Source organism: Streptococcus parasanguinis (assembly GCF_032163505.1).
GTDB lineage: Bacteria > Bacillota > Bacilli > Lactobacillales > Streptococcaceae > Streptococcus > Streptococcus parasanguinis_V.
In genome coordinates this window covers 439,953-497,623 of record NZ_CP134147.1, presented here as the reverse complement: position 1 = coordinate 497,623, position 57,671 = coordinate 439,953, and the positions used below count along the sequence as shown (strand labels likewise).

Below are 57,671 nucleotides of genomic sequence, written 5' to 3'. Positions count from 1 at the left end.
CCATTGGCAGCTTTTTGCCAAGCCCGGAATTCTTCCATACTTGGATCCTTCATATAAGATGGGTTTTGAGCTCCCTTGTATTTTTCTGTAAAATAAGGTCCTTCAAAATAAATCCCGCGAATCTTGGCTCCTGTTGCTTCTTTGTATCGTGCACCGATATTTTCCGTTACTGCCAAAAGTTGTTCGTAAGAGGAAGTCAAGGTCGTAGGCAAAAAACTCGTAACCCCTGTACTCAAGAGACCTTCACTCATGGTATGGAGAGTGCCTTCGATATTGTTATCCATCACATCTACCCCACCAAATCCGTGAATATGGGTATCTACGAGGCCAGGCGCAATGCTGTAACCAGAATAATCCAGCACATCCGCACCTTCTGACAAGCTTTCCACATGTTTTCCAAACTTGCCATCAACGAGTTCCAAATAGCCTCCGCGGCGAACCCCATGTGGGTAATAAAATTGATCTGCTTTAATATATGTAGACATAAAATCGTCCTTTCCATTGTAGGAACTGTGTTCCATTTATATTCATACATATTATAACGCTTTCACTTCCATTTGTAAATGGTCTAGACCTATTTTTGAATAGAATCCAACAAAAAACAGAGTAAGCTTCCTACTTACTCTGTTTGACGTTCCTTAAATTTGCTCGATTTGTACTTTTTCAGCTAGATTCATGGCATGGTCTGCAACACGTGTATAGTGAGAAATGATATCAATAAAGTTCACTCCGGCTTGTGGCGTACATTCACCTTGGTTCAAACGACGAATATGAGTTTTCCGAAGTCTTTTCTCCAATTTTTCAATTGCCTCGTGACGTGCTACCAATTGGTTTGCAAGACTCACATCATTGTGCTCGATAGCTTTCAAAGCATCCTCTACAAATTGATGGGTTTGGTTGTAAATATCTTCCAATTCAGCCAAGGCCGCTTCTGAAAAGACCACTTTCTTACGAATTAAATAATCGGTCAGATTGATCAAGGCTTCCGCGTGATCTCCAATCCGCTCCAAATCCCGTGAAGAATCCAAGATATTGGTGAGAACTTCACTTTCTCTCGGACTCAAGGCTTCACTTGACAAACGAATCAGGTAGCGAGTCAAATCATCATCGATGGTATTGATGGCTTCTTCTGTCTTATGACCCTTTTCAGCTGTTTTCTCATTTTGATGAACAATATAATCATAAGAGAGGCTAAAGGCTTTATCTGCATATCCACCTAAATGAAGCAACTCTTTTTTCGCATTTCCAAGAGCAATCGAAGGCGCTTGGGTGATCAAGTTTTCATCCAAGTAGAGCGGTTCATATTTGACAACCTCATCCTCACCAGGAATCAGCTTGGTCACAAAGTATGCCAAAGCTCCAATGAATGGGAACTGGATGATGGTATTGGTTATATTAAAGGTTCCGTGAGCAAAGGCTATGGTCATTTCTGGGGATAAATGAAGAGTCGTTTCAAACCATTGAATCAAAGAGGTAAACGGAACAAGGAAGACAAGACAGATAATGGTTCCGATAACATTAAAGGCTACATGGGCACCTGCCACACGTTTGGCCGCAATATTAGCTCCCAAGGAAGCAATGATAGCTGTAATGGTCGTTCCGATATTATCACCAAAGAGAACTGGGAGGGCTCCTTTCAGGTCAATCAAATGACTAGCATAGAGATTTTGCAAGATACCAATGGTTGCAGAAGAGGCCTGAATCAAAAGTGTTAAGCCTGATCCAACAAAGACACCCAAGATAGGACTTTTACTTAACTGCACCATATAGTCACGAAAGACTTGCAAATCTTTAAGAGGTTCCATAGCCCCACTCATCAAGTTGAGGGCAAAGAAGATACCACCGACACCAAAAACGATTCGTCCAACATTATTAACCAAACGATTTTTGGTAAAGAAGAGACAAACCGCTCCGATAAAGAGCATGGGAAGAGCGTAGTCTCCTAATTTAAAACCAATGATAAAGGAGGTAATAGTCGTTCCAATATTGGCCCCCATAACAATACCAATAGCTTGACGGAGGGTTAGAAGTCCTGCACTCACCAGACCGACCGTAATCACTGTAACCCCTGAACTCGACTGAATCAAGGCAGTCATCCCAATCCCTACTAGAACCCCTAGAAAGGGATTGCTGGTATATTTATCAATATAGTAGCGAAGACGGTCCCCTGCGGCTTGTTGCAGTCCTTCTCCCATGGTTTTAATACTATAGAGAAAGAGACCCAACCCTCCCAAAAAGTTAAACACAATTTCCTGCCAGTTAATGGACATGATCATTCCTCCAAATATGAGATCATAAATAAAACTCCTCTCCTATTGTAAAGGATAATTTCCAATCACACAAGAGATTTCTGTAAATTTCTATTATTTTTTGAAACCGTTTTTTTCTTTCTGTTTTATTTTCCTCATTTTAAGAGTCAAAAAAAGAAGTTGGAAATTTCCAACTCGAGACTGTAGACAAACTATTCTTTTTTATAAATCTAATAAATTCTATAAAAAGAAATGTTACTCGTTAGAGTGATTCAATCATCTACTGAAACTTTTCGTCGTGAGAAAAGTACCTGAAACTTAATAGTTTCAGGTACTCGGAATTATTGAGACCTTAGGCTCAATAATTAGTCTTGGAACTTCGTAGAAGTTCGCTGACGTCCGTACTCACCTAAGGAAAGTTTCTGAGAAGACTTTGTCTTTCAATCTGGGCGTGGAAATTTCCAACCTCTCTAGTCTTTGTTCAAATTGCGCAACATCTCATCGATCTTATTCCCGTATTCGATGGATTCGTCTTTCACAAAAGTAAGATCTGGAATCTTGTACAATTTCAGATTCCGACCTAATTCACGCTTGATGGTTCCTGTTGCTTTTTCAAGGCCTGTCTGAGCCTTTTGATTGTCTGAAGCCAAATCACTCATAATTGAATAATACACTTTGGCCATAGACAAATCACCTAGCATTTGAACATCCGTAATGGTGACACCTTGAACACGCGGGTCACGGACTTTCTTTTGTAAAATCTCATTGACTTCACGCTTGATTTCCATCCCTACTCGGTCTGTCCGAAAATGACTTGCCATAGGAACTCCTTTCTACTCTGTGTTTAAAAACTAGGAAATCTGAGGAGAGTCCTCTTTTTTCCTAGTCAGCATCTTATTTTTTAATTTCTTCCATGATGTAGGCTTCGATGGTATCATCTGTCTTGATATCATTGTAGCCTTCAATCATCAATCCACCTTCACGACCATTTGTGATCTCTTTGACATCATCTTTGAAGTGTTTCAAGCTTGCAAGAGCTCCGTCATAGATCACGACACCGTCACGAATGACACGGACTTTGGAATCACGTGTAACCTTACCACTAAGGACCATAAATCCACCAATGGTACCCACTTTAGAGACCTTAAAGGTTTCACGAATAACTGCTTCCCCGATGACTTTCTCTTCGAACTCAGGATCCAACATACCTTTCATGGCATCTTCCATTTCTTCAATCACTTTGTAGATGATTGAGTGAAGACGGATTTCTACCTCATCAGCTTCAGCTTGTTGACGTGCTTGTGGAGTAGGACGGACGTTAAATCCGATGATGAAGGCATTTGAAGCTTCTGCAAGGGTCACGTCTGATTCGTTGATGGCACCAACTGCTGAGTGAACGATGGTCACTTTCACACCTTCCACTTCAATCTTTTGAAGGGAAGCAGCAAGAGCTTCAACCGAACCTTGTACATCGGCCTTGATGATGACATTAACGGATTTCACTTCTCCAGCCTTCAAGGTATCAAAGAGATTTTCAAGGCTGACGCGGTTGGTTGCTTGACGTTGTTTCATCAGAGCACGTTTGGCACGTTCTTCACCAGCTGCACGCGCTGATTTTTCATCTTCATAAACCGCGAAGTGGTCACCTGCCATTGGCGCTTCGTTCAAACCAGTGATAGAAACCGGAGTAGATGGTCCTGCAACCTTCACACGACGTCCAAGGTCATTGGTCATGGCACGGACACGTCCAAAGGTATTTCCGACAACGATTGGGTCTTGGACATTCAAGGTACCTTGTTGAACAAGGAGGGTTGCGACCGCACCTTTTCCTTTATCCAAGCGCGCTTCGATAACAGTACCGATGGCACGAACAGTTGGATCTGCTTTAAGTTCTTGGATTTCAGCCACAAGAAGGACCGTTTCCAAGAGTTCATCGATATTTTGGTTGAACTTAGCTGAGATTTCTACAAACTCAGAATCACCACCCCAAGCTGTTGACATAACTCCATGCTCTGCCAATTCACCGATGACACGCTCTGGATTAGCTCCTGGTTTATCAATCTTGTTAATAGCCACAATGATTGGAACATTAGCCGCTTTTGAGTGGTTGATGGCTTCGATAGTCTGTGGCATCACCCCGTCATCTGCCGCTACGACCAAGATGGTAATATCGGTAACAGATGCACCACGCGCCCGCATAGAAGTAAAGGCCGCGTGTCCAGGTGTATCCAAGAAGGTAATCTTCTTGCCATTTTCCACGATTTGATAAGCCCCGATGTGCTGAGTGATTCCTCCCGCTTCACCTGTTGCTACACGTGAATTACGAAGGGTATCCAAAAGGGTAGTTTTACCGTGGTCAACGTGTCCCATGATGGTGACAACTGGTGGACGCTCTACCAACTCATCTGGATTCAAATAACCATCTTCAACGAAGAAGCGTTCGATATCGGCATTGTCCACTTCAACCTTTTTCTTGGCTTCAATTCCATAATCCACCATCAAGAGTTCAATCGTATCTCCATCCAGCGATTGATTTTGAGTCGCCATGACTCCCATCATAAAGAGTTTCTTGACGATTTCAGCCGGTTCACGCTTGATGCGTTTTGCGATTTCGGCAACCGTCATTCCATCCGTATACTCAAATTCACTTGGTAATTCATGGAATTTACGCTCTGTTACTGGTTTTGGAGCATCATTACGGTTGTTCTTTCCTTTTTTATTTTTCTTATTGTTATTCCAGTTACTATTTCTCTGATTTCTCACTTGATTTTGACTATTTCGATTCCTTTGTTGTTTTCTTGGACCATCTTCTTCACGATCAAAATCATCGCGTTTCTTATCTGGTCGCGCTTGTTTCTTCCGACGTGTATCGACTTGAGCTGGAGCAGCAGCAACAGCTGGTTTTGTATGGTTCTCAACAGCTGGCTCCTGTACAGGTGCTTTCACTTCTGGTGCTTCTACCCGTTTCCGGCGCTGTTGACGTTCTTGTTCTGCTTTTGCAGCTTGTTGTTTGTAGCGATCTTCACTTCCACGTGCGTACTCAGCATTTTGTTCAGCTTTCAGTGCTGCTGCACGCGCTTTGAAATCAACTTTTGGTGCCACTTGGGGCTGTGCACCACGTCTTTGATCTGGTCGGTTATTGCGACGCTCAGAACCTTGATTTCGCTGTTCATTTCGCTCTTGTGGTCGTTGATTTCGGTTGTCACCATGACGCTGATTATCTTTGCGATCACGTTTTGGACGATTGTCTTGTTGTTTCCTACGTTCAGCCTGTTCTTTTGCACGCGCTTCTCGTTCCGCTTTAAAGTTACGACTCTTTGGTTTAGCAGCTGGCGTTACTGATTTTGTCTCAGTTGCTCCTTCTTTTTTGACAGGCGCTGCTTCTTTTTTCTCTGCGACAGCCGTTGTCTTGGCAGCCACTTCTGCTACTTTCTTTTCGACTGTTTCTTTTTTCGCTGCAAAGCTCTTGATCAACTTTTCAGCAACATCAGTATCGACACTAGATGCATGACTCTTGACGTCAAAACCTAATTCTTTCGCACGAGTGACGACTTCTTTACTTTCCTTGCCCAATTCTTTGGCAATTTCGTATAATCTTTTCTTAGACAATTGCTGTCCTCCTCTTCTATTCCATAAGAGACCTCATTTTCTTTGAAAATCCAGCATCTACAACAGCGACGACCTTACGAGAACGTCCAATTGCAGTGCTTAATTCTAGTGTTGAAAACACGGTAGATACTTGAACCTCATAATAGTGACCCTTATCTGTCACCTTTTTTGTCAGGTTACTAGCTGCATCATTTGCCAGAAAAACTAATTTTGCTTTTTCTTCCTGGATTGCTTTGATCACGAGTTCTTCTCCAGAAATGAGTTTTCCTGCTCTTTGCGCCAAACCCAACAAATTACTTATCTTTTGCTTATTCAAGGCCTAACTCTCTTCTCTTCACCTTATGATCTACATAAGAGATCAATTCATCATAGAAAGCTTCTTCCACTTCCATATTAAAGCTACGATTAAAAACTTTCTTTTTCTTAGCAAGTGCCGCTTCTTCATTGTCTAGCTTGATGTAAGCACCTCGACCATTGGCTTTGCCAGTTGGATCGATAAAGACTTGTCCTTCTTTATTTTTGACAATGCGGAGCAAATCGCGCTTATCAATAATTTCATTTGAAACGACAGATTTTCTTAAAGGGATTTTTCTTGTTTTTACCATTTTCCCTCCCTCTCTTAATCGACTTGCTCTTCGTCACTTTCTACTTGGTCTTCAAAAGTTTCCTGAGCTGCTTCCATTTCTTCGAACTCACTAGCAGATTTGATATCGATGCGGTAACCAGTCAAATGAGCTGCTAAACGAACGTTTTGACCACGACGACCAATGGCAAGAGATAATTTGTTGTCTGGGACCACAACGAGAGCATGTTTGCTATCTTCATCATCAAAAATAACTTGGTCCACTTCTGCAGGAGCGATCGCATTGTAGATAAATTCAGCTGGATCTGGAACCCATTCGATGACATCGATATTTTCTTCTGTCGGAACCATACGGTCTAATTTTTGATCGTATCGAGCTGGGTGGAACTTGCTGGTAATCTTTTTAATATTCGATCCACCACGACCAACGATAGTCCCAATCGCATCTACGTTTGGGTTATGGCTACGAACCGCAACTTTTGTACGATCTCCAGCTTCACGCGCTACACTCATAATCTCAACAGTTCCATCGTAGACTTCAGGAATTTCTTGTTCCATCAAACGTTTGATCATTTCAGGGTGGCTTCGGCTAACAAAGACATTGACACCACGTGGATTATCTTCTACCTTGTAGACAAATACTTCAATTCGATCATGAGATTGGAATACTTCTCCTGGAATTTGGTCTTGCTTAGACAATTGAGCTTCGATCGAACCAAGATTGACATAGATAAACCGATTGTCAAAGCGCTCCACCGTTCCACTCATGATTTCATTTTCATGTTCTTTATAAGTGTTATAGGTGATGGTGCGCGTTTGCTTACGCATTTTTTCCATGATCGTTTGTTTAGCAGATTGAGCTGCTACACGACCAAATTCAGCTGGTGCTTCTTCAAACTTGATCTTGTCACCCAACTCATAAGCAGAGCTAATGGCCAAGGCATCCTTCAAGCTGATTTCTAAACGGCTATCAAAGACCTCATCGACTACTTCACGAACCGTATAAACACGGAAATCTCCAGTTTTTTCATTGAATTCAATCGCTGCACTTTCTGATTGTCCATAACGACGGCGATAAGCTGAACGCAATGATTCTGTGACTGCTTCGATGATATCTTCTTTTTTGATCCCTTTGTCTTCTTCCAAAATGCGGAAGGCTTCTAGCATTTCTTTACTCATGTTTTTCTTGCCTCTTCTATAAAGGCATCCTTTCTTTCATTCTGTTACAATTTTACAGCCAACCTTGCTTTGGACACAAGGTTATAAGGAATATCCACTGTTTTCTTTCGTGTTTTATCCATATACTCAATGGTCAAAACATCCTCTTCAAAACCTATTAGGTTCCCCTCAAAGACCTTTTGCTTTTCAACAGCCTTGTACAAGCTAATATTGACGTACTTACCAACAGCTCCCTCGAGTGCTTCCTTGGTTTTCAAAGGTCTCTCCAAGCCAGGACTGGTGACTTCTAAAAAGTACTGTTCTGGAAATGGGTCTGGTTTGATTTGATCCAATAGCGGACTGATGATTTCTGTCAAATCCGCTGTATCATTCAGTGTGATTCCTTCTGGTTTGTCTACGAAAATGCTTAAGACGTAGTCACCACCCATTTTGCCATATTCAACATCGACCAATTCAAATGGTTCCTTTATAGCTGGCTGAATCACTTCTGTTACTAAGTCAACAATCGTTGCGATGGTTGCCACCTCCTCATAGATAAGAGGCGAAGATATTTCCCCGCCTCTCCTTTTCTATTCATTTAGTGTATTATAACACGATTCCCCAATGATTGCAAGGAATATGCTAAAACTGTGCTTCTACACGGTAAATGACCTGTCCTTTACTTGAGAACTTTTTCTCATATTCCGTCATGATATTGCCCTCAAAATCACTAGCATGAAGGTCTAGCCAGACTCCCTTCAAAGTCATACCATACTGTGAAAAGCTCACCAAACTGTATTCAAACAAACCTCGGTTGTCTGTTTTAAAGTGAATCTCCCCATGTTCTGGAAGAATTTGCTTGAAGGTATCCAAGAAAGTCTTGTAAGTCAAGCGACGCTTCTCATGACGTTTCTTAGGCCAAGGATCTGAAAAATTCAGATAGAGTCGATCGATTTCTCCATCTTCAAAATAGTTGGTCAAGCTATCTCCATCTACCCAAAGCAATTTAATGTTAGGAACATCAGCTTCTAAGACCTTATCTAAAGCATAACTCAAGACCGATTTTTGAATATCAATTCCGATGTAGTTGATCTCTGGATTGGCCCTGGCCATCCCAGTAATAAAGGCCCCTTTTCCGCTACCCACTTCGATATGAATAGGATGGTCATTCCCAAAAATTTCATGCCACTTTCCCTTGGCATCTTCTGGATTTAGGACCACATATTGCGGATTCGCTTCTAATAATTCAGTCGCTCCCTTGCGATTTCTAACTCTCATATTTCCTTTCCATATTTCAACCGGAAATTGCGCAGAGCATAGATCTCGCGATTGACATTTTCTAAATCATTATTTTCATAGTATTTAGCAATTTGGCACAAGAAAGAGTATTGACCAAACCAATAGAGTTTATCAAATACTTTTTGATTGTACTTGTAGCCATAATAGCCTAACCAATCGCGCCAATTAGAATCTGGGATATAGTGACTCAAGATATGCGCCACATCCAACATCCGGTCTGTCAAACGAACAGAGTCCCAATCGACTAGATAAATCAAGCCGCTCTCTGTCTCAATCCAGTTACTATGACGGACATCCCCGTGGACGATCGTCGCATAATCCTCCCGAAAGGCAGGCACTGTCTTACGTAAATTCTTTACGACTGATTGGATATAGTGGTTCTGACGTAGGGCAATTGGCAACCGGTTGCTCCAAGAATTGAGCAATTCTAATGGAGATTCTACAGGATAGCCAAGTTTTTTCAATTGGGTCATCAAAGGTCTAGAACGGTGCAATCTCGTTAAAATATTGACCACTTGTTTTTTTGACATCCCATTTGGCGTGAGAATTTCCCCATTCAACCATTCTTGGGCACTCATCACATTTCCATCTGGCAATCGTCGACTCCATAATAATTGAGGAGCAATCTGTTCTTTTGCTAGACCCGCAAGGATTGGGGTCGTATTCATTTTTACAAAAACGCGCCCACCATCTGGGTAGGTCCCCATGTAGGCCTTCCCACTCTTCCCAGGAATTGGGGTGAGGCTTAGCTCTTTTTCATTCGAGTCCATCTTTTCCTCCGTAAAAAGTTTCCAATCTATTTTACTAATTTTAACGACTTTCGTCAACCAAGCGCGCCATCTTAAATGGAAGATAGAGTAGGATTAAAGCAACTGTATAAGCCAGTAAGCCTAACAACAGGACTTTATCTGAAATAAAGACCAGGCCAATTCCCCCTTCTATCACCGTTATCATCCCCATGACCAGCTGAATCGTTTTGTTCAACCCTGCCTTTTTACTGCCCTTTTTCATCGGGAAAAGGAGGGTCAAGGGTTGGTAATCAAAAGCACTGTAAAGTCCCAGTAATTGAAAAATAACCAAGTAATTGAGCAAGGCTACAAGGGCAATCACTACGAGAGGTTGAGGAATAAAGATGATAGCGAGAATGGAAAGAGCCAAGAGTCGGAGAGTCATAGAGAAAAGATCTCCATTCCGTAGGAAGGAGCGCATATATAAGTGAAGCCACGTATTGCCATGTGTTTTAGGAAGAAGCCCTAAGAAACCATCCAAGTACGCTCTTCTTTTGACACTGTTGGTAATACCTTTCACCGTTGTAAACAAGGCAAAGAAGCGAAGAATCAATTGTTTCCTTGCATTCTCACGAGCAATGGCCAAGGTCCAATTCAAATTTCCATCTTGGTAGAAACGCGCTTCCTTCCAGCTAAAAACAGCCCTTTTAGCCACCCCTAAGACAAGGATATAAGCTACAATAGCAAGTTTATCCAGCCCTGTTGCCAGAAGAAGAGGCACAAATAATAGAAGGACAAAACTTTGAATCAAAAACCAAAACACAAAAGACTTCTTGGCCTGCCCTTTGATATAACGTTTCACTTCCTCTTCCTTTACCAAAAGGAATAAAGCATCGGGCTTCTCTAAGTAGGTCGCAATAGAGCCTATCGGAACCAAGAGGAGCAAACCAATCATGAGACTCCAGCGGATCAGGCTTGTATCTTTGGGGAGATCTTGTAAGAATTGGCTGTATTGAACCGCCAGAAATCCTATGAAAATCAGCATAAAGAGGACGAAATGATCATTGAGAACATAGCGGCTATATTTTACACATTGAGTTCGAAACGTTTCTTGCCGTTTTTTCATCAACTCTTTCATGCTGTTTCCTCTTCTGTCAAGGTCATGTAGATATCATTTAGACTTGCTTTCTCATCCCCAAAAGTTGAACGCAGCTCGTCCAAGGTCCCTTTTGCTCGGATCTGCCCCTTATGGAGGATCACAAAACCATCACACATCTTTTCAGCCGAATCCAGAACGTGGGTACTCATCAAAATCGATTTTCCTTTTGCTTTCTCATCTGCCAATAACTGAATCAAATCTGCAATCGCAACAGGATCCAATCCCAAAAAGGGTTCATCGACAATATAAAGACTTGGATCCACTGCATAGGCGCAAATAATCATGACCTTTTGCTTCATCCCTTTTGAAAACTGGGTCGGGAACCAATCTAATTTTTCAGCCAAACGGAATCGTTCCAACAAAGGCTGGACGCGCACCATGACCTGATCCATGTCTAAATCATAGGCCATAGCTACGGTCTCGATATGCTCTCGCAAGGTTAATTCTTCATATAGACTAGGGGTTTCTGGAATATAGCCAATTTTTTTACGATAGTCAGTTGGAGCTTCTGGAAGGCTCAGGCCGTCAATCCGTACTTCCCCAGCATAAGGATGCAGGAGACCAATAATTTCATTAATTGTGGTTGACTTCCCAGCTCCATTTAGTCCAATCAAACCAATCAGTTGGCCATCCGGAACTGAAAAACTCACCTCTTTCAGGACAGGGATGTTGACATAGCCCCCTGTCAACTTGTTGATTTCTAACATATTTTCTCCGATTTCTGGTATAATGTTCTTATATTATAACAAAATTTAGTCTAAATGAGGTGTATTTATGGTTGACGATTGTATTTTTTGTAAGATTATAGCTGGCGACATTCCTTCCTCCAAAGTCTATGAGGACGAGGAAGTCCTCGCATTTTTGGACATCTCTCAGGTTACACCCGGTCATACGTTAGTCGTTCCAAAAAAACATGCTCGCAATCTATTAGAGATGGACGAAACCGCCACAGCTCAACTGTTTGCACGTGTTTCTATAGTTGCTAAAAAAGTAGAAGCTGCTACCCAAGCTAAGGGAATGAATATCATCAGCAACATGGAAGAGGTTTCTGGACAAACCGTATTTCACACACATGTCCACATTATCCCTCGCTATTCCGATCAAGATGAGCTTGCCATTTCTTTTACTGAACACGAGCCTAATTTTGAACAACTAGCAGTTCTCGCAGAAACCATCAAAAACAGTTAAAAAGGAGGCCATATGAAACTCAAAAATCTCTTTTGGTTTGCAACAGGAGCTAGCATTAGCTACCACCTAGTAAAAAACCGCAAAGAAATTAAAACAGAGGTGACTGAATCCAGCCAATTGGTCAAGGGAATTCAAGATAACCTAGCAAAAATCCAACGCAATCTGGATATTATCCAAGACCAAAAAACCAATCTTCAAGAATTGGTAACGGATTTCCAATACAAGACCAAACTATTTAGTCAACAAGCAACAGCCTCTCTAAAAGAAATTCAAGACATCTGGCAACCAAGTAAAAACGATTGAGAAAACTCAATCGTTTTTTTCTTATTCTGAAGGTACCGTAGGTGTCACACTGCTCGACTCTGTAGCTGCAGGAGCAACTGGTGTCACTGGTGCAACAGAACTTTGAGGCGTCACCACTCCCGTATCCTGGGTCGATGGTACAACTGGTAGTTGGTTAAACTCTTGGTAAACAGGTGCTTCCTCAGATGATGCCGCTGGCGTATCATTTTGAGAAGAAGCATTCTTCAACTCTTCATCTCCATCTAATAGGTAAGCATTGGTTTTCAATGTTTTGATTTCTTTTAGTCCCAAAGCTTTACGGATGATATTTTGAATTTTCAAGAGATGTTTTGAAGTGACAATCTGATAACTTCCGCCATCTGCTAAGGTGGCATCTTCTCCTTTCAGCTGGTACTGATGAATCGTTGAAAGGGCATCTTTATATCCTAGCAATTGAAGAAGGCTATTACTGTCAAGCGCTATGTTGGTTTGCATATTGTCACTAACAGACTCAATGATTCCTTTGTAGTGACTCAAACTATTGAGACTTAAAACTTTCTCAACAATCTTTTTGATCACTTCACGTTGTCGTTTTTGACGTCCGTAGTCTCCTTCTGGGTCTTGGTAGCGCATGCGTGAATAAACGAGAGCTTGGTCCCCATTAATCTCCTGACGTCCTGGTGCGATCTTAGCCGTATATTCTGGCTCATTTTCCTCGATCGAGATATCGAAGTCAAATGGATTGTTAACCGTGATACCACCAACCTTATCCACTAATTGAACCAATCCCTTCATATTGATCATGACATAGCGGTCAATATGGATATTCAAAAGATCTTGAATGGTCTTAATGGCTAACTTGGCACCGCCTTGAGCATAAGCCGAATTCAATTTTGCTTGGACCGTTTCGCCATCTGAAGTAATATTGGTTAGGATATCTCTTTCCAAGCTCGTCATGGTTGTTTCTTTTGTTTGAGGATTGACAGTCACCAAAATCATGGTATCACTATTTCCGGCCCAAGGATCTTCCCGAGAACCACTACCTGTATCAACCCCCATCAAAAGGATGGTCATCGGCTTGTTTTCTGCAATGACATTGGTCTCATTTCCAAAGCCCTTATAAGTCTTACTGAGAGTCCCAGTCGTTTGGTTTAGGATGGTAAGGCCATAGGCCCCGATCCCAATCACTGTTACCGTCAATAAGCTCAAAAACATCAAAATAATTTTTTTAACCATATAGAATCTCTCTCTAATCTATCAGTTTCCCCATAAGGTAAACATCTAAGAATTCTCCTTCAGCTGAACAAGCTCCACGAGCTTGGCAACCTTCGATCTCAAAACCTAACTTTTTATACAGGTGAACCGCTCGTTCATTGCGCACTTGGACATTCAAGACTAGTTTCCTGAGAACACCGGTCGAGTGCGCCCACTCAATTCCTTCTTCCAACAAGATCTGTCCAAGCCCTTGATTCCAATAAGCTTTTTGAACCACAATAAAGACATCACCAATATGCCGAATGGACCGTTGAGAAGCTGCAGTGATATTTAACAAAGCTGCCAGTTCCTGATCTAGAAATAGCAAGAGGCAAATCCGGTTTTCCGCCATCTCTTGCACCATCAGAAATTGCTCCATGTCTGCTGGAGACATGCCAATCCCAGCTTCATCTAGCGTCATGTAATCTGACTCTTTCCCAACTTGATTTAAGAAATCAACGACAAGAGCCGCATCTGCACTGTCAGCTTGCCGAATTTCTACTGTTACTTCCTTTTCCTTAGTCATCCGTTTTTTCCACCTGCTCAAAGGATGCTAGCAAAGCTTTTGCACGCGCTCCATGAGCTTCAAAAGCTAACTCTCGCCCATCTTCTAATTTTCGGATAAAAATTTTAAGATAAGCATCCGAGAGACTCGGCTCAATCAGCTCTCCCCATTCAATAATGGTAGCACCATTTCCAAATAGAAAATCATCTAAATCAATAGAATCTGGATCATTCCCAATCCGGTAAACATCCAAATGGTATAAAGGCAAGCGACCTTCGTATTCACGAACAATGGTATAGGTCGGGCTTTTAATCATCTGATCAATCCCTAACCCCTTTGCAATTCCTTTGGTAAAGGTCGTTTTTCCTGCCCCTAGATCACCTGATAAAATGATCACGTCTTGCTTTTCTAAGAGTTTTCCTAGCTGTTTTCCTAGAGCGATCAGCTCCGTTTCATTGTGACTAATCATTTCTCTATTATACCAAACTTTTTAAAAATCTGCTCTTTCTTTTAGAAATTGTTCGACTCCGGTTTGTTTTTGAGAAAAAAATCAGGAAATACAGGAAATTCTCCCATTCATTCCCTCAATCCATCTAAAAAGGAATGGGAGACAACTCCCATTCCTTTTTGGTACCTTCCTGATGCTTAATTCAAGGCCATGCTAACGTAGTTTAAAATAAAGAGAACATCTAAAATCCAAATCATGCTGTGCACTTCTTTGGCTTGTCCTTTAACCACTTTCACCAAGCTATAGGTGATAAATCCAGCAGCGATCCCTTGTGTAATCGAGTAGCTGAAGCCCATAAAGATAGAGGTGAAGAAAGCAGGAACTGCTTCTGACATATCTTCCCAATGGATATTTTTCAAGCCACTCAACATCATGATCCCAACAACAATCAAAATTGGGGCTGTAGCAGCGGTCGGTACAATCGCCAACAAAGGACTAAAGAGACTTGAAATAGCAAAACAGATCGCTACAACCAAGGCTGTCAAACCAGTGCGTCCACCAGCTCCAATACCAGCTGCAGATTCAACATACGTCGTTACGTTTGAAGTTCCTGCAATAGCTCCGACTGAAGTCGCTACAAGGTCTGAATAGAGGGCCTTATCTAATTTCGCTGATTGATGGTTTTCCCCATTTGTCGCAACAATCCCAACTTTTTCACCCGTACCGATCAAAGTTCCGATTGTATCAAAAATATCAGTCAAGGAGAAGGCTAAGATGGCCATTAAGGTCTCAGGCAAACGAGACGTATTGGAAATCAAAGAACCCAATCCTTTCGATCCTAAAGCTTGACCAAAGATCGTGCCTAAATCATTAAAGGCAGCTCCTAGATGGTTACTTGCAAAGTCAATTTTAGTGATATCAACAACATGGATGAGAATTCCAAGAACAGTCGTTGCTAAGATGGAAAGGATAATCCCACCTTTAATCCCTTTGACAACAAAGAAAATAGTAATCGCAAGACCAACAAGAGCCAAGAGGACAGCTGGATTGTTAAAATCAACCAATCCAGGAACAGCAGATGCATTTGCTGAGATCGTTGCATTCGCCTTATCTGCTCCTTCTCCGACCACTGTATAGGTATGAGGGTCAATCGTGAATTTCAAAAATCCTGCATTCTTAATTCCAACATAGGCCAAGAAAATCCCGATCCCCGCTGAAATAGCAGAGCGAAGAGCTGTCGGAATCGATTCGATGATCATCTTCCGAACATTTGTCAATGTGATAATCAATGAAATCACTCCACAAATGAAGACCATCCCCAAAGCTTCCTGCCATGAGTAGCCCATACCAAATACAACGGTAAAGGTAAAGAAGGCATTCAAGCCCATCCCAGGTGCTTGTGCATAAGGTAAATTGGCATAAAAAGCCATCATCAAGGTCCCGACAACGGATCCAATAATCGTTGCAAGGAAGACTCCTTGAGCTGGCATACCTGTTTGTGACAACATTTGAGGGTTTACGAAGAGGATATAACTCATCGCAAAAAAGGTTGTCAAACCAGCAAGAACCTCTGTTCGAACAGTGGTTCCATGTTCTGAAAGTTTAAAAAACTTATCCATTTCAGAATAAACTCCTTTTTCATCATTCTCGCTCCCAATCAATTTGCGAACGTTATTTCTATTTTACCAAAAGATCTTTCGCCTTTCAAGAAATCCTACTTCTCTTCTCGATTTTTGAGCGCTTTTCCGATTTTTCTGATATAATGGTCTCATTCTTCTCGAAAGGAACTGAAATATGCATAAAAAGATGATCGCTCTAGATCTAGACGGCACTCTCTTAAATTCCGAAAGCAAATTGAGCGACTTTACCATTGATACGATAAAAAAAATTAGTGCTCTTGGCCATAAAGTCATTATTACAACAGGCCGCCCCTACCGTATGGCACATACCTATTACAAACAACTAGAGCTAGATACTCCGATGATCAATTTTAACGGCTCCCTTACGCATCTACCTGAGAAAAAATGGGGGGATGAACAATGTTTGACTTTAGATAAAAAATACCTGCTAGATATGGTCGCTAACCGGGATACCATCCAAGCGGACTTTATAGCAGGCGAATACCGCAATAAATTCTTTATTACCGATCCAAATGAGCACGTTGCAGACCCTAAATTATTCGGTATTGAATCTTTCCAACCAGAAAATCAATTCAATCCCGAGCGGGTAACGAGCGACCCAAACTGTATCCTCTTTCAAACGAAAGCGGAAGACAAATATGCTCTGGCAGATGAAATGAATCGGCATTATGACTACAATCTGTCTATAAATACTTGGGGGGGTCCCTTAAATATTCTGGAATGCAATCCCAAAAATGTGACCAAAGCATCTGCTCTGACCTACCTTCTAGATAAACTCAATATGGATCAGAAGGATTTGATTGCCTTTGGAGACGAGCACAACGATACCGACATGCTAGCTCTTGCTGGTCATGGATACGCCATGAAAAACGCGAGCTCTGTCCTACTTCCTTACGCGGATTCCGTCACAGATTTTACCAATAATGAGGACGGTGTCGCGCGCCAACTCATTCAATTATTCTTATAATAGGAACAGACATGAGCTATCCCTTATGTCTTTTTCTATCCTAAATACTTAATCGGTTAATCAATACCCTCCTATTTTTACATTTTTTTCATTGCCTTGCCATCTCGTTTGTGATATTATTAACATAGTTATTAAAGAAGCGCTTTCAAAAAACTAAATCGCTTCTCGTTCACTTAAGGAGGAACAAAATGAAAGCTGTTGTTGTAAATCCAGAAGGTACTGGTGTTGAAATCGTTGCAAACAAAGACATGCGTCCACTTGAAACAGGGGAAGCACTTGTTCAAATCGAATACTGTGGTGTCTGCCACACTGACTTGCACGTTGCTCACGGGGACTTCGGTAAAGTTCCAGGCCGTGTTCTTGGACACGAAGGAATCGGTATTGTTAAAGAAGTTGCTCCAGATGTCAAGAGCCTAAAAGTTGGGGATCGTGTCAGTGTCGCATGGTTCTTCGAAGGATGTGGAACTTGTGAATACTGTACAACTGGTCGCGAAACTCTTTGCCGTACTGTAAAAAATGCTGGTTACTCTGTTGATGGAGGAATGGCTGAACAATGTATCGTTACTGCAGATTACGCAGTGAAAGTACCTGAAGGATTAGATCCAGCCCAAGCTTCTTCTATTACGTGTGCAGGTGTTACAACTTACAAAGCCATCAAAGAAGCCAAAGCTGAACCAGGACAATGGATCGTTATCTATGGAGCTGGTGGACTAGGAAACTTGGCTGTTCAATATGCTAAGAAAGTCTTCAACGCACATGTCATCGCTGTCGATATCAACAATGATAAACTAGAATTGGCAAAAGAAGTTGGTGCAGACTTTGTCATCAACGGTCGCGAAGTTGAAGATGTCCCAGGATTGATCAAAGAAAAAACAAATGGTGGAGCTCACTCTGCTGTCGTAACAGCTGTTTCTAAAGTAGCTTTCAACCAAGCAGTAGATTCTGTTCGTGCAGGTGGCCGCGTGATCGCAGTTGGTCTTCCTTCTGAAATGATGGACCTCAGCATTGTGAAAACGGTATTAGATGGTATCCAAGTCATTGGTTCTCTTGTAGGAACTCGTAAAGACTTGGAAGAAGCCTTCCAATTTGGTGCAGAAGGCTTGGTAGTCCCTGTCGTTCAAAAACGTCCAGTAGAAGATGCAGTCAAAGTCTTTGACGAAATGGAAGCTGGAACCATTCAAGGACGTATGGTACTTGACTTTACCAACTAACTAACTAACTGAACCTACCAGACTAGCTCAACTGGGCTAGTCTTTTTTGAGTGCTCTCAATCACTCTATTTTACAATTTATTATAGATTTATTTTTTATTTTTGGGGATATAGATCGATTGTTGGAATATTTTTATTGAGAACAAAATCCTATAAAACATATTATTATTGATTTTTTAAGCATCAACAAGTAATAAACAAAATTCATTCAAGAGCATTCTTTTTCTATCTAACGATAATTTAATATAATAAATTAATGTTTTTACATCGAGATTTTGATAGAAAAATTGACTTAAGTGTGGAAACGATTTATAATAAAGTAGCTTAAAGTTTTCTTAAACTGAAAGTCAAACAAATTTTATAAGGAGGAATGTCAATAATGAGTATTGGTATCATTATTGCTAGCCACGGTGAATTTGCAGCTGGAATCCACCAATCCGGCTCGATGATCTTTGGGGATCAAGAGAAAGTTCAAGTGGTTACGTTCATGCCAAGTGAAGGCCCGGATGATCTCTATGCTAAATTCAATGCAGCTGTTGCCGCATTTGATGCAGAAGATGAAGTCTTGGTTTTGGCTGACCTTTGGAGTGGTTCTCCATTTAACCAAGCAAGTCGCGTCATGGGAGAAAATCCAGATCGTAAATTTGCGATCATTACAGGATTAAACCTTCCGATGTTGATTCAAGCTTATACAGAACGTTTGATGGATGCAAATGCCGGCGTTGATAAAGTCGCTGCAAACATCATTAAGGAAGCAAAAGACGGTGTCAAAGCTCTTCCAGAAGAATTGAATCCTGTTGAAGAAGCTAGTACAGCCGCTGCTGCTCCTGTAGCCCAAGCTGCTATTCCAGAAGGAACAGTTATCGGAGATGGAAAACTCAAGATTAACCTTGCCCGCTTAGATACACGTCTTCTTCATGGACAAGTCGCAACTGCTTGGACACCTGATTCAAAAGCCGATCGGATCATTGTTGCTTCAGATTCTGTTGCCAAAGATGAACTCCGTAAGGAATTGATCAAACAAGCGGCACCAAATGGTGTGAAAGCAAACGTTGTCCCAATTCAAAAATTGATCGACGTTGCAAAAGATCCACGTTTTGGAAATACCCATGCTTTGATCTTATTTGAAACACCTCAAGATGCTCTTCGCGCCATCGAAGGTGGTGTTCCGATTAAAACCTTGAACGTTGGTTCAATGGCCCACTCAACTGGTAAAACCATGGTGAACAATGTGTTGTCAATGGATAAAGATGACGTGGCTACATTTGAAAAAATGCGTGATCTTGGAGTTGAATTTGACGTCCGTAAAGTGCCAAATGACTCTAAGAAAGATTTGTTTGACTTAATTAACAAAGCTAACGTTCAATAATCGATTACTTACGAAAGGATTTTAAACATGTCTATTATTTCTATGGTATTAGTGGTCGTTGTTGCCTTCTTAGCAGGTCTTGAAGGTATCCTTGACCAATTCCAATTCCACCAACCCCTTGTTGCTTGTACCTTAATCGGTTTGGTAACAGGTAACTTGACTGCTGGCATTATGCTTGGTGGTTCACTTCAATTTATTGCACTTGGCTGGGCAAACATTGGTGCCGCAGTTGCACCCGATGCTGCCCTTGCATCTGTCGCTGCTGCCATCATCATGGTACTTGGGGGAGACTTCAGTACAAAAGGAATCGCTGTCGCTCAAGGTGTCGCTATTCCACTTGCAGTTGCTGGTCTTTTCTTGACCATGATCGTCCGTACCCTTTCCGTTGGTTTGGTTCACACTGCCGACGCTGCTGCTAGAAAAGGGGATATCAAAGGTGTAGAACGCGCTCACTTTGTGGCCCTTCTTCTTCAAGGTCTTCGTATCGCCATTCCTGCAGCCCTCTTGTTGATGATTCCTGCTGAAACTGTCAAAACTGCTCTTGAACAAATGCCAAAATGGCTCTCTGATGGAATGCAAATCGGTGGTGGTATGGTTGTAGCCGTTGGTTATGCCATGGTTATCAACATGATGGCGAGCCGTGAAGTATGGCCATTCTTTGCCATCGGTTTTGCTCTTGCAGCTGTTAGCCAATTGACCTTGATCGCCCTTGGAGCAATTGGTGTTTCCCTTGCCTTGATCTACCTTACTCTTTCTAAGAAAGGTGGCAATGGAGGTGGCGGTGCCGCTACTTCTAACGATCCAATTGGCGACATTCTCGAAGACTATTAAGAAAGGTGTGACACTATCATGACTGAAAAATTACAATTATCTAAATCAGATCGTCAAAAAGTTTGGTGGCGTTCAACCTTCTTGCAAGGTTCTTGGAACTATGAACGGATGCAAAACTTGGGTTGGGCTTACTCATTGATCCCAGCTATCAAAAAACTCTACACGAAGAAAGAAGACCAAGCGGCTGCTCTTGAACGTCACATGGAATTCTTTAACACTCATCCATACGTTGCCGCTCCTATCATCGGGGTAACGCTTGCTCTTGAAGAAGAAAGAGCAAACGGTGCCGCTATTGACGATGCTGCCATCCAAGGGGTTAAAATTGGTATGATGGGTCCTTTGGCGGGTATCGGAGATCCAGTCTTCTGGTTCACTGTCCGTCCAATTCTTGGGGCTCTTGGTGCATCACTTGCTGCGTCTGGTAATATCCTTGGTCCACTCATCTTCTTTATCGCATGGAATGCGATTCGTATGGCCTTCTTGTGGTACACGCAAGAACTTGGCTACAAAGCAGGTTCTGAAATTACCAAAGATATGTCTGGTGGGATCTTGCAAGACATCACTAAAGGGGCTTCTATCCTTGGGATGTTCATCCTCGCTGTCTTGGTAGAACGTTGGGTATCTATTAAATTCGTCTTCAATGTTTCTTCTGTCAAATTAGACGACAAAGCTTATATCCATTGGGATAAACTTCCTGAAGGTTTCAAAGGAATTCAAGAAGCCTTCGCTCAAGTTGGTTCAGGCCTATCTCAAACACCTGAAAAAGTTACAACTTTCCAACAAAACTTGGATTCATTGATTCCTGGTTTGATGGGATTGCTTCTTACTTTTGCTTGTATGTGGTTGTTGAAGAAAAAAGTATCTCCAATCACTATCATCATCGCTCTCTTTGTAATCGGTGTATTAGCACACGTTGCTGGCTTGATGTAAGCAAAGATCAACTAAAAAGAAGGTTTCGGCCTTCTTTTTATTATGATATAATGGAGTGAACAGCAATACAGGAGGATCTCATGGCTCAATCATTGAATAAAACCGTTGAATTCCATACTACAGGGGTTTCTTACCTTGGAGTGGGGGGAAAGGTTGGAAAAATCCTAGTCGGGAATGCCGCTTTTGAATTTTATGCGGATGCAAATGTAGAAGACTACATCCAAATTCCCTGGCAAGAAATCGAGCGAATCGGAGCCAATGTATCCGGACGTAAAATTAGCCGCCATTTTGAAATCTATACCAGAGAATCAAAATTTCTCTTTGCTTCAAAAGACTCTGGAAAAATTTTAAAGATTGCTCGGGAACATCTAGGGAATGATAAAATTGTCAAACTTCCTACGTTGATCCAAATCATCACGGCTAAAATTAAAAATCTATTTGCAAAATAGGATCTTTTCTTGTATAATAGACGCAAACGGATAAGTAAGTTAAGAGTCTCTTTCAGAAAGTCTGCGGTTGCTGCGAGCAGATAGGAATCTTAATTGAAATTCTACCGTTTCTTTAAAATACAATATCGAATCAAGTGCACACCTGTGAAGTTGGATGGAACCGTGGCTCTGCCACTCCAACACTCTAACAGGTGTGTTTTTTGTTAAAGGAGAAGCTATGTTAGATATTAAACGAATTCGTACAGACTTTGATACGGTTGCTAAAAAATTGGCAACACGTGGCGTAGATGCAGCTATTTTGAATGAAATGAAAGAAATCGATGCCAAACGTCGAGATATCTTAGTCAAAGTAGAAAATCTCAAAGCAGAGCGTAACACTGTATCTGCTGAAATCGCACAAGCTAAACGCAACAAGGAAAATGCAGATGATAAGATTGCTGCCATGCAAACCCTCTCTGCAGAGGTCAAAGCATTGGATACAGAATTAGCTGAAATCGATGCAAAATTAACTGAATTCACTACTACCCTTCCAAACATCCCTGCTGACAGTGTCCCTGTTGGAGCGGATGAGGATGACAACGTTGAGGTTCGCCGTTGGGGAACACCTCGCGAATTTGGCTTCGAACCAAAAGCTCACTGGGATTTAGGTGAAGACCTTGGTATCCTTGACTGGGAACGCGGGGCTAAAGTCACTGGTGCTCGTTTCCTCTTCTACAAAGGACTTGGAGCTCGCTTAGAACGTGCTATCTACAACTTCATGTTGGATGAACATGGTAAGGAAGGCTACACTGAAGTCATCCCTCCTTACATGGTCAATCATGATTCTATGTTTGGTACTGGTCAGTATCCAAAATTCAAGGAAGATACTTTTGAACTTAGCGATACCAATTATGTCCTCATTCCAACAGCTGAAGTTCCCTTGACAAACTACTACCGCGATGAAATTCTTGATGGGAAAGATCTTCCAATCTACTTCACCGCTATGAGTCCATCTTTCCGTTCAGAAGCTGGTTCAGCTGGTCGTGATACTCGTGGCTTGATCCGTTTGCACCAATTCCATAAGGTTGAAATGGTAAAATTTGCTAAACCAGAAGAATCATATGATGAATTGGAAAAAATGGTTGTCAATGCTGAAAATATCCTTCAAAAACTGAACCTTCCATACCGTGTGGTAGCTCTCTCCACTGGAGACATGGGCTTCTCAGCGGCCAAGACTTATGACTTGGAAGTATGGATTCCAGCGCAAAACACCTACCGTGAAATCTCAAGCTGTTCCAATACAGAAGATTTCCAAGCTCGCCGTGCGCAAATCCGCTACCGTGACGAAGCAGATGGCAAGGTAAAACTCCTTCACACTTTGAACGGTTCTGGATTGGCTGTCGGACGTACCGTCGCTGCTATTCTTGAAAACTACCAAAACGAAGACGGTTCTGTGACCATTCCAGAAGTCCTTCGCCCATACATGGGTGGCGCAGAAGTCATCGCACCAAAATAAAGTTTAAAAAAACTGAGTCTTGCAAATTGCAAGCTCAGTTTTTTAATATTTACGAAAACGTTGGTAGCGTTGCTCCAGAAGCTCTTCGAGAGGTAAAGCTTGTAAAACCTTTAACTCTTCCTGTAATTCCTTCTTCACTTGAGCCAGTAGTTCTCCATTTGAAAATCCATGCTCGGGAATCACCTTATCGACAATTTCCATATTTAACAATTCGTGAGAAGTAATCTTCATCAACTCTGCTGCTTCCATAGCACGACTTCCATCTTTCCAAAGAATAGAGGCAAAACCTTCTGGACTCAAGACTGCATAGATGGAGTTCTCAAGCATCCAGACCTTATCTGCCACAGCAAGAGCCAAGGCACCACCAGAGCCACCTTCTCCGATGATAATCGCGATAATTGGAACTTTTAGATCACTCATTTCCATGAGGTTACGGGCAATGGCTTCACCTTGTCCTCGTTCTTCAGCACCAACACCAGGATAAGCACCCGCTGTATTGATAAAGGTCACAACTGGACGACCAAATTTCTCCGCTTGCTTCATGAGGCGCAAAGCTTTTCGATAGCCTTCTGGATGGGGTTGCCCAAAATTACGTTTTAGATTATCTTGAAGATTTTTTCCTTTTTGGATTCCAACGACTGTAACCGTTTGATCGCCTAAGCGTCCAATCCCACCAATCACCGCACCATCATCACGGAAGTTTCGATCTCCATGTAATTCGATAAAATCATCAAAAATTCCTTGAGCAAAATCAAGCGCAGTCAATCTTCCTTGGTCACGTGCTTCTTTAATAATCTGTGTTATTTTACTCATGTTTACCTCCATGAAGGGCTAATAATTGTCCAACTGTCGCTCGGATTTGACTTCTCTCCACGATCAAGTCTACAAATCCATGTTCTTGTAGAAATTCTGCTTTTTGGAAATCATCAGGCAATTTTTCACGCACAGTTGATTCGATCACGCGTCGACCAGCAAACCCGACCAAGGCTTGACTCTCTGCCATGATAATATCACCTTCCATAGCAAATGAGGCTGTCACCCCACCAGTTGTCGGATCTGTCAATACCGTCAAATAGAATAATTTTTCTTTGGAATGGCGTTGAACAGCCGCAGAAATTTTTGCCATTTGCATCAAACTCACGATTCCTTCTTGCATCCGAGCACCACCGGAAGCGGTAAAAAGAACAACTGGCAATTTTTCTTTTGTCGCAAATTCAAATAAACGAGTAATTTTTTCGCCTACTACAGAACCCATTGAAGCCATGATAAAGTTGGAATCCATGATCCCAAGCGCAACTTTTTGACCTTTAATCAAGGCAGTTCCAGTCAGGACAGCTTCATCCAGTCCTGTCATTTCCCGCACTGCTGCTAGTTTCTTCTTATAATTTGGGAAATTCAAAGGATCTGTCGTTTCGATTCCTGTAAACATTTCTTCAAAGCTAGCTGGATCCACTGTCAGCGCCAAGCGTTCTTTAGCAGAAATACGGAAGGTATAGCCACAATTCGGGCAGACACGCTCACTACCTAAATCCTTTTGGTAAATGGTATGTTTACAACCTGGGCATTGTGAAAATAGTTCATCAGGAACTTCAGGTTTTGGCTGAGGCTCCTTCCAGGCTGACCTATTCGGATTGATCCGAATATATTTATCTTTTTTAGAAAATAATGCCATTACTTACTCCTTATAATATGCTACAGTATCTGCAGCATTACTATAAAAGCCTGAAACTGTGAAGATGATGTTCATACTTCCCTCACAACTCCAGGCTTTTTCATCATTCCTTATTATAATTTGGAAGGAATTGTTCCATCAAAAATGCAGTGTCGTAATCACCAGCGATCACATGCGAATCTGAGATCAAATCCAACTGGAAACTACTATTGGTGGTGACACCATCGATTTCCAACTCATAAAGAGCACGCTGCATTTTCATCAGTGCATCAAAGCGATTTTCCCCATGGACAATGATCTTGGCAATCATACTATCATAGTATGGTGGAATCGTATAACCAGGATACACAGCAGAATCCACACGCAAGCCAACCCCACCACTTGGAAGATAGAGATTAGTGATCTTACCTGGGCTTGGTGCAAAGTTGAAGGAAGGATTTTCCGCATTGATCCGGCATTCAATCGCATGGCCTTTAATGACAATATCCTCTTGAGTAACGGATAATTCTTGGCCAGCTGCGATTTTAATCTGTTCCTTAACGATATCAACTCCTGTTACAAATTCTGTGACAGGATGCTCCACTTGCACACGGGTATTCATTTCCATAAAGTAGAACTCACCCTTGCCTTCATCATACAAGAATTCAATCGTTCCAGCATTCTCATACCCAACTGATTCAGCAGCCCGAACAGCAGCAGAACCAATTTGATTACGAAGCGTTTTTCCGATAGCAATCGAAGGGGATTCTTCTAGAACTTTTTGGTTATTTCGTTGAAGAGAACAATCGCGTTCACCTAAGTGAATAACATGTCCATGCTGATCCGCTAAAATCTGTACTTCAATGTGGCGTGCCGGATAAATCACCCGTTCCATATACATGGCACCATTTCCAAAAGCAGCTTGAGCTTCTGAGGAAGCAGATTCAAAAGCAGCAACCAAATCTTCTGGTTTTTCAACCTTCCGAATTCCCTTGCCACCGCCTCCTGCAGATGCTTTCAACATCACAGGGTAACCAATACGCTCTGCAATCTCGAGGGCTTCTTCAGCAGTATACACTTCACCATCTGATCCAGGAATAACAGGTACTCCTGCTTTGATCATCTGTTTACGAGCATTAATCTTATCCCCCATCAAATCCATGACTTTAGCAGAAGGACCAATAAATTTAATGCCCACTTCCTCACACATGGTCGCAAATTTTGAGTTTTCACTTAAAAATCCAAAACCAGGATGGATAGCTTCTGCTCCTGTTAGAACAGCTGCAGACAAGACAGCACTCATATTCAAATAAGACTCTGTTGATTTAGCAGGTCCAATACAGACTGCTTCATCCGCTAGTAAGGTATGCAAGGCTTCTTTATCAGCAGTAGAATACACTGCAACCGTCTCGATGCCAAGTTCACGAGCCGCACGAATAATACGAACTGCAATCTCACCACGATTGGCGATTAAGATCTTACGAAACATAGATAGGCCTTTCTTAATTTCCAATTGCAAACGTAAGCGTTCCTGAAGCTGCAAGCTTACCGTCTACTTCTGCTTTCGCTTCAACAACAGCAATTGTTCCACGACGTTTGACAAAAGTAGCTGTCATCACCAGTTGATCTCCTGGAACGACTTGTTTTTTAAACTTCACCTTGTCCATCCCTGCATAAAAGACTAATTTTCCTTTATTTTCAGGTTTTGACAACTCTAGTACACCTGCTGTTTGTGCCAAAGCTTCCATGATGAGAACACCTGGCATAACAGGATATTGTGGAAAATGTCCATTAAAAAATGGTTCATTAATTGTCACGTTCTTAATGGCAACAATCGTATCTTCGCTTGTTTCCAATACGCGATCCACCAAAAGCATTGGGTAACGATGCGGCAAAGCCTCACGAATAGCATTAATATCAATTGTCATTTGATTCGAACCAATCCTTTTCCAAATTCAACCATTTCTTCATTCGTTACCAAAATTTCAGTGACTACCCCATCTTTTGGTGCTGGGACTTCATTCATCACTTTCATGGCTTCGATAATCAAGAGTGTTTGACCCTTAGTAACTTTGTCTCCTACAGATACAAAGGCTGATTTATCCGGTGCTGGCGACAAGTAAGCCACCCCAACCAATGGACTTTCAACCACATCACCTTCTGCAGCCTGAGCTGGAGCAGCAACTGGTTCAGCCGCTACAGCTGGAGTTGCTGGGGCTTCAACAACAGGGGCTACTACAGGAGTTTGAGGAGTTGCTACCACTTCAAGTGCAGGAGCAACCGGTGTAGCCGCAACTGAACTCGTTTGGTTTTTACTCAAATTCAATTCTTCGCCATTATTTTTATATGAGAATTCACGCAAAGTTGACGCATCAAATTGAGCCAACAAATCTTTGATTTCAGAAATATTCATGAATTAACCCTCCCAACGTTTAAAGGCCAGAACAGCATTGTGTCCTCCAAAACCAAAGGTATTTGAGATAGCGTACTGAATATCCGCTTCTTGACCTTCACCATAAACAACGTTTGCTTCGATATAGTCAGACAATTCTTTGGTACCAGCAGTTTTTGGTACAAAGCTGTGACGAATCGCTTCGATAGTAGCAATCGCTTCAACCGCACCAGCAGCACCAAGCAAGTGCCCTGTAAATGATTTAGTAGATGATACAGGAACTTCTTTACCAAGTACAGAAACAATGGCACCACTTTCACCTTTTTCATTGGCAGGTGTTGATGTCCCGTGAGCATTAACATAATCAACATCTTCAGGTTTGATACCAGCTTCATTAATAGCCAATTTAATTGCTTTAGCAGCACCTGAACCATCTGGTGTTGGTGTTGTCATATGGTAGGCATCACAGTTCGAACCGTAACCAACAATTTCAGCCAAAATATTAGCACCACGTTTTTGGGCATGTTCCAAACTTTCGATGACAAGAACCCCTGCACCTTCACCCATCACAAAACCATTACGGTCTTTATCAAATGGAATAGATGAACGTTCTGGGTCTTCCGTTGTTGAAAGGGCCGTAAGGGCATTGAAACCACCGATACCAATCTTAGTAATCGAAGCTTCAGCACCACCTGCCAAAACAACATCATGCATACCAAATTTAATTTCACGGAAAGCTTCACCAATTGCATCATTGGCAGAAGCACAAGCTGTTGTCACGGATTTACATACCCCTTGAGCCCCAATCTTAAGTGCGATATTTCCAGCACCCATGTTTGAAAGAGCTTTTGGAATAAACATTGGTTGGATTCTCTTCATCCCACGTTCATGCATCCGGATAATTTGATCTTCCAATTCTTGCAAACCACCGATACCAGATGATACAATCACACCTACACGATCGCGGTCTTCTTCTTCCATGTTCAAGCCTGAATTTTCAATAGCTTCCATCGCAGCATAGATTGCATACAATGAGTAAGTATCCATACGATTTTGATCTTTTTTTACAAAATATTTATCGAATGGGAAATCTTGAATTTCACCAGCATTAAAGACTGGAATTTCAGAAGCATCAAATTTCGTAATGGGCTTGATTCCAATTTTTCCTTCATGAAGGCTATTCCAGAACTCCTCTGGTGTATTTCCGATTGGTGAGGTTACACCGTAACCTGTAACAACAACACGATTTGTAGACATATATATTCTCCTTTTGTCGGATGGATATTTAAGTAAGTGATTTTCGATCAGTGAGCATTCATTATTGCATAGTCATTCCGCCATCAATGGCAATTGTTTGACCAGTTAAATATTCTTGACCTGCTAAGAAAGCCGCAACTTCTGCCACTTCTTCAGCTTGACCAATTCGTTTCATTGGCACTTGAGCTAGCATGGCATCTTTCATTTTCTCTGGAATAGCATCAGTCATATCTGATTCAATGAAACCAGGTGCAATGGCATTCACACGAACGCCACGAGCCGCAACTTCACGCGCTACTGATTTAGTGAAACCAATCAAACCAGCTTTTGAAGCCGCATAGTTCGCTTGACCGATATTCCCCATTAGACCAACAACAGAGGACATGTTGATAATGGCCCCTTGACGAGCTTTAGACATCGGTTTTAAGACAGCTTGAGTCATATTAAAGGCACCTGTCAAGTTGATTTTCAAGACCCGTTCAAAATCTTCTTCAGTCATTTTCAACATCAACTTGTCGTTTGTGATGCCAGCGTTATTGACCAAAACATCAACACTTCCAAGCTTTTCAATTGCTTCAGCTACCATACGTTGCGCATCTTCGCCATTAGAAATATCCCCAGAAATACCAACAACAGTCACACCATAGTCAGCAAACTGTGCAAGCAAGTCCTCAGAAATTTCAGAACGTCCATTTAGGACAACATTGGCACCGAGACTCGCAAATTTATGAGCCACAGCCAATCCAATTCCGCGTGTTGAACCTGTTACAAAAACATTTTTATTTTTAAGTTCCATCTTTACCTCGTTTTAAGCATTCAGAAGTGCATCTAGACTAGCCTGATCTTCGACGTTATGAGTTGGAAGAGTTTTATCAATTTTCTTCAAGAATCCTGACAAGACTTTTCCAGGTCCGATCTCGATGACCTCATCTACACCAAAGTCTTGAATCGTAGCAATTGAATCATAGAAACGAACCGGTTCTTTTACTTGACGGGCCAAAAGTGCTTTCACATCTTCCAACTTCATGATAGTAGCTTCTGTATTCCCAACTAAAGGAAGATTAAAATCATTAAATGATACTTTTTTTAGTTCAGCCGCCAATTTTTGACTAGCAGATTCCAGTAAGGCTGTGTGGAATGGACCTGACACATTCAAAGGGATCAAGCGTTTGGCACCTGCTTCCTGCAATAGTTCCACAGCATAGTCCACAGCCGCAACCTCACCACCAATCACAATTTGTGCTGGCGTATTGTAGTTAGCTGGTGTTACTACACCCTTTTCGGATGCTTGTTGACAAATCTCTTCGATCAAACTTGGATCTGTATTCATAACAGCAACCATTTTCCCACTTCCAGCAGGAGCTGCTGTTTCCATGAATTCACCACGTTTCGCAACCAAAGCTACTGCATCTTCAAACGGAAGAGCTCCAGCCGCAACTAAGGCAGAATATTCCCCCAAAGAGAGACCGGCAACAATATCAGGAGTGATACCATTTTCTGCCAAAAGGCGATAAATGGCTACTGACGTTGTCAAAATAGCTGGTTGAGTATAGCGTGTCTGATTCAGTTTTTCTTCGTTAGAATCAATCAATTCACGCAAATCATAACCTAGAATACGACTAGCCGTATCAAATGTCTCTTTAACAACGGGATAAGCCGCATACAAATCGCTCGCCATGCCCAATTTCTGAGCCCCTTGACCAGCAAATAAGAACGCACGTTTTGTCACTATCCTAATCCTTTCGACGTTTTTAGACGTTTACATCTGCCCAACGAGCAGCTTCTTCTTTAATCACCTTGGCAGCACCTGTGTAAAGGTCTTCCAAGATTTCTGCACATGTTTCTTCTTTACGAACAAGACCTGCAATTTGTCCAGCCATAACTGAACCATATTCCACATCTCCATCAACAACAGCGTTACGAAGGGCACCTGCACCAAGCTCTTCAATTTCCTCTTGAGTCTTCTTACCAGCCAAGAAATCTTTTTCAGCTTGGTTATATTCTGTAGCCAATTTATTCTTAATCGCACGAACTGGGTGTCCAACAACTGAGGCTGAAATAACAGTATCAATATCTTTAGCCTTCAAAATCTTATCTTTGAAGTTTTGGTGTGCATTAGATTCCTTAGCAACAGCGAAACGAGTACCAACCTGAACAGCTTCTGCTCCAAGCATAAGAACAGCAGCCATACCACGTCCATCTGCAACACCACCAGCACCAATAACTGGGATAGATACCGCATCCGCAACCTGGCGAACAAGTGCCATGGTTGTCAATTTACCAATGTGACCACCAGCTTCCATACCTTCTGCGACAACAGCATCAGCTCCAAGTTTTTCCATACGTTTAGCAAGTGCTACCGATGGAATAACTGGGATTACTGTAATTCCAGCTTCGTGGAAACGCTCCATATATTTACCTGGGTTTCCGGCACCTGTTGTAACAACCTTAACACCCTCTTCGATAACGAGGTCGACGATGTCATCTGCAAATGGTGACAAAAGCATGATATTAACACCGAATGGTTTGTCAGTGATTTGTTTTACTCTATCAATATTAGCTTTTACCACTTCTTTAGGGGCATTACCACCACCAATAATTCCGAGTCCACCAGCATTTGAAACGGCTCCAGCCAAGTCTCCATCAGCAACCCAGGCCATACCACCTTGGAAGATTGGATATTTAATATTCAATAGTTCAGTAATTCGTGTTTGCATTATACCTACCTCTTTTTTCGCTTAAGTAATAGTTTGAGTTTAAAAGATTGTTTCTTTGAGCCTCAAACTATTACCTAAACAAGAGAGAATATCTTTCGATACTCTCATCTATCATTATTTTGTTTTTTCTTCTACGTAAGCGACAAGGTCACCAACTGTAGACAATCCTTCTTCAGTTTCGATTTGGATGTCAAAAGCATCTTCAATTTCAGAGATAACTTGGAACAAATCCAATGAATCTGCTTCTAAATCTTCGAATGTAGATTCAAGAGTTACTTCTGATGGTTCTTTACCAAGTTCTTCAACGATAATTTCTTGTACTTTTTCAAATACTGCCATGATAGGCCTCCTTAAAAAATAATATATAAATTTTTAAAATGTGTTTCCACATGTTTAACTAGATTGTAACAAGAAGTGTGCCCCATGTCAAACCTCCACCGAATCCTGTCAGAAGAATTTTTTGACTTCCATCCATCTTGATTCGATGATTCTCGACACACTCCGATAATAGAATGGGGATACTAGCAGCACTAGTGTTCCCATATTCCATCATATTTGCTGGGATTTTCTCTCTAGAGACACCCAGTTTTTTTGACATCTTATCTAACATTCGGTCATTCGCCTGGTGTAAGAGAAAATAGTCAATCTCTTCTGCTTCCATAGAGGCGTCTGCTATCATTTTTTGAATACTTTTCGTGACATCACGAATGGCAAAATCAAAAACTGCCCTTCCGTCCATTGTCAGATATTTTCGATCAGAAACTTCATCTGAATAAGGAGAAGACAGACCCAGATAGCATGACTCAAGGCTAGCCCCTCGGCTACCATCCGTAAAAAGATTTTCAGCCAAAAACGATTTTTGATCGCTCGCTTCAAGCAAGACACCACCAGCCCCATCTCCAAAAAGGACTGAAGTGGAACGGTCTGACCAGTCTAATACTTTTGAAAGCGTCTCACTACCGATCACAATTCCTCGCCGGTACATACCTGAAGAAATGTATTTTTCAGCAGTGGCTAATGCAAATACAAATCCGCTACATGCTGCAGTCAGATCAAAGGCAAAAGCTCGAGAAGCTCCAATATTAGCTTGTACCCGGGCTGCAGTTGATGGCATTAAGCTGTCTGGAGTAATCGTAGCAACAACGATGAAATCAATTTCCTCAGCATCTAAGTTTGCTTTTGCTAATAATCTTTGTGCAACAATTGTTGCTAGATCACTTGTCGTCTCATCTTTTGAAATGTGACGCCGAAGGATACCTGTCCGACTACTGATCCATTCATCACTTGTATCCATGATCTCAGCCAAATCATCATTTGATACGACTTGGTCAGGTGCATAATGAGCAACTTGACTAATTTTAGCAAAGACCATTATTTAATTTCCTCCAAGAAACGATACAGATTTTGCAATCCTTTTTGCATCACTTTCTTCTCTTCGGGACTCATATCTCCAATAATCTGGTTGACCATCCGTTTATGGAATTGCTGATGAAGACGATAAAGTAGACGACCGTTCTTCGTTAAACTCAAGTGTACAACCCGGCGATCAACTTCCGATCTTCTTCTTTCGATATACCCTTTGCGCTCAAGATTATTCAAACTTGTCGTGACAGTCCCCAAAGTCACCATCAACTCCCGTGAAATATCACTCGGGGTTGCATTCGGTGTCGAACCAATCACATCGATCGTATGCATTTCTTTAATAGAAACATCTTTGAATCGACTTGCTCTTAGGCTCGACTCCTCAATAACCAAAACATTATTAAAGATGGATGTTAAATAGTCGTTAACTAATTGGTAATTCAAAACTCCACCTCCTAATTTTACTTTGATAGTCAAATTTTATCAAAAATGAAAATAATTTGCAAGCATTTTTTCACAAAACATAGAAAAATTACAAATTTATTTTCCTTTAAATTGTGGCCGACGTTTCTCAGAGTAGGCAATAACCCCTTCCTTGAAATCTTCTGTAAATGCTAGTTTCTTTTGCAAATCCAATTCAAGACCCGCATATTGGTCCCATTCTTTCAAGAATGCTTCCCAAACCATTTCTTTCATGGCAGCATAAGAATTTGAAGATCCTCTTCTTAATTTTTTAAGCAATTGCTCAACTGTTTTATCGAGTCTTTCAGATTCACAAACACGATAAGCTAGGCCATAATCAAATGCCTTTTCAGCAGTCAAGGCTTCACCCGTCATTACTAAATGAGTAGCCCGAGACATGCCAATGGCTTTTCCTAACAAGAATAACCCACCCGCATCCGGTGCTAAACCAACCCCAACAAAGGCTTGGATAAATTTAGTACGATCACTAATAATACAAAAATCAACAGCTACTGCAATGTTAGCAGCTGCTCCAGCAACCGCTCCATCTGCCACCATAATAACCGGTTTTGGCAATTGCTTGATTTTCTTTGAAATCGTATTAACTAATTCGGCAATTAAAACAAGAGACTCGATGTCATCCGCATCGACTGCGCGTTTCATTTCGCTCAAATCTCCACCAACTGAAAAGATTTTCCCTTCTGCTGATAGAATAATGAATTTTACTTCCTCATTTTTTTCTGCATCTTCCAGGGCAGCTAAAATTTCCTGACACATTGGAATGTTAAAACCATTGGATACTTCAGGACGATTTAAAGAGATTGTCGCGAGGTCGTTTTCGACAGAATACAAAATTGTTTCAAACATCACTGACTCCTTTTGTTTAAATATAAAATATTTTGATATTAAAACTTTTGAATTATAACATATCATACCACAAAAAAGTAAAATAGTAAAATATATCTATAAGATGTAACAAAATTGTAAAATTTGAATAATTACAATTTCTCTCCTCTACAGAATCAATTATTTTATGCCCTATCTGTAAATACATTGTATCAATAACTGAACTTTGGTATAATGTATTAATGAAACTATTAAGGAGAAAATATGAAAGTAACTAAATTCGGTGGAAGTTCTCTAGCATCAGCTTCTCAATTAAAAAAAGTACTTGATATCATTAAAGATGATCCAGAAAGAAGATTTGTAGTTGTATCAGCTCCAGGCAAACGCAACGCTGAAGATACAAAAGTAACAGACGCTCTGATCCGGTATTATAAAGAATTTACTTCAGATAAGGATGTCACACAAACACAACAGTGGATTATTGAACGTTATCGTGCCATTACAGAAGAATTGGGTCTCAAAGAGTCTATTATTCAGGAAATTGCTGAAGATATCTATGATTTAACAAATTTACCTAAAAAAGGGAATCCATTCACATACGATGCATTCCTAGCAGCAGGCGAAAATAACAATGCTAAACTCATTGCTGCCTATTTCAATCAAAATGGATTAGAAGCAAGATATATCCATCCAAAAGAAGCAGGAATTACGGTCACAGCTGAACCTTCCAACGCTCGTATTTTACCATCTAGTTACGATAAAATTGAAGAACTAAAAGATTCAAGTGAAGTGATTGTCATTCCAGGATTCTTTGGTGTTACTCAAGATGGCGACATTTGTACATTTTCTCGTGGAGGATCTGATATTACAGGATCGATTATTGCAGCAGGTGTAAAAGCAGACTTATACGAAAACTTTACAGACGTAAATGGTATTTTTGCAGCACATCCAGGTATCATTAAACACCCACATTCTATTCCTGAATTAACCTACAAAGAAATGCGTGAATTAGCCTATGCTGGTTTTTCAGTCTTGCATGATGAAGCTCTCGTTCCAGCTTACAGAGGTAAAATTCCATTAGTCATTAAAAATACTAATAATCCAGACCACCCTGGAACCCGCATCGTTTTGGAACATTCAAATGATCATGTGACTGTTGTAGGGATTGCAGGTGATTCAGGATTCGTTAGTATTAACACTACAAAATACCTAATGAACCGAGAAGTCGGTTTCGGTCGAAAAGTCCTTCAAATTTTAGAAGATCTCAATATCAGTTGGGAACATATGCCAACAGGAATTGATGACTTGTCTATCATTTTGCGTTCACGTGAACTGACTCCGATCAAAGAACAAGAAATTCTGAAACAATTAACACAAAAGCTCGAAGTTGACACAGCCGAAATTGAACATGATCTTTCCATCATCATGATTGTTGGTGAGAAAATGAAGAGTCAGGTAGGGGTTACCGCCACTGCAGCCAAAGCACTATCAGAAAATGAAGTAAATATTCAAATGATCTCTCAAGGTTCTAGTGAAGTTTCCATTATGTTCGTTGTAAGTAAAGATCAAGAAGAAAAAGCAATTAAAGCCTTATATCAAGCATTTTTCCCAAATAACTAAATAGAGAAAAGCTCCGTTAACTAAACGGAGCTTTAATTAACATTAAAATGAAAAGTAAAAAAAAGAGATCAATTTGTACTGACCCCAAAAAGTTAGACAATGAATTTACACAAAGGATTTAGTTCTGTATTGCACAGGACTGAGTCCTTTTAGTTTGACCTTAATTCGTTTATTGTTGTAATAATCAATGTAGTCTACAATAGCTTGTTCTAATTGCTCAAGTGACTGAAACGTCTTCTCATACCCATAAAACATTTCGAACTTAAGAATGCCAAAGAAGGATTCCATCATGCCGTTGTCTGGGCTGTTACCCTTACGTGACATGGACGGTTGAATTCCTTTATCCTCTAAAAAACGATGATAATACTGGTGTTGATACTGCCATCCTTGATCACTATGGAGAATTGTATTTGTGTAATGATTCTCAGTAAAGGCCTGGTCTAACATAGCTTTCACTTGTTCTAAATTTGGCGACGTCGAAAGATTATAAGCGACGATTTCACTGTTAAAACCATCTAATACTGGTGATAAGTAGAGTTTTTGAGTGCTTGCTGGAATGGCAAATTCTGTCACATCTGTGTAGCACTTTTCCATTGGTTTTGAAGCTTCAAACTGGCGTTGAATAAGGTTGTCGGCTTTCTTACCAATATCTCCTTTGTGAGAAGAATACTTTCGCTTCTGCCGGATTCTAGCTTGTAAATTGAGGACATTCATCAACCGCTGAACCCTCTTATGATTGACCAAAAAGCCACGATTTCTTAATTCTAAATGTATCCGACGATAACCATAATTTCCCTTGTGTTCAGTAAAAATAGATTGGATTTCAGCTTTAAGCCCTTGATCCTTATCTGGTTTGTCTAGCTGTTTCAAATGATAATAGTAGGTCGAACGAGCGAGTTTAACGGCCTTTAGAAGAATATCTAACGAAAACTCAGTGATTAATTCTTGAACAATTTCTGTCTTTCTTCTTTCTCTTTTTCCTCCTTCAATCGGAGTTCTCTCAACTTTTTTAGAACAGCATTCTCCGCTCTCAGGTATTCATTTTCTGCTTGAAGACGCTCTAACTCAGTCATCTCTTCAGGTTTCTTCTTTGGCTTACGTCCCATTTTAGGTATCCTTCCTCTTGTTTTCTCAACAATAGTATACCCATTTTTCTTGTATTGTGCCAGCCAATTTGGAAGCATTCCTTGGTTTGGGAGAGCATAATCAAGGCTTACACTTCTTTGTGAACGACCTTCAAGTAAGACTTTATCAATGATTTCTCGTTTTAGTTCAGGAGAATAGTAACAATTCTTTCCTTTTTTTACGATTTCTATTCCATAACGATCAATCAATTTAATCATGTACTGAAGATTAGAAATCTTTATCCCAAATTGATTTGAAAGTCGCCTAAAACTCTCTCCTTGCTTTCTTGATTCATATATTTGAACTTTATCTTCAAAAGTTAATTTCATAATAAAAGCACCCCAAAAATTAGATTTTTCTGTCTAACTTTTAGGGTGCAGTTCAATTACTTGATCTCTTTTTTTTTATACTCCGCCAGTAGGACTCGAACCTACGACATCATGATTAACAGTCATGCGCTACTACCAACTGAGCTATGGCGGAATCAAGCTAAGCGACTACCTTATCTCACAGGGGGCAACCCCCAACTACTTCCGGCGTTCTAGGGCTTAACTGCTGTGTTCGGCATGGGTACAGGTGTATCTCCTAGGCTATCGTCACTTAACTCTGAATGATTAAACATTCAAAATTGAACATCTATATTCTAACAAGTTAAACTCACGTTGTCAATATCTTCTGACTCTTTGGATAAGTCCTCGAGCTATTAGTATTAGTCCGCTCCATTGCTCACACAACTTCCACTCCTAACCTATCTACCTGATCTTCTCTCAGGGCTCTTACTGATATAAAATCATGGGAAATCTCATCTTGAGGTGGGTTTCACACTTAGATGCTTTCAGCGTTTATCCCTTCCCTACATAGCTACCCAGCGATGCCTCTGGCGAGACAACTGGTACACCAGCGGTAAGTCCACTCTGGTCCTCTCGTACTAGGAGCAGATCCTCTCAAATTTCCTACGCCCGCGACGGATAGGGACCGAACTGTCTCACGACGTTCTGAACCCAGCTCGCGTGCCGCTTTAATGGGCGAACAGCCCAACCCTTGGGACCGACTACAGCCCCAGGATGCGACGAGCCGACATCGAGGTGCCAAACCTCCCCGTCGATGTGAACTCTTGGGGGAGATAAGCCTGTTATCCCCAGGGTAGCTTTTATCCGTTGAGCGATGGCCCTTCCATACGGAACCACCGGATCACTAAGCCCGACTTTCGTCCCTGCTCGAGTTGTAGCTCTCGCAGTCAAGCTCCCTTATACCTTTACACTCTGCGAATGATTTCCAACCATTCTGAGGGAACCTTTGGGCGCCTCCGTTACCTTTTAGGAGGCGACCGCCCCAGTCAAACTGCCCGTCAGACACTGTCTCCGTAGATGATTAACCTACCGGGTTAGAGTGGCCATAACACAAGGGTAGTATCCCAACAACGCCTCCATCGAAACTGGCGTCCCGATCTCAATGGCTCCTACCTATCCTGTACATGTGGCACAGACACTCAATATCAAACTGCAGTAAAGCTCCATGGGGTCTTTCCGTCCTGTCGCGGGTAACCTGCATCTTCACAGGTACTAAAATTTCACCGAGTCTCTCGTTGAGACAGTGCCCAAATCATTACGCCTTTCGTGCGGGTCGGAACTTACCCGACAAGGAATTTCGCTACCTTAGGACCGTTATAGTTACGGCCGCCGTTTACTGGGGCTTCAATTCATACCTTCGCTTACGCTAAGCACTCCTCTTAACCTTCCAGCACCGGGCAGGCGTCACCCCCTATACATCATCTTACGATTTAGCAGAGAGCTGTGTTTTTGATAAACAGTTGCTTGGGCCTATTCACTGCGGCTGACTGAAAGCCAGCACCCCTTCTCCCGAAGTTACGGGGTCATTTTGCCGAGTTCCTTAACGAGAGTTCTCTCGCTCACCTGAGGCTACTCGCCTCGACTACCTGTGTCGGTTTGCGGTACGGGTAGAGTATGTTTAAACGCTAGAAGCTTTTCTTGGCAGTGTGACGTCACTAACTTCGCTACTAAACTTCGCTCCCCATCACAGCTCAATGTTATAGAATTAAGCATTTAACTCAATTCACACCTCACTGCTTAGACGTGCACTTCCAGTCGCACGCTTTAGTTAGCCTACTGCGTCCCTCCTTCACTACATACTCTAGTACAGGAATATCAACCTGTTGTCCATCGGATACACCTTTCGGTCTCTCCTTAGGTCCCGACTAACCCAGGGCGGACGAGCCTTCCCCTGGAAACCTTAGTCTTACGGTGGACAGGATTCTCACCTGTCTTTCGCTACTCATACCGGCATTCTCACTTCTATGCGTTCCAGCGCTCCTCACGGTACACCTTCACCACACATAGAACGCTCTCCTACCATACCTATAAAGGTATCCACAGCTTCGGTAAATTGTTTTAGCCCCGGTACATTTTCGGCGCAGGGTCACTCGACTAGTGAGCTATTACGCACTCTTTGAATGAATAGCTGCTTCTAAGCTAACATCCTAGTTGTCTGTGCAACCCCACATCCTTTTCCACTTAACAATTATTTTGGGACCTTAGCTGGTGGTCTGGGCTGTTTCCCTTTCGACTACGGATCTTAGCACTCGCAGTCTGACTGCCGACCATAATTCATTGGCATTCGGAGTTTATCTGAGATTGGTAATCCGGGATGGACCCCTCACCCAAACAGTGCTCTACCTCCAAGAATCTTAATGTCGACGCTAGCCCTAAAGCTATTTCGGAGAGAACCAGCTATCTCCAAGTTCGTTTGGAATTTCTCCGCTACCCACAAGTCATCCAAGCACTTTTCAACGTGCCCTGGTTCGGTCCTCCAGTGAGTTTTACCTCACCTTCAACCTGCTCATGGGTAGGTCACATGGTTTCGGGTCTACGACATAATACTAAGACGCCCTATTCAGACTCGGTTTCCCTACGGCTCCGTCTCTTCAACTTAACCTCGCATCATATCGTAACTCGCCGGTTCATTCTACAAAAGGCACGCTCTCACCCATTAACGGGCTCGAACTTGTTGTAGGCACACGGTTTCAGGTTCTATTTCACTCCCCTCCCGGGGTGCTTTTCACCTTTCCCTCACGGTACTGGTTCACTATCGGTCACTAGAGAGTATTTAGGGTTGGGAGATGGTCCTCCCAGATTCCGACGGGATTTCTCGTGTCCCGCCGTACTCAGGATACTGCTAGGTATAAAGACTATTTCGAATACGAGGCTCTTACTCTCTTTGGCTGACCTTCCCATGTCATTCTTCTATAATCTTTAAGTCCATATTGCAGTCCTACAACCCCGAAGAGTAAACTCTTCGGTTTGCCCTCCTGCCGTTTCGCTCGCCGCTACTCAGGCAATCGCTTTTGCTTTCTCTTCCTGCAGCTACTTAGATGTTTCAGTTCACTGCGTCTTCCTCTACCTATCCTTAACAGATAGGAGTACTAGCCATCAGCTAGTGGGTTCCCCCATTCGGACATCTCTGGATCGTCGCTTACTTACAGCTCCCCAAAGCATTTCGTCGTTTGTCACGTCCTTCTTCGGCTTCTAGTGCCAAGGCATCCACCGTGCGCCCTTATTAACTTAACCTTATTTTTGGTCTTGCGACCTAAACTCTTTAAATATTTACAGCGTTTCGGTTTATTTTCTTGTTACTATTTGATATAGATATTCAATTTTCAATGTTCAATCTTAACACCCTTACAGTGTTAATGGAGCCTAGCGGGATCGAACCGCTGACCTCCTGCGTGCAAAGCAGGCGCTCTCCCAGCTGAGCTAAGGCCCCACAAGACCTCTCAAAACTAAACAAGACCAACGTACAGGTTTCCATTTCCTTAGAAAGGAGGTGATCCAGCCGCACCTTCCGATACGGCTACCTTGTTACGACTTCACCCCAATCATCTATCCCACCTTAGGCGGCTGGCTCCTTACGGTTACCTCACCGACTTCGGGTGTTACAAACTCTCGTGGTGTGACGGGCGGTGTGTACAAGGCCCGGGAACGTATTCACCGCGGCGTGCTGATCCGCGATTACTAGCGATTCCGACTTCATGTAGGCGAGTTGCAGCCTACAATCCGAACTGAGACTGGCTTTAAGAGATTAGCTTGCCGTCACCGACTCGCGACTCGTTGTACCAGCCATTGTAGCACGTGTGTAGCCCAGGTCATAAGGGGCATGATGATTTGACGTCATCCCCACCTTCCTCCGGTTTATTACCGGCAGTCTCGCTAGAGTGCCCAACTCAATGATGGCAACTAACAATAGGGGTTGCGCTCGTTGCGGGACTTAACCCAACATCTCACGACACGAGCTGACGACAACCATGCACCACCTGTCACCTCTGTCCCGAAGGAAAACTCTATCTCTAGAGCGGTCAGAGGGATGTCAAGACCTGGTAAGGTTCTTCGCGTTGCTTCGAATTAAACCACATGCTCCACCGCTTGTGCGGGCCCCCGTCAATTCCTTTGAGTTTCAACCTTGCGGTCGTACTCCCCAGGCGGAGTGCTTAATGCGTTAGCTGCGGCACTGAGTCCCGGAAAGGACCCAACACCTAGCACTCATCGTTTACGGCGTGGACTACCAGGGTATCTAATCCTGTTTGCTCCCCACGCTTTCGAGCCTCAGCGTCAGTTACAGACCAGAGAGCCGCTTTCGCCACCGGTGTTCCTCCATATATCTACGCATTTCACCGCTACACATGGAATTCCACTCTCCCCTTCTGCACTCAAGTTAAACAGTTTCCAAAGCGTACTATGGTTAAGCCACAGCCTTTAACTTCAGACTTATCTAACCGCCTGCGCTCGCTTTACGCCCAATAAATCCGGATAACGCTCGGGACCTACGTATTACCGCGGCTGCTGGCACGTAGTTAGCCGTCCCTTTCTGGTAAGTTACCGTCACAGTGTGAACTTTCCACTCTCACACTCGTTCTTCTCTTACAACAGAGCTTTACGATCCGAAAACCTTCTTCACTCACGCGGCGTTGCTCGGTCAGGGTTGCCCCCATTGCCGAAGATTCCCTACTGCTGCCTCCCGTAGGAGTCTGGGCCGTGTCTCAGTCCCAGTGTGGCCGATCACCCTCTCAGGTCGGCTATGTATCGTCGCCTTGGTGAGCCGTTACCTCACCAACTAGCTAATACAACGCAGGTCCATCTCTTAGTGATGCATTTGCACCTTTCAAATCAATATCATGCGATATCGACTTTTATGCGGTATTAGCTATCGTTTCCAATAGTTATCCCCCGCTAAGAGGCAGGTTACCTACGCGTTACTCACCCGTTCGCAACTCATCCGCTCGGTGCAAGCACCAAGCTTCAGCGTTCTACTTGCATGTATTAGGCACGCCGCCAGCGTTCATCCTGAGCCAGGATCAAACTCTCATTAAAATAATTGTTTGTCTTAAACTCATTCTGTCACTGACAGATTTATTGTTTTTTTATTGTTCAGTTACTACAACCTTAGTTATAGCGCCCTGCACATTGGTTCGTCTTGTTCAGTTTTCAAAGGTCTTTGTCGCTCTCGCGCGACAACTATATTAGTATATCATGACCTGCCCTTACTGTCAACACTTTTTTCCAAAAAATTTTATTTTTTTGAAAGTTTTTTTGAAATAAAAAAATAGAGAGGGAATCCTCTCTATTTATATTCTTGTCTGTATTTGTTTTCTTCAGCTTTGTTAGCCCATACATAATGACCTGGTTTAATTTCAACCATTTGTGGTTTATCTTCAGAGTAATCATGTTGTTCTGGATCGTAGATTTTTAGAACTTTTTTACGTTCTAGAATTGGATCTGGAATTGGGACCGCTGAAAGCAGGGATTGGGTGTATGGATGGATTGGGTGGTTAAATAGCTCTTCAGTTTCTGCTACTTCTACAATAACCCCTTTATAGATAACTGCAATACGGTCAGAAATGAAGCGCACAACTGACAAGTCATGGGCGATAAAGAGGTAGGTCAAGCCTAATTCTCTTTGGAATTTTTTCAAAAGGTTCAAGACCTGCGCACGTACTGAAACGTCAAGGGCTGAGATTGGTTCATCCGCAATGACAAATTCCGGTTCCATGACAAGTGCACGGGCAATACCGATCCGTTGACGTTGACCACCTGAGAATTCGTGAGGATAACGTGTCAAATGTTCTGCTAGAAGCCCAACTTCATGCATAATATTTTTTACTTTTTCCTGACGTTCTTCTTCGCTGTTAAACAAATGGTGGTTGATCAAACCTTCAGAGATAATATAATCAACTGTTGCACGTTCATTCAAACTTGCTGCTGGGTCTTGGAAGATCATTTGAATTTTACGGATCAACTCTGATTTTTCACTATGAGAGTTTTTTCCGTTGATCTTGCGACCGTCATAAATAATTTCTCCAGCACTTGTATCATTCAAACCGATGATAGCACGTCCAATTGTTGTCTTCCCACTTCCTGATTCACCAACAAGAGAGAAAGTTTCTCCCTTATTAATGAAGAAATTGGCATTCTTTACAGCAACGAATTTTTTACTTCCTTCACCGAAGGAAATTTCTAAATCTTTAATTTCAACTAATTTTTCAGTCATTTCCTTCCTCCTATTCTGTAATGTGGGTGAAGCCCATTTTTGAGCCAATCTTTTCGTGAAGGTTTTCGATTACTTCTGGTTTATGAACTGTTGGTGCATCTGGATGGAGCAACCATGTCTTAGCCCAGTGAGTATCGGTCACTTTGAAAGCAGGTGCCTCTTCTTCAAAATCAATCTGCATCGCATAATCTGAACGAAGTGCGAAGGCATCTCCTTTGATTGGGGCATACAATGATGGCGGAGTCCCTGGAATAGAGTATAGATCACCATCTGAGGTTGACAATTGAGGCAAGCTTGAAAGCAAGCTCCATGTGTATGGATGTTTTGGATCGTAGAAAATTTCTTCTACTTTACCAAACTCAACAATTTCTCCAGCATACATAACGGCTACTTTATCTGCAATACTTGCAACCACACCTAAGTCGTGGGTGATAAAGATAACTGTAAATTGGTATTCTTTTTGAAGGGATTTCAACAAATCAATGATTTGCGCTTGAATGGTTACGTCAAGGGCTGTTGTTGGTTCATCACAGATCAAGATATCTGGACGGCAGGCCAAGGCGATGGCAATAACGATCCGTTGACGCATCCCACCTGAATATTGGAATGGATACTCATCAAAACGACGTTCAGCATCTGGAATTCCAACTTTCTCCATATAGTCCAAAGCCATTTCTTTGGCTTCTTTAGCTGTTTTCCCTTGGTGTTTGATAATGACTTCTGTAATTTGTGAACCAATTGTGTTGATTGGGTCCAAACTTGTCATTGGGTCTTGGAAAATTGTAGCGATCTTAGATCCACGAATATTTTCCCAATCTTTATTCGATTTCAAATCTGTCAATTCTTGACCACGGTATTTAATCGAACCTTGGGCAATACGGCCGTTATCTTCTAACATTCCGGTGAACGTTTTTGTCAAAACTGATTTCCCTGAACCTGACTCACCAACTAAGGCAAGAACTTCACCTTCTTCTAGCTCAAGCGATACGCCACGAATAGCTGTCAATACGCGATCGCGCACGTCAAATTCCACTACGATATCTTGAGCAGATAAAATAATATTGTTATTTGATGTCATATCTACTCCTCCTATCTATGTGTACGTGGGTCGCTGGCATCGGCCAAGTTTTGTCCGACGATAAAGAATGACAAGGATACTAAAATCAAAACAGTAAGCGGAATCCAGAATAGGTAGGCATTTGTAGTTACGTTTTGAGAATAGTCAGAAATCAAGCGTCCCAAACTTGGAACTGTGATTGGAAGACCAAGTCCGAAGAAGGAAAGGAAAGCTTCGTAAGAAATAAAGCTTGGAAGTAACTGTGATGTTTGTGTCACGATAACAGATACCAATTGAGGCAAAATATTTTTCGTAACAATTTTCAAAGTTGGTGTTCCTAATGTTCGGCTGGCAAGGTTGTACTCCAAATCACGGTAACGCATGATTTGGACACGAATGGTATAGGCAATTCCGATCCATCCAGTTAAGGACATGGCAAGAATCAAGTTCCAGAAACCAGATCCCATTGAGTAAGTCAAGACGATAACGATCAACATAAACGGAATGTTTGAAATAACGTTATAAACTTCCATCATGATACGGTCGATGGATTTTGAGATCCCCCAAATTCCACCAACGATAACTCCGACAACCACGTTAATAACAGTGGCGATGAAGGAAATGATAATTGAATTCCGAGCACCAAACCAAACTCCATCAAAGAGGGATTTACCGTTATTATCTGTACCAAAGAAAGCTTTGGCACTTGGTGGATTCAAACGTGCTGAAAAGTCATTTACCTTACTTACGTCGTTGTAATCAAAATTTGAAAACATCGGGTAGACAAAACTCATCAAGAGAATCCCAATCAAAATAGCAAGCATAATGATAGTGGTTCTTTTTTTCAAGAATTGTCTGAATACAGATTTCCAGTATGAATACGCTGGAGCATCGATTACTTCAGAGGCAAAGTCATCACGTTTTACAAACTGAAATTTATTTTTATCGATTGTAGCCATTATTTGCCTCCTTTCGTATTCGTTAATTTAATCCGTGGATCAAGCACTGTCATCAAGATATCACCTAACATGGCAGCAAAGATACCAAGTGATGTGAAGATGAAGACAAGTCCGATGACCATGGTGTTGTTTGATGCTTTAATAGAGTCAATCAACATTTTACCCATACCTGGGAAAGCGAAGACTGTTTCAGTCAACGTCGCACCTGAGATAACTCCAATGATAGCCCCTGGAATTCCAGAAACTAGTGGAACCATCGCATTTTTGAAGATGTGTTTTCTTGAGATCTCACGTTCTGACAATCCTTTTGAACGAGCAAAACGGACGAAATCCTGAGAGTGAATATCGATCATATAACGACGAATCCAAACGGCGATAAATGGCGCACTCAATAAACCAAGAATCAGAGACGGCAATACATATGAACGCCAGTCCTGTGCTCCAAGTACTGGGAATGAGTCTGGAAGTCCAAAGAATGAACCTGCTAGACGCACGATATAGACAAGGGCAATGGTTGGGAGAGACATCATAAATGTCAAGGCCGCAGTAGAGATGCTATCAAACCATGAGTTCTTGAAAAGAGCCATATAAGATCCTAGTGGGATCGCAATCAAGTAGGCAATCGCAATACCAATCAAACCAATGATTGAAGAAGATGCAATCATGGATGGATTCTCATAGTTGCTCAACGTTGCTGTATAGGCATCCCCTTTACCAAATCGACTGATATCTTGTGAGTCTGCCTTACTTGGTGATTTGTAGGTACGTGAGTAGATATCGATGGAAGATGTCTTTTTACCTGTTGGGAAGTTCACTTCACTCTTCTTAGTCGTTCCTTGTCCTTGGGTAATAACTTGAAGAACAGGGGTATTTGAATAAGTTGGATATGAATTTCCAAGGTTTAAGGTCACAAAGTTTTGGTGTACATATGGGAACTGACCATTAAAGTACAAGAGGTATTTGTGTTTCGTACCAGAACCCACTACAGACCACCCAATAGATGGATCATTTTCAATACGGATATAGCGTTTAAGATTTGGATTCGAGGCATCTTTCACCCAACCTGGATGATCAAATTGAATCAAATTCGCATAGAAGCTAATAACACGTTCAAAAACCGGAATTTCACGCACCGCATAGAAAGACTTACTTTCTGGGAAACGTTTCAACTGCCAACCATGACCTAATTTTTCAATATATTTTTTGTAGATCTTTTCATTGGCATTTGTCGCATCAACCGTTACGGAAGAATCTTCTTTACTTGCTTTTTGTTGCAAGCTCTTTGAATCCATGTATTCCAAATAACCCATGCGATCATAGACTGTATTTTCGTAGTTGATCTTCGAATCTTTTGTCTTCGCTACTTTATTGTAGTTGGGGTCATTCTTAAAGATGAGATTTCTCGGTGTTAGCGTATAGATAATCATGTAGGTTAATGTCGTGACGAGAAAGATCGACACTAACGAACGCAAAATACGCATAAAAACATATTTTTTCATATTTCATTCCTTTAATGTCCAAAAGAACTTTCTCCCCTAGAAGAGAAAGTTCTAATGAAAAGCAATAATTTAATTATTTAACGTGTTTTTCAAGATCTTGTTGAGCTTTTTTGTTTGACTCAACTTTTTCTTTTTGCCATTTCTTAAGAGCTTCATCGTATTGTTTCTTAGTAACAGGTTCATCTTGAACTTCTACATATTTGAAGTATGCTGATCCTTTGTTACCAGCTTGAGCTGAAGCACCAGAGAATGGTACCACTTTAGAGATAACAGTTGCTGCTCCTGATGATGACATTGTAGGTACTACAATTGCGCTATCTGTCAACCAAGCTTGAGCTGCTGCATATTTTTCATAACGTTTCACAACATCTTGTGTTTCGTTGTTTGCATCGTCAAGAAGTTTTGCAAACTCATCCAAACCTACAGCTTTAGCTGATGGGTTATCTACACCACCTGCAAAACCAAGGTAAACTTTTGTTTGGTCTTCAGAAGATGGTTGAAGCGTATCAAGGTAAGTTGATGGATCTTGATAGTCTGGGTTCCAACCGACCATACCTTGAAGATCCCAATCTGCATCTGCAGCTGATGGAACATTCAATGTGATGTTCAACACTTCGTCTTGGTCCATCATTTGAAGGTCAACAACTACGTTGTCTTTACCAAGAGTTTCTTCTACCGTTTGTTTCAATGATTGCATACGTGTAACTATACTTGTTGCATTTTGAATAACAGGAACGTCAATATGAATTGGGAATTGAACGCCGTCTTTTTGAAGTTCAGCTTTGGCTTTTTCAAGTTGTGCTTTCGCTTTATCTTTGTTGTAAAGACCATCTTGACCATCTTCAAGGTTGATACCCTTCCATTGGTCTCCATAAGTAGTCAACTTATCTGCAACTACATTTCCGAAGTCTTTTCCGTCTACTTGTACGAATGCAGGTGCAACATATGTATTACGGATAGCTGGTTTAGCAAATTCTTTACCATTGACTTGTGCTGAGTAGTTTTCACGGTTCAAGGCAAAAGTGATGGCTTGACGGAAATCTTTGTTCAAGATTGCTTTCTTAGTAGAAGATTTTTCAGCATCTGATTTCTTTGCAGTGTGTTTGTAAGATTGACGATCGATGTTGAAACCAAGGATTGCTACACCTGAACCAGCTGGTGTGTTATAGATATTGTCCTTGTATTTTTTCTCTACTGTTGCAAAGTTTGAGCTTGATGGGAAAAGACGAGCAGCTGTATAAGCTCCATCAGAGAAACCACGTGCCAATGAATCTTGGTCTGATCCATCGTAATAAGTAAGTTTTACTTCCTTGACGTGAACGTTTTTCTTATCCCAGTAGTTGTCATTCTTTTCAAATACAACAGATGATTTTGATGTAATAGATTTAAGAAGGAAAGGTCCGTTTGCAAGGACTGATTTCACATCGTTTGGTTGACCAAAATCATCTCCCTTACTCTTCAAGAAATCTGTGCTAATTGGAAACAAGATTCCGTTTGTTGTTTTAGAGTTCCAGAAGGTTTCAGGTTTGTTCAATGTATATTGAAGTGTGTAATCATCAACCGCTTTGACACCAACTTGGCTGAAGTCTGTAGTTTTTCCTTGCACATAATCATCCAAGCCTTTGATTGAGCCTTGAACTAGTGGAAGTTCTTCTGATTTTTTATCAGCAGCGTGTTTCAAACCAGTCACGAAGTCTTTGGCAGTCACTTCACCGCGTTCTTCACCATCTGCATCGTACCATTTAACACCCTTACGAATCTTGTAGGTATAAGTCAAACCGTCTTTTGAAACAGACCAATCTTCCGCAAGTGATGGCACAAGATTTCCATACTTGTCATTTTCCATCAAACCGTCTACGATGTTTGTAGTGAGATCTTGAGTGGCAGATTTAGAAGACACAGTATAGTCCAAAGTTGTTGGGTCAGTAGTGTAGACATAACCATAGTTTTTGTCTTCGCCTGAGCTTGCTTTGCTAGTATTTGAACTAGAACATGCAGCTAACAATCCAGCTGCAAGGAGTGTTACTCCGGCAACTGCGAATACTTTACCTTTTTTCATAGGAATTCTCCAATAGTTTTTTTAGATTTGTTTAAGATTATATCACAAGTAGAAAAAAAAGTAAACTAAATTTTCTGAATATTCGTTTTATCACTATTCAAAAACCTTGCTATGACTGACTTTTTAGCCTAATTGATGATTTTACAATTTTCCATTAATCATTTGTATGATACAATATAGAGGACTAAGCAACGAGGAAACAACTGTGAAAAAATTCTTTCTTTCTTTTTTAACCTTCATCCTGCTGTTATGCAGTTTACCTTATCAAGTCGTTCTGGCAGATGAGCTAGAACTTCCTGCTCAAAGTGCTATTGCTGTTGAAGCTGATACAGGTAAAATTTTATATGAAAAGGATTCAGAGAAAAAGCGAGATGTGGGGGGTCTATCTACACTCTTGACCACTTATCTGATTTTCGAAGCTATTCATGAAAAAAAACTTTCTCTAAAAGATCCTATCAAATTGTCTGAGAAAGCTCTGGCTTTAAATGATATCGAAGGTGCTGGTACTCTTCCTATGGAAGCGAACCAATATACGGTTGAACAGTTATTGACTGCTCTTTTAGTTGGAAATTCTAGTACTGCTGCCTTGGCCTTAGCTGAGAAAGTGGGGGGCTCCGAAAAAAGCTTCGTTGAAAAAATGAAGCAAAAACTTTCTGAATGGGGCATTCAATCTCCTCATTTAATTAATGCTACCGGATTAAATACTCAAACCATTAGCGGAGATCCTGACGGGAAAGGAGACGAAAATCAATTGAGTGCTTATGATATTGCTGTCATTGCCAAGCACTTACTCCAGGATTTTCCTGAAGTGACCAAATATACTTCAAAACCCACTGCTCTTTTTTCAAACACGCAGATTGAAAACCCCAACCTGATGCTAGAAGGCATGCCGAATTACCGTTCGGGAGTCGACGGCCTTCGGGTCAGCAACTCTACCAAAGGTGGTATCACATTTGCTGCTTCAACGACGCAAAATGGCATCCACATGATCACGGTTGTCCTAGGAGTGGAGGCAGTTGACGGTGATCCATATGCACGTTTTGTGGCTACTTCTTCTCTGATGAACTACGTGGTACGGACCTTTGTTTCTTCCATTGTCGTAAAAGAAGGAGATCCCTACGGAAAAAGTAAGGCAACTATCATGGATGGGAAGTCAGAGACTGTTTTAGCTGTTGCAAAAAAAGACTTCTATATCGTCGAAAAACAAGGTAGTCAAGCAGAACCAAAAATTCAATTCAAGAGTGACCAAGAATCATTCCGAGCACCTGTCAAATCAGGCACAAATCTTGGAAAAATACACTACACTGATCCAGATAAAATCGGACGTGGCTACTTAGAAGATCAAGAGCCAACGGTCGATATGGTAGCAGGAAGAACCATTGAGAAAAGCTTCTTCTTAAAGGTTTGGTGGAATGAATTCGTTCGTTATGTCAACGAAAAGCTATAAGCAAAAAAATCACAATGGAGTCAAATCCATTGTGATTTTATTTTGCTATTAAAACGAATTATCCTACAGATCCTTCCATTTCGTAGCTAATGAGTCGGTTTAACTCAACGGCGTATTCCATTGGAAGTTCTTTTGTAAAGGGCTCTACAAATCCCATGACAATCATTTCTGTCGCTTCTGATTCAGACAAACCACGACTCATCAAATAATACAGTTGTTCTTCTGAGATTTTTGAAACCTTAGCTTCGTGCTCCAAAGCAACTTGTGAGTTGTGGATTTCATTAAATGGAATGGTATCTGATGCAGATAAATCATCCATGATAATGGTGTCACACTCAATGTGAGAAACTGATTTCTTGGAATTTTTGTTAAAGGTAACTTGTCCACGGTAGTCTACCTTTCCGCCACCTTTCGCGATGGATTTCGACACGATAGACGAGCTAGTGTGAGGGGCATTGTGGATCATCTTGGCACCTGTATCTTGGTGTTGACCTGCATTCGCAAAGGCAATGGACAACATGGTCCCACGCGCTCCTTCTCCATCCAGATAAACAGATGGATACTTCATGGTTGTCTTGGCTCCTAAGTTCCCATCGATCCACTCAACTGTGGCATCTTTTTGAGCTTTGGCCCGCTTGGTGACCAAGTTGTAGACATTGTCTGACCAGTTTTGGATGGTCGTGTAACGCATATAAGCACCATCTAAGGCAAAGATCTCAACAATCGCGGCATGGAGGCTATTGCTTGAATAGGTCGGTGCTGTACAGCCTTCTACATAGTGAACACTTGCTCCCTCATCCACGATAATCAAGGTACGCTCAAACTGACCTGTATTTTCATTGTTGATACGGAAGTAAGTTTGAAGGGGAACGTCTACTTTTACGCCTTTTGGCACATAAATGAAGGTTCCACCAGACCAGACTGCTGAGTTGAGGGCAGCCAATTTGTTATCCGTTGGTGGTACCAACTTCGCAAAATACTGTTTGAAAAGATCTGGATATTCTTTTAGGGCAGAATCCGTATCGGTAAAGATAATCCCCAACTTTTCAAACTCTTCTTTCATATTGTGGTAAACCACTTCTGATTCATACTGAGCAGAAGCCCCTGCTAAGTAAGCACGTTCTGCTTCAGGAATCCCAATACGCTCAAAGGTTTCCTTGATTTTCTCTGGAACTTCGTCCCATGAACGGGCAGGTTTATCCGAAGGTTTTTGATAATAGATCAAATCATCAAAGTCAATCTCTGATAGATCGGCTCCCCAGGTTTGCATGGGCATCTTTTGGAAGGTTTCAAAAGATTTCAAACGGAATTCGAGCATCCATTCTGGTTCATTTTTTGCTGCAGACAATTCACGAATAACCGCTTCATTCAATCCCTTCCCGGTAGAGAGAATGGGTTGAACGTCATCGTGAAATCCAAATTTATATTCACCGAGATCAATTGGTTTCGGTTCGACTCTTTCTTCAGCCATAATTTCCTTTCTTTCTCTGTTTCTTCTTTTAATTATTTGCTACGTTCGATCGCTTTTTTGAGAGCATTCCAGGAGAGGGTTGCACATTTAATCCGTTGTGGGAATTTTGAGACTCCAGATAAGAAGGCTGCATCTCCCAACTCCTCTTGCCGAGGATCTGACTGGCCTTGGACCATTTCTGAAAAGACCTGTGCCAATTCTTCAACTTCCTCTTTTGTTTTTCCCATTACAGCATCTGTCATCATACTAGCTGAAGCTGTTGAGATCGTACAGCCTGAATTAACAAAGGCAATATCTTCCACCCTGTCATTCTCATCAAATTTCACACTTAACTGGATCACATCTCCACAAGTTGGATTGTTGAGTTGGATCTGATCAACATCTTCAATCTGCCCTTGGTGATGGGGGTGTTTTGAATGGTCAGCTACGACCGCCATGTACAGCGAATCTAATTTAGAAAGTGCCATTGAAAAACTCCTTTGCTTTGATCAATGCCTCAATTAATTTATCACAGTCCGCTTTGGTGTTGTAGATATAAAAACTTGCTCTCGTTGTCGCTGGGACTTGTAGGTATTGAAGGAGCGGTTGTGCACAGTGGTGACCTGCACGAACGGCAACCCCTTCATAATCTAGTGCTGTTGCTAAGTCATGCGGATGGAGATCCCCTAGATTAAAAGAAATGACGCCAGAACGTTGGGCTAAGTCTTGGGAACCATAGATAGTCAAGCCTTCGATAGCCTGTAATTTTGGAAACACATAGGCAATCAGTTCTTGCTCATGCGCTTCTACCTGGTCCATACCCAGCTCTTCTAAGTAATCGATTGCTGCACCAAGACCAATTGCGCCCGCCATATTAGGTGTTCCAGCTTCAAATTTCCAAGGCAATTCCTTCCAAGATGCAGATTGTTCGTAAACAAAGTCAATCATCTCGCCCCCAAACTCGATCGGAGACATTTGCTCTAAGATTTCTTCCTTCCCATAGAGGACACCAATCCCTGTTGGTGCAGCCATCTTGTGGCCAGAAAAAGCAAAGAAATCCGCATCTAAGTCTTGTACATCAATGGCCATATGAGGGGTTGATTGAGCCCCATCTACGACCATGATCGCTCCAACTTCATGAGCTAATCGAGCAATTTCCTTGATCGGATTGACCACCCCTAAGACATTCGAAGCATGGGTGATGGAGACAAATTTTGTCTTCTCACTAAGCTTGCTCTTTAAGTCCTGCATATCCAGTAAGCCATCTTTTAGATAGACATAGACCAGTTTTGCTCCTGTCTTCTTGCAGGCTTGCTGCCAAGGAATGATGTTGGAGTGATGTTCCATGATGGAAATCAGGACTTCATCCCCTTCCTTTAAGACTTCTTCTGCATAGCGGGCTACCCAGTTGAGTCCAGTCGTTGTCCCTCTTGTAAAGAGCACCTCCTTGGTTGATGAAGCGTTGATAAATTTTCTGACTTTCTCACGCGCCGCCTCATAAGCAGCTGTCGCTCGTTCAGCCAAGGTATGGACTCCACGGTGGACATTGGCGTTATCTTGCAAATAATAGTGATTAACTGCTTCAAGAACACGTTTAGGTTTTTGCGTCGTCGCTGCATTATCTAGATAAACCAAAGGCTCATCGTGGACTAGTTGATCGAGAATGGGAAAATCTTGAGCAATCGTATTTTTATCTAGCATTGTTTCTCCTTAGCGTTGAGATAACTTTTCTTCGATGGTAGCAATCATTTCATCACGTACTTCTTTAACTGGGATTTCAACAATAACAGATCCCAAGAAACCACGCACCACTAAGCGTTCTGCTGTGTGTTGATCCAGACCACGACTCATGAGGTAATACATATCTTCTGGGTCCACTTGACCGATCGATGCAGCATGGCCTGCTGTGACGTCATTTTCATCAATCAAGAGGATTGGGTTGGCATCTGAACGTGCTTGATCCGATAACATCAAGACACGGCTTTCTTGCTGGGCATCTGCTCCTTTAGCCCCCTTGATAATATGACCAATTCCGTTGAAGGTCAAGGTTCCTTTTTCAAGAATAACCCCGTGTTGCAAGATATTTCCGATCGAGTTGCAACCAAAGTTGGTCACGCGGGTGTCAATTCCTTGTACCTGACGACCGCTTGATAAGGCAACGACTTTCAAATCTGCATGACTTCCGTTTCCAACCAAGTCACTGTCAAAATCTGCAACCACGTTACCTTCGTTCATAACACCGATAGCCCAATCAATGCTGGCATCCTGACCTAGTTTTCCACGTCGACTGATGTAGGCTGTGACATTTTCACCCAGGCGGTCAATCGCCGCAAATTTCACTTGGGCACCTGAGCGGGCGATCACCTCAACCGTCACATTAGCAGTTGCTGTTGCTGAGCCATTACCTTTTGATTCTAGGCGTTCCAAATAGCTGAACTTACTGTTTTTGCCTGCGATAATCAAAATGTGCTTATTAAAAGGTACATCACTGTCGCTATCCTGGTAGAAAATGCCTTCGATTGGTTCTGAAATTTCAACATTATCTGGAATATAAAGGACAGCCCCACTATTAAAATAAGCTGTGTGGTAAGCTGCTAGTTTATCATCGTCGTATTTGACTGAAGACATGAAGCAGTCTTCTACCACCTGCGGAATTTCTTCTAGGGCAGTATGGAAATCTGTGAAAAGGACTCCTTGGTCTGCCAAGGCTTGTGGCACCTGTTCAAATACAGTTTGAGTTCCAACTTGGACCAATTTTAAGTTTGAATCGAGGGCTGTAAAATCAGGAACATTGGCAGAAGCCTCGCTTTCTGTGATCGTCCCATCTCCAAGATTCCAGCGGTGGAATTTGACGCGTTCAATGGCCGGCAATTCCAACTGATCGATCTTGTCAAAAGCTTTTTTTCGTAAATCCTGCAGCCAGCTTGGCTCAGCATGCAGTTCCGAAAAGAGGGTAATATTTTCAATACTCATTTTTTTCTCCTAATAAAGATACTATCTGTTTGATTTTATGACAACATTAGTTCACTTGTCATCAGGTTATAGTTCTTCTTTATAGTCGTAACCGAGTTCTTCTGCAAGTTGGGCATAGCCTTCACGTTCCAAGCGTGCAGCCAATTCTGGCCCACCTGAAAGCACGACACGGCCTTCCATCATCACATGAACGACGTCAGGAGTAATATAGTTCAACAAACGTTGGTAGTGGGTGATGATCATAGCTCCAAAACCTTCACCCCGCATTGCATTAACCCCTTTAGATACGACCTTAAGAGCATCGATATCCAAACCAGAGTCAATTTCATCCAAAAGGGCAAATGTTGGTTCCAACATCAACAATTGAAGGATTTCATTGCGTTTTTTCTCACCACCAGAGAAGCCTTCGTTCAAATAGCGTTCTGCCATTTCTTCTTTCATGTTGAGCAGTTCCATCTTTTCATCCAATTTTTTGATAAAATCACGAATAGAGATCTTCTCGTCTTCTTCTTTACCAGCATTCATGGCTGCACGTAAAAATTCTGCATTCGTAATTCCTGGGATTTCTGAAGGGTATTGCATGGCAAGGAACAAGCCCATCCGTGCACGTTCGTCTACTTCCAATTCCAAGATGTTGACACCATCAAACAGAATCTCCCCTTTAGTTACTTCATAGTTTGGGTTTCCCATAATGGCAGCTGACAGAGTAGATTTCCCTGTTCCGTTTGGTCCCATGATGGCTGCGATCTCACCAGTTTTTAGGGTCAGGTTTACACCTTTTAAAATTTCTTTGCCTTCAATTTCAACGTGAAGGTCTTTAATTTCTAATGTCGACATTGCATTCCCTTTCTTTTTACTTTGAAGTCTAGAAGGTTCTCAAAGCATCGATTCCTTCATCACAAAGTATTTTTTTACCTTTCAAGTATATCAAAAAAAAGCCTAAATGGCTTTTCTTTTGATTAGAACTATTCTTATTTAGTTTTTTCTTTTCGTTTTTGACGAACTTCCTCCCGATAGGAAGAATTCCCTATATAGCGCAGAACATTTAACAAAGGACTATGATGTGGCCCTAAAACCCCAATCAATTCTGCTAACAACTCTACTCCAAACAAGAGCCCGATCACAAGTAGGACGCCCCCAATGCGACTCGAGATGTTGAGCAAGAGAGAAATCAAGGAGAAAATCATCGAGATTCCATAGATCACCAATACAGTTCCCCGATGTGTCAAGCCCAGAGACAGAAGTCGGTGGTGCAAGTGATTGCGATCCGGTTTATAGAATTTTTGACCAGACAGGGTCCGACGGATAATGGCTAAAAAGGTATCTGTAATCGGTACACCAAGGATAATCATTGGGGTGACTACTGCAACAGCTGTCGCATTTTTCAAACCTTGCAAGGACAAAACAGAAATCATGAATCCGATAAACAAGGCACCGGTGTCTCCCAAATAGAGAATGGCCGGATGGTAGTTAAAGGGAAAGAAACCAGCGATGGACGCAACCAATACAAAGATCGTCATGGTCAGAAAGAGATTGGGTACTGGTAGAAAGAAATAGGATACAATCCCCATTGTCACTAGGGAAATAATAGAGACCCCACTCACCAAGCCATCTAATCCATCAATCAGATTGACCGCATTGGTAATAGCAACAATCCAAATCACTGTCAAAAGATAAGAAAGCCACGGTTCAAAATGAAGTAAGGGACCACCGAATGGAATCTTGAAATCATTCAGCCGAAAATCTGTCAAAAACCAGACCAGGCTCGCTGCCAGCAGGATGCCGATCATCTTTTTCTTGGCAGACAACTCTTTTACATCATCGATCAAGCCTGTGAGAGCGATAATCCATCCTGCGCCCACGACCGGCAAGGTATAAGATAGGTAACTTTTGATTGGTGCGGTAGTGGATGTCAGCATAGGAATAAAGATGAGAGTCGCAATTGAAAAAGCAATCACAATAGACAGTCCACCCGCGCTTGGCATGGGCTTGGTATTGATCCGACGCGCATTCGGATAATCTACGGCATCAATCTTAAAGGAGAACAAGCGAACCAAGGGCGTCAATACCAAGGCAATCATAAAAGTTCCAATCAGCACCAGAACAAATTGCAAGGAAAAAGACATCATAAGCTAGCAACTTTCTTCAAATTCTCAATCGCACCAGACACCATTAGTAAGTGACCATGTTCCTGCAGAACAGCTCGTGTCACTTCTGAATCATCCGCATACTCCCGAATGATGGCAAGTAACCAGGTTGGATATTGATTTGGTTGATCCTCTGTATCGATCAAGACGGTTAAATAATAATCAGATCCCATTTTGTATAATTCAGAGGTATCCACTGGAAAGCTGACCGTTTTTGAAAAGGCAACTGCTTGCTGGATATTTGAAAAACGCAAAATGTAATAAATATACTGACTTACTGGTGCTTCAGATGTAGGATCTTGTTCTTGATTGTCCCGCAACTCTTCTTGTTCCAAATGGTGAATGGCTTCTGCATCCCCTTTTGTCTTATCAGAGATTGTTTTTTCCAGGGTTTTGATAAATTCATCTGGCGTCATGCGCGACAACTCTTCCATATCAGGAAGATCTGACAAATCCTCAAAATCCAATTGTTGGTCAATTTTTGATTTGGTAACAAAAACATCCAATTTGTCTGGTTTTGGTGTCACACGAAAACTCAGCATCCCGCTATCCAGGAAGCTTTCTGGCATTTCGAGTTCATCCAAAATAGCGTAGAAAAATTCTTCTGTTTTTTCTTGTGGGACAAGGAAATCAGCAATTTCCATTCCACGTTCTTCTAAGTCTTCTAGTTGGATCGTGATCTTAATTGTTGAATCACTAATTTGCTTCATCTTCATAGCATAACCTCATACTTCTAG

General features: G+C 41.8%; 52 protein-coding genes, 2 tRNA genes, 3 rRNA genes and 2 pseudogenes (1 of these 59 only partly in view). 11 read left to right on the top strand and 48 right to left on the bottom strand.

The features are described 5' to 3' along the window. From nagA to RIN70_RS02550, 13 genes and pseudogenes are all read right to left on the bottom strand, one after another. Positions 1–485: the beginning of an N-acetylglucosamine-6-phosphate deacetylase gene (nagA, locus tag RIN70_RS02605; protein ID WP_201087892.1), read on the bottom strand. Its footprint begins 673 nt before the window's first position; 485 of the gene's 1,158 nt are visible here — the first part of the coding sequence; it begins with the start codon at positions 483–485; its stop codon lies beyond the left edge, outside the window. A gap of 153 nt (positions 486–638) precedes the next feature. Continuing rightward, positions 639–2,270, bottom strand: coding sequence for a Na/Pi cotransporter family protein (locus RIN70_RS02600; RefSeq protein ID WP_049498095.1), 1,632 nt, complete (start codon positions 2,268–2,270; stop codon positions 639–641). A gap of 449 nt (positions 2,271–2,719) precedes the next feature. Beyond that, on the bottom strand, positions 2,720–3,070 hold the full coding sequence (rbfA, locus tag RIN70_RS02595; RefSeq protein WP_003003976.1) for a 30S ribosome-binding factor RbfA: 351 nt from the start codon (positions 3,068–3,070) through the stop codon (positions 2,720–2,722). 73 nt (positions 3,071–3,143) lie between these two features. Next, positions 3,144–5,639 (bottom strand): annotated as a pseudogene (gene infB / locus RIN70_RS02590) (translation initiation factor IF-2); the annotation flags it as partial. Between the two features lie 95 nt (positions 5,640–5,734). Then, positions 5,735–5,858, bottom strand: a pseudogene (locus RIN70_RS10335) (translation initiation factor IF-2 N-terminal domain-containing protein); the annotation flags it as partial. Between the two features lie 16 nt (positions 5,859–5,874). Continuing rightward, positions 5,875–6,174: a YlxQ-related RNA-binding protein gene (locus RIN70_RS02585; RefSeq protein WP_045760253.1), complete on the bottom strand. Its 300-nt coding sequence runs from the start codon at positions 6,172–6,174 to the stop codon at positions 5,875–5,877. Next, entirely contained in the window at positions 6,167–6,463 is a 297-nt protein-coding gene (gene rnpM / locus RIN70_RS02580; RefSeq protein WP_155125296.1) for an RNase P modulator RnpM, read from the bottom strand. Before rnpM ends, RIN70_RS02585 begins: the two co-directional genes overlap by 8 nt. Positions 6,464–6,477: 14 nt before the next feature. After that, entirely contained in the window at positions 6,478–7,620 is a 1,143-nt protein-coding gene (gene nusA / locus RIN70_RS02575; protein WP_031575236.1) for a transcription termination factor NusA, read from the bottom strand. Between the two features lie 44 nt (positions 7,621–7,664). Then, positions 7,665–8,144 carry a ribosome maturation factor RimP gene (gene rimP / locus RIN70_RS02570; RefSeq protein ID WP_070449014.1) on the bottom strand — a complete coding sequence of 160 codons (480 nt, stop codon included), beginning with the start codon at positions 8,142–8,144 and terminating at the stop codon, positions 7,665–7,667. Positions 8,145–8,241: 97 nt separating this feature from the next. Next, positions 8,242–8,877 carry a tRNA (guanosine(46)-N7)-methyltransferase TrmB gene (trmB, locus tag RIN70_RS02565; RefSeq protein WP_031575233.1) on the bottom strand — a complete coding sequence of 212 codons (636 nt, stop codon included), beginning with the start codon at positions 8,875–8,877 and terminating at the stop codon, positions 8,242–8,244. Then, complete coding sequence (ccrZ, locus tag RIN70_RS02560; protein WP_003003852.1) at positions 8,874–9,668, bottom strand: cell cycle regulator CcrZ; 795 nt, start codon at positions 9,666–9,668, stop codon at positions 8,874–8,876. Before ccrZ ends, trmB begins: the two co-directional genes overlap by 4 nt. A 40-nt stretch (positions 9,669–9,708) precedes the next feature. Continuing rightward, a complete protein-coding gene (locus tag RIN70_RS02555) occupies positions 9,709–10,764 on the bottom strand; it encodes an ABC transporter permease (protein ID WP_195623608.1) in 1,056 nt (351 codons plus the stop codon). After that, on the bottom strand, positions 10,761–11,492 hold the full coding sequence (locus RIN70_RS02550) for an ABC transporter ATP-binding protein (RefSeq protein ID WP_021154515.1): 732 nt from the start codon (positions 11,490–11,492) through the stop codon (positions 10,761–10,763). Before RIN70_RS02550 ends, RIN70_RS02555 begins: the two co-directional genes overlap by 4 nt. Positions 11,493–11,559: 67 nt before the next feature. Here RIN70_RS02550 and RIN70_RS02545 point away from each other — a divergent pair, with 67 nt between their 5' ends. Beyond that, complete coding sequence (locus tag RIN70_RS02545) at positions 11,560–11,973, top strand: HIT family protein (protein ID WP_129299731.1); 414 nt, start codon at positions 11,560–11,562, stop codon at positions 11,971–11,973. Between the two features lie 12 nt (positions 11,974–11,985). Next, complete coding sequence (locus tag RIN70_RS02540) at positions 11,986–12,276, top strand: hypothetical protein (protein WP_003012641.1); 291 nt, start codon at positions 11,986–11,988, stop codon at positions 12,274–12,276. A gap of 21 nt (positions 12,277–12,297) precedes the next feature. Here the strand turns inward: RIN70_RS02540 and lytR are convergent, their stop codons facing one another. From lytR to RIN70_RS02520, 4 genes are all read right to left on the bottom strand, one after another. Continuing rightward, positions 12,298–13,491, bottom strand: a complete 1,194-nt coding sequence (gene lytR, locus RIN70_RS02535; protein ID WP_129299730.1) for a glycopolymer--peptidoglycan transferase LytR — start codon at positions 13,489–13,491, stop codon at positions 12,298–12,300. A 13-nt stretch (positions 13,492–13,504) separates the two neighbouring features. Then, complete coding sequence (locus RIN70_RS02530; RefSeq protein WP_049472478.1) at positions 13,505–14,035, bottom strand: GNAT family N-acetyltransferase; 531 nt, start codon at positions 14,033–14,035, stop codon at positions 13,505–13,507. After that, entirely contained in the window at positions 14,028–14,483 is a 456-nt protein-coding gene (gene tsaE / locus RIN70_RS02525; RefSeq protein WP_045760248.1) for a tRNA (adenosine(37)-N6)-threonylcarbamoyltransferase complex ATPase subunit type 1 TsaE, read from the bottom strand. Before tsaE ends, RIN70_RS02530 begins: the two co-directional genes overlap by 8 nt. A gap of 176 nt (positions 14,484–14,659) precedes the next feature. Further along, positions 14,660–16,081 carry an NCS2 family permease gene (locus RIN70_RS02520; RefSeq protein ID WP_070464909.1) on the bottom strand — a complete coding sequence of 474 codons (1,422 nt, stop codon included), beginning with the start codon at positions 16,079–16,081 and terminating at the stop codon, positions 14,660–14,662. 175 nt (positions 16,082–16,256) lie between these two features. Between RIN70_RS02520 and RIN70_RS02515 the strand changes: the two genes are divergently transcribed. The 7 genes from RIN70_RS02515 (at position 16,257) to serS (ending at position 23,353) form a co-directional block, all read left to right on the top strand. Beyond that, complete coding sequence (locus RIN70_RS02515; protein ID WP_049474385.1) at positions 16,257–17,069, top strand: Cof-type HAD-IIB family hydrolase; 813 nt, start codon at positions 16,257–16,259, stop codon at positions 17,067–17,069. Positions 17,070–17,257: 188 nt separating this feature from the next. Beyond that, complete coding sequence (gene adhP / locus RIN70_RS02510) at positions 17,258–18,280, top strand: alcohol dehydrogenase AdhP (protein ID WP_023920230.1); 1,023 nt, start codon at positions 17,258–17,260, stop codon at positions 18,278–18,280. A gap of 378 nt (positions 18,281–18,658) precedes the next feature. Beyond that, positions 18,659–19,648 carry a PTS sugar transporter subunit IIB gene (locus RIN70_RS02505; RefSeq protein WP_031575194.1) on the top strand — a complete coding sequence of 330 codons (990 nt, stop codon included), beginning with the start codon at positions 18,659–18,661 and terminating at the stop codon, positions 19,646–19,648. Between the two features lie 27 nt (positions 19,649–19,675). After that, positions 19,676–20,479 (top strand): PTS mannose/fructose/sorbose transporter subunit IIC, encoded by an 804-nt coding sequence (locus tag RIN70_RS02500; RefSeq protein WP_195190088.1) that lies wholly within the window; start codon positions 19,676–19,678, stop codon positions 20,477–20,479. A gap of 18 nt (positions 20,480–20,497) precedes the next feature. Next, complete coding sequence (locus RIN70_RS02495) at positions 20,498–21,409, top strand: PTS system mannose/fructose/sorbose family transporter subunit IID (protein WP_031575187.1); 912 nt, start codon at positions 20,498–20,500, stop codon at positions 21,407–21,409. An 80-nt stretch (positions 21,410–21,489) separates the two neighbouring features. Next, entirely contained in the window at positions 21,490–21,858 is a 369-nt protein-coding gene (locus tag RIN70_RS02490) for a DUF956 family protein (protein ID WP_023920226.1), read from the top strand. Positions 21,859–22,075: 217 nt separating this feature from the next. Next, complete coding sequence (gene serS / locus RIN70_RS02485) at positions 22,076–23,353, top strand: serine--tRNA ligase (RefSeq protein WP_195623607.1); 1,278 nt, start codon at positions 22,076–22,078, stop codon at positions 23,351–23,353. A gap of 42 nt (positions 23,354–23,395) precedes the next feature. Here the strand turns inward: serS and RIN70_RS02480 are convergent, their stop codons facing one another. The 13 genes from RIN70_RS02480 to fabM all read right to left on the bottom strand — a co-directional run bounded on the left by RIN70_RS02480 (position 23,396) and on the right by fabM (position 34,064). Beyond that, positions 23,396–24,166, bottom strand: a complete 771-nt coding sequence (locus tag RIN70_RS02480) for an acetyl-CoA carboxylase carboxyl transferase subunit alpha (protein ID WP_021154504.1) — start codon at positions 24,164–24,166, stop codon at positions 23,396–23,398. Next, positions 24,159–25,025: an acetyl-CoA carboxylase, carboxyltransferase subunit beta gene (gene accD, locus RIN70_RS02475; protein WP_003003810.1), complete on the bottom strand. Its 867-nt coding sequence runs from the start codon at positions 25,023–25,025 to the stop codon at positions 24,159–24,161. Before accD ends, RIN70_RS02480 begins: the two co-directional genes overlap by 8 nt. Positions 25,026–25,128: 103 nt before the next feature. Continuing rightward, positions 25,129–26,493 (bottom strand): acetyl-CoA carboxylase biotin carboxylase subunit, encoded by a 1,365-nt coding sequence (locus RIN70_RS02470; RefSeq protein WP_003003860.1) that lies wholly within the window; start codon positions 26,491–26,493, stop codon positions 25,129–25,131. A 13-nt stretch (positions 26,494–26,506) separates the two neighbouring features. After that, positions 26,507–26,932: a 3-hydroxyacyl-ACP dehydratase FabZ gene (gene fabZ / locus RIN70_RS02465; protein ID WP_003004019.1), complete on the bottom strand. Its 426-nt coding sequence runs from the start codon at positions 26,930–26,932 to the stop codon at positions 26,507–26,509. Continuing rightward, positions 26,929–27,417: an acetyl-CoA carboxylase biotin carboxyl carrier protein gene (accB, locus tag RIN70_RS02460; RefSeq protein ID WP_070594435.1), complete on the bottom strand. Its 489-nt coding sequence runs from the start codon at positions 27,415–27,417 to the stop codon at positions 26,929–26,931. The genes fabZ and accB overlap by 4 nt, the downstream gene beginning before the upstream one ends. Before the next feature lie 3 nt (positions 27,418–27,420). Continuing rightward, on the bottom strand, positions 27,421–28,653 hold the full coding sequence (gene fabF, locus RIN70_RS02455) for a beta-ketoacyl-ACP synthase II (protein WP_003010454.1): 1,233 nt from the start codon (positions 28,651–28,653) through the stop codon (positions 27,421–27,423). A 61-nt stretch (positions 28,654–28,714) separates the two neighbouring features. After that, complete coding sequence (fabG, locus tag RIN70_RS02450; protein WP_003010456.1) at positions 28,715–29,449, bottom strand: 3-oxoacyl-[acyl-carrier-protein] reductase; 735 nt, start codon at positions 29,447–29,449, stop codon at positions 28,715–28,717. Positions 29,450–29,461: 12 nt separating this feature from the next. Continuing rightward, positions 29,462–30,382 (bottom strand): ACP S-malonyltransferase, encoded by a 921-nt coding sequence (gene fabD, locus RIN70_RS02445; protein WP_070594434.1) that lies wholly within the window; start codon positions 30,380–30,382, stop codon positions 29,462–29,464. Between the two features lie 22 nt (positions 30,383–30,404). Beyond that, positions 30,405–31,370, bottom strand: coding sequence for an enoyl-[acyl-carrier-protein] reductase FabK (gene fabK / locus RIN70_RS02440; protein ID WP_037608323.1), 966 nt, complete (start codon positions 31,368–31,370; stop codon positions 30,405–30,407). Positions 31,371–31,484: 114 nt separating this feature from the next. Further along, positions 31,485–31,709, bottom strand: a complete 225-nt coding sequence (locus tag RIN70_RS02435) for an acyl carrier protein (RefSeq protein WP_003003892.1) — start codon at positions 31,707–31,709, stop codon at positions 31,485–31,487. A gap of 58 nt (positions 31,710–31,767) precedes the next feature. Beyond that, on the bottom strand, positions 31,768–32,742 hold the full coding sequence (locus RIN70_RS02430; protein WP_070594433.1) for a beta-ketoacyl-ACP synthase III: 975 nt from the start codon (positions 32,740–32,742) through the stop codon (positions 31,768–31,770). Next, positions 32,742–33,176: a fatty acid biosynthesis transcriptional regulator FabT gene (fabT, locus tag RIN70_RS02425; protein WP_003003993.1), complete on the bottom strand. Its 435-nt coding sequence runs from the start codon at positions 33,174–33,176 to the stop codon at positions 32,742–32,744. Before fabT ends, RIN70_RS02430 begins: the two co-directional genes overlap by 1 nt. Before the next feature lie 96 nt (positions 33,177–33,272). Then, a complete protein-coding gene (gene fabM / locus RIN70_RS02420; protein ID WP_037608326.1) occupies positions 33,273–34,064 on the bottom strand; it encodes a trans-2-decenoyl-ACP isomerase in 792 nt (263 codons plus the stop codon). A 240-nt stretch (positions 34,065–34,304) separates the two neighbouring features. Here fabM and RIN70_RS02415 point away from each other — a divergent pair, with 240 nt between their 5' ends. Next, positions 34,305–35,660 (top strand): aspartate kinase, encoded by a 1,356-nt coding sequence (locus RIN70_RS02415; protein ID WP_049485576.1) that lies wholly within the window; start codon positions 34,305–34,307, stop codon positions 35,658–35,660. A gap of 105 nt (positions 35,661–35,765) precedes the next feature. Here the strand turns inward: RIN70_RS02415 and RIN70_RS02410 are convergent. From RIN70_RS02410 to RIN70_RS02360, 11 genes are all read right to left on the bottom strand, one after another. Then, positions 35,766–37,114 (bottom strand): IS3 family transposase gene (locus tag RIN70_RS02410; RefSeq protein ID WP_313790657.1). Its coding sequence is split into 2 segments (ribosomal slippage): positions 35,766–36,673 and positions 36,673–37,114, totalling 1,350 coding nucleotides; the frame shifts between segments, so codons are not numbered across the junction. An 80-nt stretch (positions 37,115–37,194) separates the two neighbouring features. Further along, positions 37,195–37,268: transfer RNA gene (locus RIN70_RS02405), tRNA-Asn, on the bottom strand. A 5-nt stretch (positions 37,269–37,273) separates the two neighbouring features. Next, a 5S ribosomal RNA gene (gene rrf / locus RIN70_RS02400) occupies positions 37,274–37,389 on the bottom strand. Positions 37,390–37,468: 79 nt separating this feature from the next. Beyond that, positions 37,469–40,369 (bottom strand): 23S ribosomal RNA (locus RIN70_RS02395). A 123-nt stretch (positions 40,370–40,492) separates the two neighbouring features. After that, a tRNA-Ala gene (locus RIN70_RS02390) sits at positions 40,493–40,565 on the bottom strand. 53 nt (positions 40,566–40,618) lie between these two features. Beyond that, positions 40,619–42,166: ribosomal RNA gene (locus RIN70_RS02385) — 16S ribosomal RNA — on the bottom strand. Together the 16S, 23S and 5S rRNA genes with 2 tRNA genes alongside form the textbook arrangement of a ribosomal RNA operon. A gap of 250 nt (positions 42,167–42,416) precedes the next feature. Beyond that, complete coding sequence (locus tag RIN70_RS02380; protein WP_003010296.1) at positions 42,417–43,343, bottom strand: ATP-binding cassette domain-containing protein; 927 nt, start codon at positions 43,341–43,343, stop codon at positions 42,417–42,419. Positions 43,344–43,353: 10 nt separating this feature from the next. Further along, positions 43,354–44,421 carry an ABC transporter ATP-binding protein gene (locus tag RIN70_RS02375; RefSeq protein ID WP_003010293.1) on the bottom strand — a complete coding sequence of 356 codons (1,068 nt, stop codon included), beginning with the start codon at positions 44,419–44,421 and terminating at the stop codon, positions 43,354–43,356. An 11-nt stretch (positions 44,422–44,432) separates the two neighbouring features. After that, positions 44,433–45,359 (bottom strand): oligopeptide ABC transporter permease OppC, encoded by a 927-nt coding sequence (gene oppC, locus RIN70_RS02370; RefSeq protein ID WP_003010290.1) that lies wholly within the window; start codon positions 45,357–45,359, stop codon positions 44,433–44,435. Then, entirely contained in the window at positions 45,359–46,858 is a 1,500-nt protein-coding gene (locus RIN70_RS02365; protein WP_118095846.1) for an ABC transporter permease, read from the bottom strand. Before RIN70_RS02365 ends, oppC begins: the two co-directional genes overlap by 1 nt. A gap of 73 nt (positions 46,859–46,931) precedes the next feature. Next, the gene (locus RIN70_RS02360) at positions 46,932–48,917 is read right to left on the bottom strand and encodes a peptide ABC transporter substrate-binding protein (protein ID WP_070595567.1); all 1,986 of its coding nucleotides are present in this window, start codon (positions 48,915–48,917) and stop codon (positions 46,932–46,934) included. A gap of 205 nt (positions 48,918–49,122) precedes the next feature. Between RIN70_RS02360 and RIN70_RS02355 the strand changes: the two genes are divergently transcribed. Beyond that, positions 49,123–50,364 carry a serine hydrolase gene (locus tag RIN70_RS02355; protein ID WP_070674942.1) on the top strand — a complete coding sequence of 414 codons (1,242 nt, stop codon included), beginning with the start codon at positions 49,123–49,125 and terminating at the stop codon, positions 50,362–50,364. Positions 50,365–50,422: 58 nt separating this feature from the next. Here the strand turns inward: RIN70_RS02355 and sufB are convergent, their stop codons facing one another. From sufB to mecA, 7 genes are all read right to left on the bottom strand, one after another. Then, positions 50,423–51,835 carry a Fe-S cluster assembly protein SufB gene (gene sufB / locus RIN70_RS02350; protein WP_070674939.1) on the bottom strand — a complete coding sequence of 471 codons (1,413 nt, stop codon included), beginning with the start codon at positions 51,833–51,835 and terminating at the stop codon, positions 50,423–50,425. 32 nt (positions 51,836–51,867) lie between these two features. Then, entirely contained in the window at positions 51,868–52,302 is a 435-nt protein-coding gene (gene sufU / locus RIN70_RS02345) for a Fe-S cluster assembly sulfur transfer protein SufU (protein ID WP_003010276.1), read from the bottom strand. Continuing rightward, entirely contained in the window at positions 52,289–53,515 is a 1,227-nt protein-coding gene (locus RIN70_RS02340; RefSeq protein WP_070674936.1) for a cysteine desulfurase, read from the bottom strand. Before RIN70_RS02340 ends, sufU begins: the two co-directional genes overlap by 14 nt. 9 nt (positions 53,516–53,524) lie before the next feature. Then, positions 53,525–54,787 carry a Fe-S cluster assembly protein SufD gene (sufD, locus tag RIN70_RS02335; RefSeq protein ID WP_129824526.1) on the bottom strand — a complete coding sequence of 421 codons (1,263 nt, stop codon included), beginning with the start codon at positions 54,785–54,787 and terminating at the stop codon, positions 53,525–53,527. 66 nt (positions 54,788–54,853) lie between these two features. Next, positions 54,854–55,624 (bottom strand): Fe-S cluster assembly ATPase SufC, encoded by a 771-nt coding sequence (sufC, locus tag RIN70_RS02330; protein ID WP_003004238.1) that lies wholly within the window; start codon positions 55,622–55,624, stop codon positions 54,854–54,856. Between the two features lie 134 nt (positions 55,625–55,758). Next, positions 55,759–56,916 (bottom strand): glycosyltransferase family 4 protein, encoded by a 1,158-nt coding sequence (locus tag RIN70_RS02325; RefSeq protein ID WP_070595575.1) that lies wholly within the window; start codon positions 56,914–56,916, stop codon positions 55,759–55,761. Continuing rightward, a complete protein-coding gene (gene mecA, locus RIN70_RS02320; protein WP_003004768.1) occupies positions 56,913–57,650 on the bottom strand; it encodes an adaptor protein MecA in 738 nt (245 codons plus the stop codon). The genes RIN70_RS02325 and mecA overlap by 4 nt, the downstream gene beginning before the upstream one ends. Positions 57,651–57,671: the final 21 nt, after the last annotated feature.

Bases quoted from the DNA above. Each gene is read 5' to 3' on its own strand.
- RIN70_RS02600 (WP_049498095.1), bottom strand. From the start codon at position 2,270: ATGTCCATTAACTGGCAGGAAATTGTGTTTAACTTTTTGGGAGGGTTG.
- rbfA (WP_003003976.1), bottom strand. From the start codon at position 3,070: ATGGCAAGTCATTTTCGGACAGACCGAGTAGGGATGGAAATCAAGCGT.
- rnpM (WP_155125296.1), bottom strand. From the start codon at position 6,463: ATGGTAAAAACAAGAAAAATCCCTTTAAGAAAATCTGTCGTTTCAAAT.
- nusA (WP_031575236.1), bottom strand. From the start codon at position 7,620: ATGAGTAAAGAAATGCTAGAAGCCTTCCGCATTTTGGAAGAAGACAAA.
- trmB (WP_031575233.1), bottom strand. From the start codon at position 8,877: ATGAGAGTTAGAAATCGCAAGGGAGCGACTGAATTATTAGAAGCGAAT.
- ccrZ (WP_003003852.1), bottom strand. From the start codon at position 9,668: ATGGACTCGAATGAAAAAGAGCTAAGCCTCACCCCAATTCCTGGGAAG.
- RIN70_RS02555 (WP_195623608.1), bottom strand. From the start codon at position 10,764: ATGAAAGAGTTGATGAAAAAACGGCAAGAAACGTTTCGAACTCAATGT.
- RIN70_RS02550 (WP_021154515.1), bottom strand. From the start codon at position 11,492: ATGTTAGAAATCAACAAGTTGACAGGGGGCTATGTCAACATCCCTGTC.
- RIN70_RS02545 (WP_129299731.1), top strand. From the start codon at position 11,560: ATGGTTGACGATTGTATTTTTTGTAAGATTATAGCTGGCGACATTCCT.
- RIN70_RS02540 (WP_003012641.1), top strand. From the start codon at position 11,986: ATGAAACTCAAAAATCTCTTTTGGTTTGCAACAGGAGCTAGCATTAGC.
- lytR (WP_129299730.1), bottom strand. From the start codon at position 13,491: ATGGTTAAAAAAATTATTTTGATGTTTTTGAGCTTATTGACGGTAACA.
- RIN70_RS02530 (WP_049472478.1), bottom strand. From the start codon at position 14,035: ATGACTAAGGAAAAGGAAGTAACAGTAGAAATTCGGCAAGCTGACAGT.
- tsaE (WP_045760248.1), bottom strand. From the start codon at position 14,483: ATGATTAGTCACAATGAAACGGAGCTGATCGCTCTAGGAAAACAGCTA.
- RIN70_RS02520 (WP_070464909.1), bottom strand. From the start codon at position 16,081: ATGGATAAGTTTTTTAAACTTTCAGAACATGGAACCACTGTTCGAACA.
- RIN70_RS02515 (WP_049474385.1), top strand. From the start codon at position 16,257: ATGCATAAAAAGATGATCGCTCTAGATCTAGACGGCACTCTCTTAAAT.
- adhP (WP_023920230.1), top strand. From the start codon at position 17,258: ATGAAAGCTGTTGTTGTAAATCCAGAAGGTACTGGTGTTGAAATCGTT.
- RIN70_RS02505 (WP_031575194.1), top strand. From the start codon at position 18,659: ATGAGTATTGGTATCATTATTGCTAGCCACGGTGAATTTGCAGCTGGA.
- RIN70_RS02500 (WP_195190088.1), top strand. From the start codon at position 19,676: ATGTCTATTATTTCTATGGTATTAGTGGTCGTTGTTGCCTTCTTAGCA.
- RIN70_RS02495 (WP_031575187.1), top strand. From the start codon at position 20,498: ATGACTGAAAAATTACAATTATCTAAATCAGATCGTCAAAAAGTTTGG.
- RIN70_RS02490 (WP_023920226.1), top strand. From the start codon at position 21,490: ATGGCTCAATCATTGAATAAAACCGTTGAATTCCATACTACAGGGGTT.
- serS (WP_195623607.1), top strand. From the start codon at position 22,076: ATGTTAGATATTAAACGAATTCGTACAGACTTTGATACGGTTGCTAAA.
- RIN70_RS02480 (WP_021154504.1), bottom strand. From the start codon at position 24,166: ATGAGTAAAATAACACAGATTATTAAAGAAGCACGTGACCAAGGAAGA.
- accD (WP_003003810.1), bottom strand. From the start codon at position 25,025: ATGGCATTATTTTCTAAAAAAGATAAATATATTCGGATCAATCCGAAT.
- RIN70_RS02470 (WP_003003860.1), bottom strand. From the start codon at position 26,493: ATGTTTCGTAAGATCTTAATCGCCAATCGTGGTGAGATTGCAGTTCGT.
- fabZ (WP_003004019.1), bottom strand. From the start codon at position 26,932: ATGACAATTGATATTAATGCTATTCGTGAGGCTTTGCCGCATCGTTAC.
- accB (WP_070594435.1), bottom strand. From the start codon at position 27,417: ATGAATATTTCTGAAATCAAAGATTTGTTGGCTCAATTTGATGCGTCA.
- fabF (WP_003010454.1), bottom strand. From the start codon at position 28,653: ATGTCTACAAATCGTGTTGTTGTTACAGGTTACGGTGTAACCTCACCA.
- fabG (WP_003010456.1), bottom strand. From the start codon at position 29,449: ATGGAACTTAAAAATAAAAATGTTTTTGTAACAGGTTCAACACGCGGA.
- fabK (WP_037608323.1), bottom strand. From the start codon at position 31,370: ATGCAAACACGAATTACTGAACTATTGAATATTAAATATCCAATCTTC.
- RIN70_RS02435 (WP_003003892.1), bottom strand. From the start codon at position 31,709: ATGGCAGTATTTGAAAAAGTACAAGAAATTATCGTTGAAGAACTTGGT.
- RIN70_RS02430 (WP_070594433.1), bottom strand. From the start codon at position 32,742: ATGGTCTTTGCTAAAATTAGTCAAGTTGCTCATTATGCACCTGACCAA.
- RIN70_RS02415 (WP_049485576.1), top strand. From the start codon at position 34,305: ATGAAAGTAACTAAATTCGGTGGAAGTTCTCTAGCATCAGCTTCTCAA.
- RIN70_RS02380 (WP_003010296.1), bottom strand. From the start codon at position 43,343: ATGACTGAAAAATTAGTTGAAATTAAAGATTTAGAAATTTCCTTCGGT.
- RIN70_RS02375 (WP_003010293.1), bottom strand. From the start codon at position 44,421: ATGACATCAAATAACAATATTATTTTATCTGCTCAAGATATCGTAGTG.
- oppC (WP_003010290.1), bottom strand. From the start codon at position 45,359: ATGGCTACAATCGATAAAAATAAATTTCAGTTTGTAAAACGTGATGAC.
- RIN70_RS02365 (WP_118095846.1), bottom strand. From the start codon at position 46,858: ATGAAAAAATATGTTTTTATGCGTATTTTGCGTTCGTTAGTGTCGATC.
- RIN70_RS02360 (WP_070595567.1), bottom strand. From the start codon at position 48,917: ATGAAAAAAGGTAAAGTATTCGCAGTTGCCGGAGTAACACTCCTTGCA.
- sufB (WP_070674939.1), bottom strand. From the start codon at position 51,835: ATGGCTGAAGAAAGAGTCGAACCGAAACCAATTGATCTCGGTGAATAT.
- sufU (WP_003010276.1), bottom strand. From the start codon at position 52,302: ATGGCACTTTCTAAATTAGATTCGCTGTACATGGCGGTCGTAGCTGAC.
- RIN70_RS02340 (WP_070674936.1), bottom strand. From the start codon at position 53,515: ATGCTAGATAAAAATACGATTGCTCAAGATTTTCCCATTCTCGATCAA.
- sufD (WP_129824526.1), bottom strand. From the start codon at position 54,787: ATGAGTATTGAAAATATTACCCTCTTTTCGGAACTGCATGCTGAGCCA.
- sufC (WP_003004238.1), bottom strand. From the start codon at position 55,624: ATGTCGACATTAGAAATTAAAGACCTTCACGTTGAAATTGAAGGCAAA.
- RIN70_RS02325 (WP_070595575.1), bottom strand. From the start codon at position 56,916: ATGATGTCTTTTTCCTTGCAATTTGTTCTGGTGCTGATTGGAACTTTT.
- mecA (WP_003004768.1), bottom strand. From the start codon at position 57,650: ATGAAGATGAAGCAAATTAGTGATTCAACAATTAAGATCACGATCCAA.